Consider the following 46,372-nt stretch of genomic DNA (forward strand, 5'->3'; position numbering starts at 1 on the left):
CGGTCCTTATGGCCCTCAAAACACGCATGAAGGCGAACGGGAAGGCCCCGAAGGAAATCATATGTGCGGCCATGCGCAAGCTGTTGCATCTGGTGTACGGAGTGCTCAAGTCGGGGAAACCCTATGACCCTGACATCGCGCTTGCTCGATGAGGGTCAAGACGGTATCTACAGGGACGAGGGGCCGGCGTTTTAACTACCGCTCCACAGTCCTGTTCCAGCGCGCATTCCATTCTGGGCGGGTCTGGTTGACCTGATCCCAATCAATGGTCACTGCAGTTTCCAGGTACTTGTTCATTGCGTCGACCTGAGCTTTGGTCTTGTCGGTGGTCGGGGTTTTCGGGTTGGACGGGATCTGGTCACCGAACTCCAGCGCTGGCGCCTGAGCTTCTGGCGTCAGCAGATAAGCCGCCAGCTTCTGTGCCAGTTCCGGCTGGTCGTTTTTAGCGATGGCGCACTCGGCCACGTTAAGCACCACGCCACCTTCTTTCGGCGGCGCGTATTCGACGGGCACGCCCTTGATCTTCAACGCCGTGACTTGAGTGGGCGTGAGCGGGAACAGCGCGGCTTCACCGGTCTGCACCATCTCGGAAATCTTCGCCGAGCTGGCGATGTATTCCAGTACGTTCGGGCCCACAGTTTTCGGCCAGGCCTTGAAACCTGGCTCTACGTCGGTCTCGCTGCCGCCCTGAATGCGGTTGAACATCAGGAAACCGTGCAGGCCGAAGGTGGACGAGGCCATGGACTGGAAGACCACTTTCTCCTTGAACTTCTTGTCCGCCAGATCCATCCACGAGGTCGGCGCGGCCCAGCCATTTTCCTTGAACATTTTCGTGTTGTACGCCAGCCCGGTTACGCCAAGGCTCACGGCGGCGGCTTCATCCTTGATCTTCGCCTTGGCTGGCAAGTCCGCAAGGGAAGCGCTCGGCTGCAACTTGTCGCACAGACCCATGGAAATCGCCCGGTACATGATGCCGTCATCGAGGAACATCACGTGCATCTGCGGGTTGTCTTTACTGGCCTGAACCTTGGCGAGGATGTCCGAAGAGGTGCCCGGCACGATCACCACTTTTACGTCGTTGGCTTTCTCGAAAGCAGGCAACACCTGATCGGCATAGAGCCGCTCCATGGTGCCGCCGTTCATGCCCAGATAAAGGGTCGTTGCGGCGTGGGCCGGGGAGGCGACCAGCAATGCCGCCAATGGCAGGCTCGACAAGCCGGTAAATGCGATGCGTTTTAAGTTCTTCATTGCAGCGACCTTCCTCTGTGCAAAGTGATGAAATCAATGGCTAACGGTATTACAGGGTTGGGCAGTGTGTTGAAAACGGCGGACGGAAAAAGCGTCCAGGGAAATCGTTGACTGGCCGGTGCAAACGTACTCGGCGAGGGCTTCACCCGCGGCGGGGCCGATCTGGAATCCAGAACCCGCAAAACCGAAGCCATGCAGCAGGCCCGGTTGCAGCATGCTCGGGCCGAGGACCGGCTCGCGATCCGGCAAGTAACCTTCGGTGCCGCTCCAGGTGCGAATCGCCTGGGCTCCGGCCAGCGGCGGGTACAGCTCGACTGCGTTGCGCAGGATCTCCAATACAGCGGCTTGCCCCGGCCTGGCGCGGGCGGGGTCCAGCGCGAAGCCCTGACCGCCGCCCAGTACACAATTGCCTCGGGCGACCTGCCGGGCATAGATGCCACCGCCCTCGACGCCGGTGCTGACATCCATGAACATCGGCAGCGGCTCAGTGACCAGCATGGCGGGATGGCCCGATACCATGGGCACCGGTTCGCCAAATTGTGCAGCCAGATCGCCGGCCCAGGCACCCGCGCAATTGAGCAACCACGGGGCGCGCAGGTTAAGGCCGCTGGCCGTGCGGACCACAAATGCCTGGCCGTCATGGCTGACGTCAATCACCTCGGCCTGTTCGAAAACTTGCGCGCCAGCCCGCCTGGCTGCCTGGGCGAATGCCGGGGACACCAGTCTTGGGTTGGCGTGGCCGTCGTCGGCACACAACGAAGCGCCCACCGCGACATCCCCCGCCCAAGGAAAGCGCGCCCGTAACTGCTCGCGATCCAGCAGTTGCAGCTCCAGCCCGAAGCCGCGACTGACTTCGGCATAAGCGCGCAAGGCGTTCATGTCGGTCTCACTGCGGGCCAGCTTCAGGTGCCCCGAGCGCTGATATTCACCATCAGTGCCAATCAGCTCGCGCAAACCGCTCCAGATGGTGTGGGCGCGTTGCGACAACGGCAACTGGCTCAGCGGCCGCCCCTGACGGCGTACGCCTCCGTAGTTGACACCACTGGAATGCGAGCCGCAGAAGTCACGTTCCAGCAAGGTCACGCGTCTGCCCTTCAAGGCTAAAAACAGGGCGGCTGATGCGCCGACGATGCCGCCGCCAATGATCAGTGCATCGCTTTCAATCGCGGCGCTCATGACTGGGCCTCCACACCAAACGGCAACGGCTTGATCGGTGCCTGGCCGCGTAGCCGACCAATGCCTTGCAGCTCCCGACCGCTGCAGTGCGCGACGATCTCCGTTGCTGCCAGTCCGCACATCCGGCCCTGGCAGCGCCCCATGCCAACCCTGCACATGGCCTTGACCCGATTGATTTCCCAGTGACCTTCGTCGACCACTGTACGAATATCGCCTGCGCTGACTTCCTCACAGCGGCAGATAATGGTTTCGTCCGGAACCTTCGCGGCCCAGTCAACGGGAAAGGGGAAAGCGGTTTCCAGCCCGTGACGAAAGCGCTGAATGCTTGCCAGTTTGTTCTTTAATTGAACGCTGCGATTGTTATCAATGCTCTGTCCGATGTCTGCAAGCAAGGCCAGCGCCGCCAGTTCCCCGGCCATTTCCGCTGCGTCCGCGCCCATGATTCCTGCGCCGTCACCGGCGAGATAAACACCCGCAATGCTGCTGCGTCCGGCGTCATCACGCGCGGGCAGCCAGGCGCGATTAAGCGCGCTCCACTGAAAATCGCAGCCGAGCAGGTCAGCCAGTTGCGTCTCGCTGCGCAGTGCATGAGCGAAAGCCACGGCGTCGCAACTCAGCGTTTGTACGCTGTTGCTGCCTTGCCACTGGACGGTATTGGCCCGCTTGTGACCGTCGATACGTTGCAATGTCGCGCCTTGGTGGACGGCGACACCGTGAGCGGTCAGCCAGGCGCGGTAATACAAACCTTTGGCCAGCGTCAGCGGTTGGCCAAGCAGTGCGGGCAGGGCGCGGCACTGGGCGGAAAAGGGCGCGCTGTCCAGGACTGCAACCACATTCGCACCGGCCTTGGCGTATTGATACGCGACCAGGTAAAGCAGCGGACCGCTGCCGGCAAACACGATCCTTTCGCCGATGGCGCAGCCCTGGTATTTCAGGGCGATCTGCGCCGCACCCAGGCTGTAGACACCCGGCAAGGTCCAGCCAGGCACCGGCAGGATGCGATCGGTGGCACCGGTCGCGATGATCAGATGACTGTAATCGATGCTCCCGGCACGGTTCTCCTGCAGAGTATCGAGTCGCTGATCTTCGGCGTTCCATACCAGCGTTTGCGGACGATAATCGATGTGTGACGAAAGCTCGTCGAGGGTTTGGTGCACGGCGACGGCCTTGCCCGCTTCAAAGCCGTAGAGCGCTTTTGGATCGCGGCGGAAGTTCTCGGGTTGACGGCGATAGATCTGTCCGCCACCCCGCAGGCCCTCGTCCAGCAGGCAGGCTTTCACACCGTGGGCATGCAAGGTTTGCGCAGCACGAATGCCCGCAGGACCCGCACCAACGATCACCACCGACTGCGCGGTATTCGTATTCATAGTTGCCGTCCCGGATCACGGCTGACGACTTGCCCACCTTCAAGCAATGTCGAGCAGGCGCGCACCCGGCGGCCATCGCCCAGACGCACCCAGCAATCCTGACAAGCGCCCATCATGCAAAACCCGGCCCGGGGTTCGGCGCTGAAGTCGCTGCCGCGCAGATGTTCGCTGCTGGTCAATACCGCGGTGAGCAAAGTATCGCCTTGCAGCCCGCTGGCGGGCTGACCGTCGAGGGTGAAGGCCAGCGCCGGGCGGTCTTTTTCGACCAGACGTTTGAGCAATGCCATGCGTTTCGCGCTCCAGGCCTCGGGTTAATGTTTGCCGACCAGCACTCGATCCAGGCCATAGACCCGGTCGAGGATGATCATGGTGGCGGCGGTCAACGCGATAACCAGCGCGGAAACGGCGGCCATCATCGGATCGATGGACTCTGTGGCGTAGACGTACATCCGCACCGGCAGGGTCTGGGTCGAAGGCGAAGTGACGAAGATCGACAGTGTCACCTCGTCAAAGCTGTTGATGAACGCCAGCAGCCAGCCACCGGCCACGCCGGGCAGAATCATCGGCAAGGTGATTTTGCGGAACAGCGTGAAGCGGCTGGCTCCCAGTGATTCGGCTGCCTGTTCGGCGCTTCGGTCGATACCGATGGCCGCGGCAATCACCAGCCGCAGTACATACGGGGTGATGATCACTACGTGGGCCAGGGTCAGCCAGAAGAAGCTGCCGTTGACGCCCATCAGCGCAAATAACCGCAGCATCGCCACGCCCAGCACCAGATGGGGAATGATGATCGGCGAGAGGAACAACCCGTTGAGGAAGTTGCGCCCCGGAAACTGATGGCGGGTAATCGCCAGCGCTGCGGGTACGGCAATGATCGTCGCCAGCGTGGCGGCGACAAACGCCAGAATCAGGCTGTTATAGAACGAGTCGATGAAGTCGGCACGCTCGAAGATCGCCCGGAACCAGCGCAGGGAAAAACCAGAAGTCGGTAAGCTGAGGGTGTTTTCTGGCGTGAAAGCCACCAGACAGACCACCACCAGTGGCGCGAGCATGAACACGACGACGAGGGCGTGGAACGACAGGGCCAAAGGACCGTTTCTAGACATGGTTCATTCCCCCAGGGTTTTCTTGTAGCGACCTTCGACCATGCGGTTCCAGGACAGCATGACCAGCAGGTTGACCAGCAACAGCGCCACCGCAATGGTCGCGCCCATGGGCCAGTTCAGCTCCGAGAGGTATTGGTCGTAGACCACCGTGGCGACCATCTTCAGGCGGCGTCCGCCGAGCAGGCCGGGGATTGCGAAAGAGCTGGCCGACAAGCCAAAGACAATCAGCGTGCCGGACAACACGCCGGGCATGACTTGAGGCAACACCACCAGGCGCATCACCTTGGCCTGACTGGCGCCGAGGGACAGGGCTGCCTGTTCAGCCGCCGGGTCGAGCTTCTGCAGTGAGGTCCAGATCGGAATGATCATGAACGGCAGCATCACGTGCACCAGTGCAATGATCACGGCGAACGGGGTGTAGAGCATTTTGACTGGCTGGCCGCCCAGCGCTTGTATGCCCTGATTTATCAAGCCGTCGGCACCCAGCAGCAGGCTCCAGCCGAAAGCGCGCACCACCACGGAAATCAGCAGCGGCGTGAGGATCAGAATCAGAAAGATCGAACGCCAGGGCGTGCCCATGCGGCTCAGAATGTAAGCCTCAGGCACACCGATAACCACGCACAGCAAGGTCACCAGCGCACTGATCCAGAAGGTGCGCAGGAAGATTTCGTAGAAGTACGAATCGGTCAGCACCTCGCCGTAGTTGGCCAAGGTGTAGGAATCGCTTTTGACCCCGACTTCATAGTCGAAGACGTTGAACGACAGGATCAGTGTGAGTGCCAGCGGGACCAGCAGCAGGCAGGTAAACATCACCAGCGCCGGTGCCGACAGTAAATAGCCGCGGCCGCCACGGCGCATATCACTCAGCAGGCTCATGGGTGCACCTCGTCGGCGTCCAGTACCCGCAGCAAACCGGCTGGCCAATCCATGCCCACCGCGGTGCCTTCTTCCATTGGCGCATCGCCGTCGTTGCGGCGTACCACGGTCAACTCGCCGATCGCGGTTTCGATGCGATACAGCCATTGACTGCCGAGGAAGTAGCGGGTGATGACCTTGCCTTGCAAACGCCCTGTGCCAGCTGCTACCAGATCGATCTTTTCCGGGCGCAGACTCAGGGTCAACGCACCGTCGCCCGGTGTCTGCCGCACTTGAGCGCAACCCTGGCTGTCCAGATCACCGGGCAGCATGTTGGCCTTGCCAACGAAGCTGGAGATGAACCGGGTGCGAGGGTGTTCATACAGCTTGTAGGGTTCGTCGATCTGGGTGATACGCCCGGCCTGCATGACCACCACGCGGTCACTGATGGACAGCGCTTCAGCCTGATCGTGAGTCACCATCAACGTGGTAATGCCGACTTCGCGCTGAATGCGGCGAATCTCGAATTGCATCTCTTCACGCAGGTTGGCATCGAGGTTCGACAGCGGCTCATCGAGCAATAAGACCGGCGGCTCAATCACCAGCGCTCGCGCCAGTGCAACCCGTTGCCGTTGACCGCCCGACAGCTCACGCGGGTAACGCTGGGCGTGCTGGCTCAGGCGTACCAGTTCCAGCACTGTTGCCACTCGGCGCTGAATGTCCGCCGCCGGCACTTTGCGCATGCGCAGGCCAAAGGCGACGTTGTCAGCAACGCTCATGTGGGGGAAGAGGGCGTAACTCTGAAACACCACCCCCAGGCCGCGACTGCTGGGTTTGGCGTGAGTGATGTCACGGCCATCAAGGATGATGCGCCCGTCGCTGACATCAACGAAGCCGGCGATCATTTGCAGGGTAGTGGTCTTGCCGCAGCCCGACGGGCCCAGCAGAGAAACGAATTCGCCTTTCTCCACCGCCAGATTCGTGGCGACCACGGCGTCGATGCTGCCGTAGCGTTTGGAGAGACCTTCAAGCTGCAAAAAAGCCATAGCTGCGTTCCACCTTTTCATCACGCACAGCGTTGCGGTGCGTTTTTGTTATGGGCAGATGCGAAATGAAAGCTTTGCAGTTGCTGTGGACGTTGGTGCTCGATCTGGGTCGGCTACCAGGTTTTGTTCAAATCGCCCTGTGGACTGAGATTAAGACGAAGACTAGGATGGGCGAAAGGGTGAATTTCACTGGATGGTATATTTCTTTCAGTTCTTTCGTTCAATGAATTAGTTATCGATAAGTGATCATATGAATTCCACTGAGCGGAATGAAAATCCAAAGGACACCGGTGTGGGTGCGGTCTCGCGCTTATTCGCAGTGCTCCGTTGCCTGGGCGACTGCTCTGAAGAGGGCGAGCGCGTGACCCAGCTCGCCCAGCAGGTCGGCCTATCGCAGCCCACCACACACCGCCTGCTGCGCAGCCTCATGGATGAAGGCATGGTCGAGCAGGATCAACGCAGTAAACGCTATCGCCTGAGCATTGAGTTCTTCGCCCTGGCTGCAAAGGCGGGCAAGACCAGCAATCTGCGTGACGTAGTCCGCCCGAGCATGCTGCGCCTCTCGGCCTCCCTTGGAGATTCACTGTTCCTGCTGGCGCGCAGCGGCTTCGATGCCGTCTGTCTGGATCGCAGCGAAGGTCCTTACCCGATTCGCACCTTCACCGGTGACATCGGCGGGCGCGTTGCATTGGGTGTGGGGCAGGGCAGTCTGGCGATCCTCGCTTACCTGCCGGAAGACGAACGCGACACCGTTATCCGCTACAACTTGCCACGCCTCAAAGACTTTCACCTCTACGATGAAGTGTTCCTGCGCTCAGAGGTGGAAAACGTCCGCCGCCTCGGCTACGCCGCCCGCAACACCGGCGCACTGCCGGGCATGGCCGGTCTGGCGGTGCCTATCTTTGACCGCGAAGGCCGCTCGGTCGCCGCCCTCAGCGTCGCCACCATCAGCGACCGCCTCGGGCCGGACCGGTTGTTGACCGTGGTGGAGCTGCTCAAGAGAGAGGCTGCAGTGATCAGCGCAAGGATCAACCCGTTTGACCCGACCCTACGACGGCCGAGTCAGGTGTTTGGTCAGATGGATTGATCGCAATCCATTTTCTGTAGGCGCTGCTTAAGGCTGCGATGCGATTGCCCTGACGCACCGCCATCGCAGCCTCTGTTTGCTGCGAACTGACGGGTAACTGTCTGAATGTACGCCTAACCCTGTGGGACCGGATTTATCCGGGAAGGGGCCTGTGCATTCACGAAATTTTATCGTCAGCAATACCGTCTTCCCGGATGAATCGGTTTCAAACGTCCCGTTTTTTAACGTGTCGCGGCGGCGCGCCATTGAACGCCGCATAATTCACGTTTGAAACACCACGCATCAATATCCACCTCCCTCAAACGATCAGCGGCTCTCAAGAACCCGCCCCTAAAGCCGATGCGCAAACAGGCACGTTACGAGCCTCTCGCCCGTAACCTTTGTACAGGGAAGTCGACATTTTCCGATCTGCGCGCTGCCGCAGATTACCCTCCCGAGGTGTTCGTTTTATGGCTAAATCCCTCCGACTCCAGATCCTGGGCATGCTGGGTGGCAGTCTGGTGCTGGTGCTGCTGATTGCGCTGGCCTGTTTCCAGTTTCTTTCCAACAACGTGCAGTCCTATCGCGGCTTGCTCGAAGGTCCGGTGCATGCCTCGCAATTGGTCGATGAAGCCAATCTTGAGTTCAAGATTCAGGTGCAGGAGTGGAAGAATGTGCTGCTGCGCGGCAAGTTACCGGCCGATCGTGACAAGTTCTGGGCACAGTTCGAGGCGCAGGAACGTAAAGTCCAGGAATCCCTCGGCAAGCTGTCGTTAGTGCAGGGCGTGCCGGCCTCGACGCTTAATCAAGTGCAGAAACTGATGGAAGAGCACAAGGCTTTAGGTACGGCTTATCGCAAAGGGCGTGATGCATTCATTGCTGCAGGTGGTGATCCGGTCGCAGGTGATGTTGCGGTGAAGGGCGTCGACCGTGCCGCCAGTGAGCAGATGAGTCAGTTGGTAGACAGCTTGCGCAAGAACAGCGCCGAGCAATCGGTGATGATCAGCAACGCAGCCGACCGGACCATTCTGTTTGGCGCCTTGATCATGCTCGCGTCTGCGGTATTGGTCGGTCTGCTGACATGGTGGCTGGTCAATCGTAACCTGATCGCGCCGATCCGCATGTTGATCGACTACGTTGCCCAGTTAAGCCAAGGCAAGTTCGGCGAGCGGGTCAATATCACCCGTCAGGACGAACTCGGCCATCTGGCGGTGGCAGCCAATATCCTCCGGGACTTCCTGGCGGATACATTCAACCGGCTCAAGCGCAGCACGTCGGACCTGGACACGGCGGGCAACGAGTTGAAGTCCATCGCTACACTGATGGCCCAGGGCACCCACGAGCAGTTCGAACGTACCGACCAGGTCGCGACGGCCATGACGGAGATGTCGGCAACCGCGCAGGAAGTCGCCCGGCATGCTGCTCAGGCAGCCAAAGCTGCGGATGACGCCGATCACCATGCCCGGGAAGGCGACAAGGTCATGCAGTCGACCATGAGCACTATCAGCTTGATGCGCAGTGAAATCGGCAATACCGCCAATGTGATTCAGCGTCTGGAAACTGACAGCGTGCGCATCGGCAAGGTACTTGAAGTGATTCGTGGTATCGCTGATCAGACCAATCTGCTGGCGCTGAACGCGGCCATCGAGGCTGCGCGAGCCGGTGAAGCCGGGCGCGGTTTCGCGGTGGTGGCTGACGAAGTGCGGACGTTGGCGCAACGCACGGCAGTGTCCACTGCCGAAATCAACCAGATCATCAGCTCAGTACAGACCGGTGCCAGCGATGCGGTCATAGCGATTCAAGGTGGTCAGAGTCGTAGCGAAGAGAGTGTGGAGCAGGTCAGTAATGCCAGCGCCACGCTTAACCGTATTACCACTGCCGTGGAAGCCATTCGTGATATGAACCGGCAAATTGCTACGGCGGCTGAAGAACAGACGTCAGTGGCGGAGGATATTTCCCGTAATCTCACGGAAATTACCGCGATTGCCAGCACCAATCAGGACAACGTCAAGCGCACCCAGGCGGCCAGCCATGATCTACATGGGCTGTCTGTAGGATTGAATGATGTCATTTCACGCTTGAGCGCCTAGTCATCGCAACGACTTGTAATACCTCAGCCGCACCGGCACCATTCACCGCAATCGGCCGCCAGGCTTTGGCATCACGATAAACGATGGTAGGGCATGAGCAGCGATTTTAAGGATAAAAGGCCAGATAACAGCGGGCCGCTTGAGTTTCCGGCGAAAGATGCGGCTGAACGGCTGCAGCTCGCACTGGATGCCGATGCGATCATCGGCACCTGGGTCTGGCATGTGCAGGACAACCACGTCATTGGTGATGATCGTTATGCCGCCACGTTTGGCCTGACTGCTCAGGAGGCCGTGGAAGGCCTGCCGCTGGAGAAGGTCACGGCCTCCATCCACCCTGATGACAGGGCGCGTGTCGAAAGCGAAATCGGTCTGACCTTGCTGCGTGGCGGTGTTTTCAAATGCGAATACCGTGTGCTGCATCGCGATGGCTCTTATCGCTGGCTGGAAGCCAAGGGGCGCGTCGAGTTCGACGAGGGGCGCCAACCGACGCGTTTTCTGGGCGTTCTTCTGGATATCGAGCTGCGCCGCGAGGCTGAAGTCGAGCGCGATCGCATCACGACGCTGTTACGCACTTTTACCGCAGCAGTTCCAGGCGTGGTCTACGCCAAGGACCGCCAGGGGCGCATGCTGGTTGCCAACCGTGGCACCACCGAGCTGATCGGCAAACCCCCCGAGTTTTATATCGGCAAGACCGACTTTGAGTATCTGGAGGATAAGGACCAGGCGCGCGTGATCATGGCCACTGATGAGCGGATCATGAGCGCTGGGGTGTCTGAACAGGTGGAGGAACAGGTCAGCCTGGCTGACGGCTCCGCAGCGACCTGGTTGTCGATCAAGTCACCGTTGTTCAGCGAAACGGGTGAAGTGATCGGGCTGATTGGTTCGTCCATTGATGTGACGGCCAGGAAACGGGCCGAAGCGGCGGTGCAGGAGCTCAACCAGACGCTGGAACAGCGCATTCGTGAAGCCATCAGCGAGCGTGAAGTGGTGGAGGAAGCGTTGCGTCAGTCGCAGAAGATGGAAGCGGTCGGGCAGCTCACCGGCGGCATTGCCCATGACTTCAATAATTTGCTGGCGGGGATTTCCGGCAGTCTGGAATTGATGCAGATGCGTTTGGGGCAGGGCCGGGTGGCGGATGTTGATCGTTATCTGGTGGTCGCTCAAGGCGCGGTGCAGCGAGCGGCAGCGCTGACCCATCGGTTGCTGGCGTTCTCGCGTCGTCAGACACTTGCGCCCATTCCCACCAACGTCAATGCCTTGATCATGGGGATGGAAGAGCTGATTCGGCGTACTGTCGGGCCCTCGGTGGATATTCAGGTTCGTGCTGGCACAGATTTGTGGACTGCATTGATTGATCCGGCACAGCTGGAAAACTCGTTGCTCAACCTGTGCATCAATGCCCGGGATGCCATGCCCCACGGCGGCAGCATCCTGATCGAGACACGCAATGAGTGTCTTGATGAAAGTCATGATCTCGACCCTGAAGTGCTGCCGGGCGATTACCTGAGTATCCGTGTCACTGACAGCGGCTGCGGCATGAGTGCCGAAGTGTCGGCCAAAGCCTTCGAGCCATTCTTCACCACCAAACCGGTCGGCGAGGGCACGGGCCTTGGTCTGTCGATGATCTATGGCTTCGCCCGGCAGTCGGGTGGCCAGATCAGGATTCGTTCAGAGGTGGATCGGGGCACAATGGTTTGCCTGCAGTTGCCTCGTCATGAACGAGAACTGGAGACTCCGGAGCTTGCATTGCCGGTCACCAGCAAAGCCTTGGCGGGGCAGGGTGAGACGGTTCTGGTCGTGGATGACGAGTCATCGGTTCGGATGCTCGTGACCGAGGTACTGAGCAGTCTTGGCTACGTGGCCATTGAAGCCGCCGACAGCCAGGCCGGGCTAAGGATTCTGCAATCGGACGTGCGAATCGATCTGTTGGTGACGGATGTAGGCTTGCCGGGCGGTATCAATGGACGGCAGATGGCCGATGCGGGTCGGCAATGTCGACCGGGTATGCCGGTGTTGTTCATCACCGGTTATGCAGAAACCACCGTACTCGACAAATGCCACCTTGAGCCGCAAACCGAAGTGCTGACCAAACCTTTCGCGCTGGAAGCGCTGGCTTCCCGGATCAAGGACTTGATCAAGGCCGTTTGACGATCCGTTGATGGGGTGGTGGTTGAGTGTTTGAGATTTCCAGCTACTTCGGGTTGTTTCTCGCTGCGTTCGGTGCGGCGACACTATTGCCCATGCAGTCTGAAGCGGTGCTGGTGGGCATGCTGCTTTCCGGGCACTACACCGTCGCGACGCTGCTGCTGGTCGCGACCTTGGGCAACGTGCTCGGCTCATTGGTGAACTGGCTGCTGGGTCGTTCCGTAGAGCGGTTTCGCCATAAACGCTGGTTCCCTGTCAGCGAAGCCAAACTTGAAAAAGCCCAGCGTTTCTATCTACGTTATGGACGCTGGTCACTGCTCCTTAGTTGGGTACCCATTATTGGCGATCCGCTGACGATGGTGGCTGGCGTGATGCGCGAACCGCTGTGGAGTTTTCTGCTGATCGTCACGTTTGCCAAAGGCATGCGGTATTTGCTGCTCACGGCAGCGACGCTGGGCTGGGCATGAATTAATGACGCGCTATCCTGGGTGATATCAATGCGCGATTCCGCCCTTGAATTCATGTCCTTCACCCACGTCGGTGTGAGGTCCGTAGTAACGGCTTTAGCCGCGAGGGGCTCATCACCAAACCCCATCACTGCGCACCAAACACGCCTGTCCAGTAAATGCCCGCATCGCTCTTGGGATCTACCGCGTAGGCCGCGCCCAGTTCATTGAACGCCGGATTCATCAGGTTGGCGCAGTGACCGGGGCTTGCCAGCCAGCCCTCGACGACCTTGGCGACGCTGCCTTGTCCGGCGGCAATGTTCTCGCCGATCTGCCGACCTGAGTAACCGGCCAGTTCTGCCCGATCACCCGGCATGCGGCCGTCGCGGTCCATGTGGTCGAAGAAATTGTTGTTGGCCATGCCCCGGCTGTGGTTTTCGGCCGCCGAGGCCAGTGCCGGGTTCCAGGTCAGCGGTGTGGTCGCAGCCACGGCCTGAGTGCCGCATTGGCGAGACTGTGCTCGCGCGGCGTTGATCAGCACCAACAGCTTTTGACCTTCGGCCTGCCAGTCTCCGAGACGGGCCGTCAGCAGTGGGCGAGCCAGCACGATGCGCCAGTCGCGTCCTTCGCGGCTCACACCGATGTCGACGAACTGCGGATCAAGCACGACCCGGCAGAAGCTTTCCTGAATGGTGTTCATGGCCGACTGTGCATCCCGCGGGCCAGACAGGCTGATCGCCTGCACATTGACCATCGGATAAGTGGCACGTGCCATGGCCTGCTGCAGATCTACCGGGCTGGTAGCAGAAAGAACCAGCCGAGTGTCTACGTTGAGGGGCGGCAACTCTTGTGAAACCTGATCGCCGCAACGCTGTGACTGATTGCGGAAATTGTTGATGGAATCGACCAGTTGTGACTCTTCCGACGCCACGGCGGTGGCGGCCAATACCAATCCCAGTGACAAGGTGGCAAAACGCAAAAAAGATAAAGTAACGCGCATTAATGTCTCCTTGAACTGACCGCGCCCATGATGCGCGATTTTGCGCTGTGCTGCGAAATGCCATTTATCGAAGCAATATTGAGGCTCAAGAGCGCTGTCAGTTCAGTGCCGCAGGTCCAGGAGGGTCAGAAATTGGCTTTGAGAGCTTCCAGTCCGCCTTGATAGACCTCAAGAAACACGGCTTCAGCCTCTGCGTCGGAGACGCCGTCAGGGGTGAAGCTGCCAGACCAGGTGATCAGCGTCTCGTGATCGCCCGCTGCGGCGACCACGACGGTCGCGAGGTAGTTAGTCACCGGAAACGGGCCTGTCACGATTGAATAGCTGTAGGTGCGGTTGGCTTCGTCGAAGGTTTGCAGCTTTTCGACAATGACTGCGCCGTCGGCTGTGGTTAGCGTGCGGACACGTCCGCCTTCGGAGGCTTCGCTGCTGGCAATGAACGGCAGCCAGTCCGGCAGGGACATAAAACCGCCAACCAATTGCCATACTTTGTCGGCGGATACGGGGACACGAATGTTTGCAGAGGCCGTTGCCATGGGATTTGCTCCTGAGGGTATGAGGGGATAGTAAACGCAATTGCATTGCGACTGACACCGTAGCGGTGATCTCGCTGTGGATCTTCATGTAAGCCATCCGGTTCCATGTCCCTGGCTGGGTAGCGTGCATTGGAGCTGCGGCTTATCCTTGTGCCGAACTTCCAGAGCTATTGCCCATGCCGTTCTCCCTCATCATCAACGGTGCCCCGGCCGTGACCGAACCGGCCGATGCAGTTGAGACACTTGTCCCCTGGTGGAGCTTCACTAAGACCGTCCTGGCCGCAACAGCGCTGACGCTGGTTCGTGATGGTCTTGTGGGGCTGGACGATCATGTTGCTGAAGGCTCGTTTACCCTGCGGCAATTATTGCGTCATCAGGCCGGTCTCGCCGACTACAGCGAATTGACCGAGTACCACGCTGCAGTGGCCAGCGGTTCTTGTCCTTGGCCTGCGGATGAAATGCTGCAGCGTCTGGACGCTACCCGATTGCGCTACACGCCCGGCGAAGGCTGGCGTTATTCGAATGTCGGCTACCTGTTCGTAGCCCGGTTGATCGAGCGACTGACGGGGCTTTCACTTGAAGAGGCACTCGTTCGGCGCGTGTTGTCTCCGTTGGGAGTAATGCGGGCGCGTTTGGCAAATACGGGCGAAGACTTGCAGAGTGCCTGTGGAGGCGTCGCACCTGGCTACGACTCGGGCTGGGTGTATCACCGTTTATTGATCGGGCCATTGGCAGAAGCGGCGCTGCTTCTCGATCGCTTGCTGTCAGGCAACCTGCTGCCGAGCTGGCTACTGGAAGAAATGCAGACAGCCCTTGTTCTGGGCGGCCCGTTGCCAGGCCGACCATGGCTGACTCCGGGTTACGGTCTTGGCTTGATGCAAGGCGGCGTAGCGGGTGGTCTGACATTGAGCGGCCACAACGGCGTAGGGCCGGGCAGTGTTTTGGCGGTATATCGCTGCGCTCACAGCCAGACCACCGTGACCTGCGCTGTTTTTCACGAAGGCCTGGAGGAAGCCTTGGTCGAAACCGAGCTGGTGCAGCGCATCACGTCAGCCCTTGAATCCTGACACTAAATGACGTGGGACCGGCTTTAGCCGGGAAGAGGTCATTAGATTCAATACATCTCTATCGTCAGAAATGCTGCTTCCCGGCTAAAGCCGCTCCCACGAGTTTTTTAGAGCTTCGCCTCTACCGCCATGAAGATTTCCTGCTTTTTAATCGACCGCTATTGCTCTGAAAGTCAGCGATGGTCAGCCCTTGAATCCTGACACTAAATGACGTGGGACCGGCTTTAGCCGGGAAGAGGTCATTAGATTCAATACATCTCTATTGTCAGAAATGCTGCTCCCACGAGTTTAGAGCTTCGCCTCTACCGCCATGAAGATTTCCTGCTTTTTGAATCGACCGCTGTTGCTCTGAAAATCAGCGATGGCCAGCCCTTGAATCCTGACACTAAATGACGTGGGACCGGCTTTAGCCGGGAAGAGGCCATTAGATTCAATACATCTCTATTGTCAGAAATGCTGCTTCCCGGCTAAAGCCGCTCTCACGAGTCTTACAGCTTCGCCTCCACCGCCATGAAGATTTCCTGTTTTTTGAATCGACCGCTATTGCTCTGAAAATCAGCGATCGTCAGCCCTTTGCTGTCAGCGATCTGGCTGACGATTTCGCGATTGGTCAGGCCGTTCTTTTCGTCGGCCAGATAGCTTTCAATCGACACCCATCTGGCTTCGGCAATTTCATCGGTGTCGATGACATTGATGGTTTGAGTCAACGGTTTGAGGCGGCAGATGAAGTGGATATTGGATTTGCCGAATTCATAGGGATGCCGGGTCGTGAAACCTAGAATCGCATCGAAGCTGACCTCGACGCCGGTCTCTTCCAGAACCTCGCGGACGATAGAGTCCTGAATTCGCTCACCCGGATCCACATGCCCGCCAGGCAAATTGAAGCTGGTAGCGCCTTGATCCCTGACCACCAGGATCTCGTTGTGCTGATTGATCACGATTGCACCGGCACCCACGATATGCGTCGGAATAAACGGCACGTAAGTCGATTCCTGAGGCTTTCGAACCAGCGTGAGGCTTTCGGGCAGGCAGCTGTGGAAGATGAAACCGTGCGCCACGAACTGCTCGACACTCGCGCATCGGGCGATGGGCAGGGTAATCCACGCGAGGCCCTTCTTTTCGGTTTCCATGAAAAGCAGAAAGCCCTTGATGGCGGCTTCAAGATCGGCCTTTTCAAAAGAAAAAGACGTCGGATCGATGATCACGCCGTTGTAATCGTTCAGCTTGTACTTCATTGAAAGTCCTGGATGACGTAGGTCAGTGTGGTGAGTTTAATCCTGTCCATTGATTTGCTTCCACTCAATGCCAAAACGCGCCAGATACTTGCGCAGACGATCTGCGTCATTGGGGTTCGCCTTGTTCAGGCGGGACACATCAAACAGTTTGCGTCCGGCATCCGACAGGCTTCGAGCGTTACGGCACACTTTGAGTACCGCCTCCAGCTGCAAGCGATCAAACAGATCCAGTTCGTTACCGTCGCCCAATACTGGTAATAGCTCATCTTGTCCGTCATTCTGATCGTCGTTCAGTGCCCAGGCATAGCGCAAGCGCTGTAGCTCCTCTTCGACCTGGGTTTCATCGATGCGGCCGCTGTCAGCCAGTGTCGCCATGCGCGTGATCGAGGCTGACAGCTCGCGAAAGTTGCCCGACCATATCGAGTCGTCATGATTGGCGAACGCCATATAGCGCTGCCGGGCTTCGCGATTGAAGCGTATCAGGCGTCCGTGTTCGCGGGCGTGGCGTTCCAGTTCGAAATCGATGTTCGGTTCGATGTCCTCGCGCCGTTTGGCCAGCCCGGGCAGATTGAACGTCCAGAGGTTGATCCGCGCGTATAGGTCTTCGCGGAATAAACCCTGCGCCACCCGATCGCGCAGGTCGCGGTGAGTGCCGGCAATAATCATGAAGTCGCTGGCCACTTCCTTGTCCGAGCCCATGGGCAGAAAGCGTTTCTCCTCAATGGCCTTGAGCAGCATGGCTTGTTCGTCTGCACCCAGCTCGCCGATTTCGTCCAGAAATAACATGCCGCCTTCCGCAGCCCGCAAGAGACCTTCGCGAGCAGCCAGGGCACCGGTAAACGCGCCTTTTATATGGCCGAACAAGGTCGACATGGCGCCATCGCCGCGCAAGGTCGCGCAGTTGACTTCGACAAAGCGTCCTTCGATCTGGTGTCGGCTGCGCTTGAGCTCGTAGATACGTCTTGCCAGAAACGATTTGCCTGCGCCGGTCGGGCCAATCAGCAGCATCGGAGCCTTGGAGCGCACGGCGACCTGCTCGATCTGTTCAATAGAGCGGTTGAACGCGGCGTTGCGCGTGGCGATGCCTGACTTGAGAAACGCGAGGCCCTCCAGTCTTTTATGGGTGAAGCGTGACGCGATGCGGTCGTAGCGCGAGAGGTCCAGATCGATCAGCGAATGGGTGCCGGTGGCTCGCGCTTCATCATTGTCTCGCCGAGACGGGGAAGTCTGAATCAGTCGGGCGGGCAGGTAGCGGGCTTCGGTGAGCAAGAACCAGCATATCTGCGCGACGTGAGTCCCGGTGGTGATGTGCACCAGGTATTGCTCGTTGTCAGTGTCGAAATCGTAGGCGGTGGTGAAATCATGCAGCGCGCCATACACCTCCTCGAAATCCCAGGCGTTGCGAAGAGCCATGGGGTGAAGGCGAACTTCGGTTTGCGGGGAGATTTGCCGGATGTCTTCAGCGACTCGCTGCGCCAGACTGACGTCCCGTGCAGTCTCGCCGTGGATCAGCTCCAGCCGGTGAATCTGCACATCTTCCTGCTGACACAGGCCAACGCTGGGGCGCCAGTGATTCCAGCGGTTGGCACCCTTGCCGACGCGGTCGAGTTTCGAGCCGATGAAGCCAATGGCTACAGTTCGTGTTGTAGACATGGTTATCTCAGAAGATAAAAAACGAGATACAAGGATAGATAATTCCGGCTTGAGGTGCCTCTTGTTTTTTGGATGTTGCGAGCGATTTATTATTTTGTCTATTTAAAACAATTAGTTATAAAGTTTATGGCTTCCCATTTTCAAGATTGGCATGGCTGCTGCAATTACCTGTTCCAAGCAGGGCCGGTTGACGCAATGAGTGCGAACCGCAGGCGTGCAACTCCGAGCCCATCGTTTTGAATAGCAGTCATTGAACAGAAGTAGAGATCATGGAAAAGAGCACTTACCAACTGCTGGAAGTCATCAACGGCAAACCCATCAAAATGTGGACCGAGGGCGTGCCGGTAGAGAATGAAGCCAAAGAGCAATTGATGAACACGGCGCGGATGCCGTTCATTTTCAAACATATGGCCGTCATGCCTGACGTGCATCTGGGCAAGGGTTCCACGATTGGCAGTGTGATTCCGACGGTGGGCGCGATCATTCCGGCGGCTGTGGGTGTGGATATCGGCTGCGGCATGATTGCCGCGCGAACCTCGCTCACGGCGGCAGACCTTCCGGACAATTTGTCGGGCCTGCGTAGCGCCATTGAAAAAGCGGTACCTCATGGCCGAACGTCGACGCGTTCCCGTCGTGACAAAGGCGCCTGGGACGAGATCCCGCAACAGGCGGATAACGTTTGGGGCGCGCTGTATCCGCGCTTCAAATTGATCACCGATAAATACCCTTCGCTGGCTAACACCAACAACCGCCAGCATCTGGGAACGCTGGGCACCGGCAACCACTTCATCGAGGTCTGCCTGGACGAGGCCAACCGTGTCTGGTTCATGTTGCACAGCGGCTCTCGCGGGGTAGGGAACGCCATCGGGAACCTGTTCATTCAGATGGCCCAGGCGGACATGCGGCAACACATTGCGGATCTGCCGCATCGTGATCTGGCCTATTTCGAAGAGGGCAGTCAGCACTTCGATGATTATGTGGAAGCCGTGGGATGGGCGCAGGATTTTGCCCGGCAGAACCGGGAGCTGATGATGCAGGCGGTGATTCAGGCCACGCGTCAAGTGATCAGCAAGCCGTTTCAAGTGGCGTTGGAAGCCGTCAACTGCCACCACAACTACGTGCAAAAAGAGCAGCATTTTGGTGAAGAAGTGCTGATCACCCGCAAAGGTGCGGTGTCGGCGAAGAAGGGCGAACTGGGGATTATCCCTGGCTCCATGGGGGCCAAGAGCTTCATCGTCCGCGGTTTGGGCAATGAAGAGGCTTTCTGCTCTTGCAGCCACGGTGCCGGGCGCACCATGAGCCGGACCAGAGCCAAGAACACGTTCACTGTGGAAGACCAGATTCGCGCCACGGCTCACGTTGAGTGCCGCAAGGACGCCGCAGTGATCGACGAGATTCCAATGGCCTACAAAGACATCGATAAGGTCATGCACGCCCAGCGTGAGTTGGTGGAAGTGCTGCATACCTTGCGACAGGTCGTATGCGTTAAAGGATAGGGCGATGAATGAGGTGATGACGTTCGAACACCTGCGAGACTGGCATTACCAGCTGACTGACCTTGAGGCCAGGTATGTTCGGGAGATCCAGGAAACTCATGATGCGGCCAGAGCCCTGGTGAAGCTGAGCCAGTTTGGCAATGGTTTTGTTCGCGAGGCAGCGGTGCAACGACTTGCCGGGCAGGCCTCCACTGAGGCACTGCTCGCGATCCTGGAGCGCTTGAATGATTGGGTGCCGCAGGTCAGGCAACAGGCGCAAAAGGCGCTCGAGCAGTTTCTGGTTGTGGAACGGGTTGACCTGCTGCTGCAAGCCCTGACGCCGTTATTGGCGTTGGGAGACAAGCAGCGCGTTGATCATCGCGACACCTTGCTCAAGGCTCGCAGCCTGTTATCGCTGCCGCAATTGCGTGAACAGGTCGGGCAAGCTTTTGCGTCATGCCGCGGCAGGGCTGCGCGGTTTGTCTTTGACCTGACGCTTGAGCACTGCGCGGACCGGCCTTCGTTTCTGGCCGCTGCGCTGATACATGAGGATGTCACGGTCAGGCAAAAGGCAGTCACTGCCTGCGCGGATTTACTGGCGACAGACGCTGTGCCGTTGCTTGAACGGGCACTGCAATCTTCGGCGGCCAGCCTTCGAGTGCAAGCGTTGCGGGGCTTGCTGAGCATGCTGGAGGGTCCGCGTGAGCATTTGCAGGCCGGGCTGCTCGATGGCTCCTCGGCCGTTCGCTGTCTGGCTCGTTGGGCTGCGCCGCGTTACGCCGTGGACAGCCGGGAAGTATTGCTGTCGCGACTGGACAAGGACGTTCCGTCCAGCAAGCGCGAATGGCTGGGGCTGCTCGGATTGGCGAAAGAGCTGGATCAGCCGCTGCCCGCTTCAGTGCTGCAAACTGCATTGAAGTCGCCTGTCGCCGTTGTTCGTGTGCAGGCGCTGCAATTATTGGGGGAGGCGGGTCTGGAGCAACAACTTGCAGCGCTGGACGATCAGTCTGACAAGGTGTTCCGTGCCGCAGTGCAACTGTTGAGTCAGCAGACGTGGTCGCGGTTCGATGCGCAACTTGATCAGCGTCTGGACAGCTACTGGTATGCCCTGAGTGATCAGCGTCGTGGGGCGTTGTTGCGGCTCAAGCCCGTGTGGCTTCAGTTGCAGTATCTGCTGCGACGTCACGAGCAGGCCACTGCGGATGCAGATGTCTGGCTAAATCATATCGTCGTCTGGTGTGAGGCTCAGTACACGCTGGTGGATCCGGTTACGCCGAAAGTGCAGCGCGAGGCGCTATTGCAGCGTTTACAGGCTATGGAAGATTCAGGTGAATTGAAGTCAGGCACGGTACGTCGCCTGCGTTGAATGTGAAACATGAAGGACAGGATTATGGAAATGGAAGATGCAGTCGCTCATCCCCTCAGCAGCGCCATGCGCGAACGGGTGCTGGATGAGCTGAAGCGCATAGAACGCGAGCATAACGTCACTGTGCTGTATGCCTGTGAATCAGGCAGTCGCGCCTGGGGTTTTGCGTCGACTGACAGCGATTACGATGTGCGTTTTGTGTATGTCGAGCGCCCGGAATGGTCCGTTCAGGTCGACGCGCCTCGGGATGTGATCGAGCGTCCTCTGGATGACGAACTGGACATCAGTGGCTGGGAGTTGCGCAAGACCCTCGGCCTGCTGCGCAAGTCCAATCCGACGTTGCTGGAATGGCTCGATTCGCCGTTGGTTTATCGCAGCGAAACCGCAGCGACCCAGCGTCTGCGCGAGCTGGCCGAGGCGTTCTACAGTCCGCCAGCGGCGCGCAATCATTACCTGTCGATGGCGAAGAAGAATTTTCGTGGTTATCTGCAAGGTGACGAGGTGCGGCTCAAAAAGTACTTCTATGTACTTCGGCCGTTGTTGGCGGTGCGCTGGATCGACCAGGGGCGGGGAAGGCCGCCCATGACGTTCACGGATTTGTTGGCCACGGTTGACGATCAAGCGCTGCTCGATGAAGTCGCCGAGCTGCTGGTCCTCAAGCGCAATGCCGATGAGGCCGCTTATGGCCCCCGGCGAGTCGCGTTACATGCCTTCATCACGGCAGAGCTTGAGCGTCCGGTGCCGGTGCTGAAGCGAACGGTTGAAGACAACGGATTACTGGACGAATACCTGCGGCAAATAGTTCGGCACTACGCAGAAGGGTGAAGCACACGCAGAAGGGTGAAACAGATGAAGCAGGACATGATTGAACTGGACGGATCCATTGGCGGCGGTCAGGTGTTACGTAGCGCCTTGAGCTTGTCGATGTTGACCGGTCGGACATTACAGATCGAAAACATCAGAGCCCGGCGCAGCCGTCCGGGCTTGCTACGCCAACACCTGACCGCAGTGCTCGCTGCTGCTCAAGTGTGTGGCGCCAGCGTCACGGGGGCGGAGTTGAGTTCCCAGCGTCTGCGCTTTGAGCCAGGCGTTGTTCGGGGTGGCGAGTACCGCTTTGCCATTGGCACCGCCGGAAGTTGCACATTGGTGCTGCAGACCTTGCTGCCCGCGCTGTTGCAGGCGTCGGAACCGAGCAGGGTGACGATCTCCGGTGGCACTCATAACCCGTTGGCGCCGCCGTCGGACTTCATCGAGCGAGCGTGGTTGCCACAATTGCGGCGTATGGGCGCTGACGTAGGGCTGAACCTGTTGCGTCATGGGTTTGTACCGGCCGGTGGCGGTGAGCTGGAAGTGCATATCAAGCCCTCGATGCTGAAGCCGTTGCATCTGACGGATCGAGGCAGGTTGCTTGAATCGCGAGCTATCGCATTGATCGCCGGGCTGGACAGGCAGGTTGCAGAACGTGAACTGCTGCACGCCGGGACGAGTCTGGATATCGCCTCTGAAGCCCGGCACTGTGTGGTGCTGGCTGAGGAGCGTGGCCCAGGTAACGTCCTGATGCTGGAGTTCGCCTGCGAACAGGTGACTGAGCTGTTCAGTGCTTTTGGTCAGTCAAGAGTGCGTGCCGAGGTTGTGGCGCAAGGCGCGGTGGAGCAGGCCCGGCACTGGCTGGGCAGCCCTGCGGCCGTCGGCGAGCATTTGGCGGATCAATTGCTGCTGCCGATGGCAATCGCGGGTGCTGGAAGCTTCACCACACCCTCAATGACGGAGCATTTGCAGAGCAACATTTCCGTCATTGAGCGCTTTCTGCCGGTGCGTTTCGACTGCCAGCAACAGGCTGAAAACCTGCTGCGGGTGGAGTGCAAATCCATCGTCTAAACGCGTAGCGGTTCAGCAGCGCGGCTCGCTCGAGCCGCGCTGCCCGATGTGCTGCTTACAAACGGAAGCGGCTGACCAGATTATTGAACGACAGCGCCAGATTCGACAGCTCTTGGGTGGAAGCGTTGGTCTGGTGCGCGCCAGCAGCCGTCTGGGTCGACAGGTCCTGGATATTGACCAGGTTGCGGTCCACTTCACGTGCCACGTTGGCCTGCTCTTCTGAGGCGCTGGCAATAACCATGTTGCGCTCGTTGATTTGCGAAATGCCCTCAGCGATTTGTTCCAGTGCTTCACCGGTAGCCTGAGCCAGGCTTTGGGTGTCGGTTACCAGAGACTGGCTTTTACCCATGGCGCGAACGGCCTGGTCAGCGCTGGTTTGTACCGAGTTGATCATGCCCTCGATTTCCCCGGTCGAAGCCTGGGTGCGCGCCGCCAAGGCGCGAACTTCGTCCGCTACCACCGCAAAACCACGACCTTGCTCGCCTGCGCGAGCGGCTTCGATGGCCGCGTTGAGGGCCAGCAGGTTGGTCTGCTCGGCAATTCCGCGAATCACATCCAGCACCTTGCCGATATCACGGACTTGTACGGCCAGGTCTTCGACCATGGTGGTGGAGGACGCGATTTCAGTGGTGGCATTATTGATGGCGGTCACTGCATTTCGGGCTTTGTCGCGACCGTTGGTGGCTTGCAGGCTGGTTGATTTCGACGCTTCTGATGTGGAAATCGCGTTACGTGCGACTTCTTCGACCGCTGACGTCATCTCGGTAACAGCGGTCGCTGCTTGCTGGATCTCGTCATTCTGGCGTACCAGGCCACGGCTGCCATTATCGGTGACGTCGGTCAATTCTTCGGCTGCGGAGGCCAATTGGTCAGAGGCGCTGGAGATTTGCTGAATGGTGCCTTTGAGGCTGATTTGCATATCGCTCAACGCGCTGAGCAACTGGCCTCCCTCATCGCGCCCGGTGCTGACGATATTCTGGGTCAAGTCTCCATTGGCAATGCGCTGAGCACTGGTTACTGCTGTTGCGATGGGGCGACTGATCAGGCGACTGATGAACAACCCAAGAGCAAGTGCGGCAATGAACGCCAGGGTAATGCCGGTGTAAAGCGCAGTCGTTGCCGAAGACTCCATGGCGTCGGCGTCTGCTGCACCTTCGCCGATCTGACGATTGTTGGATTCAACCATGAGCGTCAGTTCATCCATGACAATCCGATAACTTTTCTGCACATCACCGCGCAGCAACGCGTTGCCACCCTCAACATCACCGGCTTTCATGAGTGCCACAAACTTCTGCACAAATTCCTGATAAACCGGCCAATCCTTATCCATTTTGTCGCCAGCCAGACGTTCGTCATCGGCCAGGGGAGTCTTGCGGTAAGTCGAATAGGCCAGCTCACTAGCCAACTGATTAGCCTTCATGGACGCCAGCAGTTCATCTTTTTCGTTCTGCGGTGCATTGGTGCTGGTGGCGATGTACAGGCGATACATGTCACGCGATTGCTCCACAGCTTTGGCTTTCGCCTCTGCGGTTTTAGCCACCGACACCAGGTTATTGCTGAATACCAGTTTCAGGCTATCGGAGAGCTGAGAAACACCCCGGCTGCCAAGCAAGCCAACGCCCAAGGTGATAAAAGCGCAAAGCCCGAAGGCGGTAATCAATTTGGTCGACAGTTTTGCATCGTGCAGCCAACTCATCGGCATGTCCTGCAGAGATTGTTCGAAGAACGTTGGGAAATGACCCGCTCCGCCTGACGGAAGCGAATAGGTTACCTAAGCCTATCGGCAAGACTTTCCTGTCCTTAAGCGGGATCCAATCTTGCGAAGATTTTTCTGGATGAGCGGACAAGAAGCGTCAGCGGCCTGAGTTCCCCTTTGCCCGGCTTTATCTCAAGCGAGCCCATTGACCCCTGCGACGATCCGTCCATTGCGACAACAGGCAAAGCGCTACACATTTGGAAATGGTTCGTAGATAATAACAATTCCCATTAGTGCCCGGAATTGTCCTCTGTGTTCATCCCAATGCGTCGCGCCTATTGCGTTTCCCTGGCTTTCGGTTGTGTGTTGCTGCCTGCCTTCTCTCACGCTGAAGACACCGTTACCGAGCTGCCTGCCACCGATATTCAAGCCGCTGGTGATATCGAAAGCAGCCCTTATGTTCGTTCTACCAGCAGCACCGCAAGCAAATCGGAAGTGCCGATCAGGGATGAAGCACAGTCAGTCAACGTGGTCACCCAGCAGACCCTTGACGATTTTCAGGTCAAGTCGCTGGACGATGCGATGAAGTTTGTCAGCGGGGTGTCGCAGTCCAACACCCTGGGCAATACCAAAGATGCGCTAATCAAGCGTGGCTTTGGTACCAACGATGACGGGGGCATTTTGCGCGACGGCATTCGTTCGGTGGTGGGGCACAACCTCGGGGCGACCACTGACCATGTTGAGGTATTGAAAGGGCCGGCGTCGCTGTTGTACGGCGCGATCGAGCCGGGCGGGTTGATCAACGTCGTCAGCAAGCAGCCGCAATATACCCGCAGCACCACGATCACTGGCTCCGGTTACAGCGAAGGCGGTGGCACGTTCAGCGTCGACACCACCGGACCGATTGAAGATACCGGGCTCGCCTACCGGCTGGTTGCCGAGCGTGGCCACGAAGATTACTGGCGCAACTACGGGGTCAACGAGCACACGCTTGTGGCTCCCTCCCTGAGCTGGACCGGCGAGCGCGCCAAGCTGACCCTGGCTTACGAATACAACGACTATTCCAGCCCGTTCGACCGCGGCACCGTATTCGCCAATGGCAAGCCTGCAGCGGCCAGTTACAAGGATCGTCTGGATGAGCGCTGGGCCAAGACCGTCGGCATCAGCGAAACCGCCACCGCGAAGTTTGAATACCAGCTCAATGACGACTGGAAGACCCGGGTGACGTATGGCTGGAACAATGATCGCTATAGTCTGGCGATTGCCCAGCCCGATACTTTGACTGGCAGCACGCTGACTCGTCGTGCCAATGGCGGTCATTACGATTATGAGACACGCTATACCAGCCTCGACTTCATCGGCGAGCAGCAGTTGTTCGGTCAACGCCATGACATATTGGTTGGAGTGGACAACGAAGCGCTCGACAAGTATCGAGGCAAGACATATCGAAATGCGCTTGGCAGGAATGGCGCTGGATCAATCAATATCAATAACCCTCAATATGGTGGGTTGGCTGAACCCAGCACTGTTAACTCAGTCCAGAGCAATGCTCGCAACGAACTGACTTCCACGTCCGTTTATTTCAAGGACAACTGGCATTTGAATGACCAGTGGATTCTGGTCTTTGGCGGACGCCAGCAGCACTATGATCAATACAGTGATCAGGGTTTGGTTACCCGCGTAGTGGGGCGTGACGACAATGGTGACGCCTTCGTTCCGTTTGTCGGTGTCGTCTATCAACCCACCGAAGCGCTTTCGCTATATGGCAACTACAGCGAATCGTTTGTACCTAACGAAACCGTCTCGGATGACAACAAGACCTTTGATCCTGAAGAAGGACGCAGCTACGAAGTTGGCTTGAAGTACAATCCTTCGGATCGGTTGAACGTCAACGTTGCTGTGTTTGATATCGTCAAGAAAAACGTGGTGACTCCAGTCACGGTCGGTACCATTACCACCAATGAGCTAACAGGCAAAGCAGGCTCCAGAGGCCTGGAACTCGACGTCACAGGCAAACTGGCCGAGCGCTGGGACATGATCGGCACCTACGCCTATACCCACACAGAAGTGCTTGACGACCCGACGAACGAAGGCAAGCGCCTCAGCAATGCCCCCATGCACACCGCCAGTCTTTATCTGACTCACCATCTGGCTTTCCCTGAACAGACAGGACAATGGCATGTCGGTGGCGGTGCACGTTACGTAGGCGAGCGCCCGGGCGACACCGCAAACACTTTCTTCATGGACAGCTACACCGTTGCTGACGCTTTCCTGCGTTGGGACCTGCCAACCAAAGACTACAAGACCCGCTTGCAGTTGAACGTCGATAACCTGTTCGACAAAGAGTACTACCCGTCAGGTACGGGAAGCAGCGATTTGCAGATCAACGTCGGCGAACCACGTACTGCGCGTTTGACCGCCAGCGTTACGTTCTAACAGCGCTTGATCACAGCAGGAACTGTCGGCGTCGCACCCCGACAGTTCCTGAACTGCGCCTCCGTTTTACTTCTTGCAGGACCCTTTGGCGCACAGTTCTTTGACTGTTGCCTCGGTGATCGCCTGCAGACCTTCCTCGGTGATCACCTTCCAGTCGCTTTCCACGACCAGTTGCATGGATTCGCGCTTGTCAGTGATCAGACTGATTGGGGAGGGCTGACCGGTGGATGTGATATTCAGGCGCGCTTTGTTGTTGACGGCAATTGAAAACGCACCGGGCGAAAACCATGACCAGAACTCTGTGATATGCACGGTCACAGCCTGGGTCTCACCGTTCTTTTCGGCAGCCTCGACCACCTGATAACCGGCCTTTCGATAACCTTCAGCGACGCTTTTTGCGATGAGTTGAGAAACGGTTTTGCCTTCAGGAAGCAATACGTCACCCATAGCCATGCCGTAGCTGTTGCGCTTCCTGCCAATGGCGCGCTCGGTGATTTTCTTGTCGGAGATTTCTTCAGCATGTTTCAGTGAAGGCGTGTCTGCCTGCTTCGGTGCAGTTTCAAAACGACGCTCATCGATCGCGGTAATCGTCACCTTCTGACCTATACCATTTGCACTTTGTGGCGTCTGTACGTCTATAACGGAGCGGCTGCTGACACAGCCGAAAAGTACGGTGGAAAGCATCAGAAGGGCGGCGATTTTCAGGTGTTTCATGACGGCTCCAGTCATTGTTTCTATCCATTACTCATGCGCGTACCGCCACTTCGGGCGGCTATGCGGTGATGTCATTGTGCCTTTTTTGGCGTCGGCATCATGGCCATTCCTTCCCTGCAGCACAAGTGCAACTTTTTCGCCCCCGATTTCTGCTAGCCTCGTCGGTCGACATCCATGTCCGACGAGCACTTTCAATGTTCACTATTCGCATCATGACCATGGACGACTGCGACTCAGTCATTGCCCTCATGAGCAGCACGCCCGGCGTTTCTGTCCGGGACGCAGATTCTCGCGAGTCGACTGCCAGGTATCTGCAACGCAACCCCGGAATGAGCTTCGTAGCTGAGGCAGATTCCGTACTTATTGGTTGCGTGATGTGTGGTCACGATGGGCGACGAGGTTATTTGCAGCATTTGCTGGTACTGGATAAGTATCGGCGGCAGGGCATTGCCAATGAGTTGGTGGAGCGCTGCCTTTCCAGTCTCGAACGTGAAGGCATTTTCAAGTGCCACATCGATGTCTTTAAAACCAACCATGCGGCTGCTGATTATTGGCGCAAGCAAGGTTGGCAATTAAGGACAGACATTGACCGGTACTCTTTCGTCCGGACCGGTAATGTCAATGCATGATGAATGAAGGGACGTTCTGCTTTTATGGAACCAACGCTCTAGCCCGCGGTTCGAAGCAATACATTCTCAATCAGGGACATTCACCCCATGCTTAAAACTCTTGCCTACAGTCTGATGCTGGCTTCCACCCTTGGTCTGGCCGCTTGCGATCCGAAATCCGAAGACAAAGCGCAGGAAGCCCAACAGCACGCTGAGAAAGCACAGGACAAAGCTGCCGATGCGGCCAAGGAAAATGCCAAGGCTGCAGAAGCACAGGCCGAGTCCAAGGAAGCCAAGGCAGAAGAAGATAAGACCTTTGTGCCAACCACCCAGGTTCCAGAGTCGCTCAAGACACCTGAGAAGAACTGATAAACACCGTAGGACCGGCTTTAGCCGGGAGAGGGGCGTTAAATCCACTCTGTTTTCCGGTCAGGATAACGCTCTCCCGGCTAAAGCCCCGTCCTACAGCTGTTCGTTTTTCTCCGCAAACCCCATCGCAGAATCAGGCAATCACTCCGAAGGATCGGTCTAATTGCTCCCGCGTTATCGCCTTACTCTGAATGCGTATCGAGCCATCTGGCTCACCACTCGGATAAGGACAATAATCATGTCGAACATCAAAAACAAAGTCGTGGTAATCACCGGCGCAAGCAGCGGTATCGGCGAAGCCACCGCGCGGCTGCTGGCCGAGAAGGGCGCGCACGTTGTGCTCGGTGCGCGGCGTACGGAGCGCCTGGCAGAACTCTGCAAAGAGCTGGTTGCCGCCGGTGGCAGCGCGCAGTATCAGGCAGTGGACGTGACCGATCGGGCCAATGTGCAAGCCTTCGTCGACTACGCCGTTAGCCAGTTTGGTCGTGTCGATGTGATCGTCAACAACGCCGGGGTCATGCCGCTGTCCAGGCTGGATGCGTTGAAAGTGTCCGAGTGGGACCAGATGATCGATGTCAACATTCGTGGTGTGCTGCACGGCATTGCAGCCGGGTTGCCCTTGATGCAGAAACAGCAAGCGGGGCAATTCATCAACATCGCTTCCATCGGGGCCTATGCGGTGAGTCCGACTGCGGCGGTCTACTGCGCAACCAAGTACGCCGTACGGGCGATTTCCGAAGGCTTGCGTCAGGAAGCCGGTGCCGACATTCGCGTCACCGTGATCTCCCCGGGCGTCACCGAGTCTGAGCTTGCTGACAGTATTTCTGATGAAGGCGGGCGCGCCGAGATGCGCGAGTTCCGCAAAATCGCCATCCCGGCATTGGCCATCGCCCGGGCAATTGCCTACGCCGTTGAGCAGCCAGCCGATGTCGACGTCAGTGAACTGATCGTGCGCCCTACCGCCAGCCCTTACTGATTTACCCGGTATCAGCCCAAAGTGCGAGGGCTTACCGGCACGTTGATAGCGGGCAAACCCTCGTCCTTAACACTTGTACGATGACCTGAGCCGATGTACAACGAGCACCCCGTCCAACAATAAAATAACGGAGATGCACGATGGACTCATCGCAACGGGACACAACCGCCGACCATGGTCGCAGAGCATTCCTCAAAACGTCGCTGGCAGTATCCGCAGGCGTGGCCGCCCTGGGCAGCGCTGCGTTGCCTCGACTGGCCAGCGCCGCCGAGCCGTTGAGTCAGCGTTATCCAGATCCGCTCGTCAGCATCCTCGACGACAGCTTCATGGACCTGCGCATTTTCAATGCCAGCGTTGAACGCCTCGCGACTGGCCTGCGCTGGGTAGAAGGCCCTGTGTGGGTAGGTGACGGTCGTTACTTGCTGTTCAGCGATATCCCCAACAACCGCATCATGCGCTGGGATGAAGTCACCGGTGGCCTGTCGGTTTACCGCGACAACTCTAACTTTTCCAACGGCATGTGCCGTGACCGGCAGGGTCGCTTGCTGGTCTGCGAAGGCTCGACGACCAGCAAGGAAGGCCGCCGCGTGACCCGCACCGAGTACAACGGCAGCATCACCGTGCTGGCCGACAACTACGAGGGCAAGCCTTTCAACTCGCCTAACGACATCGTTTGCAAACGCGATGGCTCGGTGTGGTTCACCGATCCTCCGTTCCAGACCGGCAACAACTACGAAGGACACAAAGTCACCCCTGAGTTGCCCCACGCGGTGTACCGCATTGACGGCGCGAGCGGCAAGGTCAGTCGGGTGATTGACGATCTGGCAGGGCCTAACGGCCTGTGTTTTTCACCGGACGAAAAAACCCTTTACGTGGTTGAAGGTCGAGCCAAACCCAACCGGATTATCTGGGCCATTGCTGTCAACGACGACGGCACATTGGGACTGCGCCGCGAGCACATTGAAGGGCTGGAGTTCGCCGGTATTGACGGCATCAAGTGTGATGAAAGCGGTAACCTGTGGTGCGGCTGGGGCAGCAACAGTGATCCCAAGGCTGATCCGGAAAAACTCGACGGTGTTCGAGTGTTCAATCCGGATGGCAAAGCCATCGGTCACATCTCCTTGCCGGAGCGTTGCCCGAACCTGTGCTTTGGCGGGCGTGAGGGCAACCGACTGTTCATGGCTGGCAGCCACTCGGTCTATTCCTTGTTCGTGAATACGCGGGGAGCGACGTTCGTTTGATTGGGTAAAAACTACCGCAGTTTCTCGCGGCGATATTAATCTGTAGGAGCTGCCGAAGGCTGCGAAGCATTTCTTCTGGTACACCGCGATCGCAGCCTTCGGCAGCGCCCACAGGAATCATTGATGACGTGTGACCGGCTTCAGCCGGGAAGATGCCGTGACAGACGCTGAATCTTCATCGGCAGAACTACCGCCTTCCCGGCTAAAGCCGGTCCCACGTCGTCAATCAGTTTGCAGGCCAACACAGAATCTCCCACAGGTCCCATTGTTGTTGCTGCGCGAGAGCGAAGTGTCAGGATAAAGAATCAGCGTTTCGCCAGTTCGTGCTTGATGCATTGTTCGTAATAGGTCTGTTTGATGGCCGCAGGTTTGAGCCGCGACGTGCTTTTATAGGTCTGTTCGGTAATGCCCATGGCGGTCATGCGCATCCAGGGCTGGTTGAATTTGCGACCCTGTAATTTCTTGCGTGCGCCGTATAGGGTGATTCCGGCGAGTTTCGATTCCTGGGCGCCTGCGGCGATGCCCGAACCCCACGTGCAAATCGACCGACCGCTCTGAGTAACGTCTTTGGCCTGCGACGCCAGTGAAACGCTGGCCAGCGCGAGCGTTGCTACGGTCAATACAAGAATCCGCATAAATGCCAGCCCCTAAGCTTCTGAAAAGAAAGCAAGTTTGCCAAGTTCGCTAGGAGGCGAGGGGCCAGCAATGGGTATTATTTCGGGACAACTTTCGCTGACGTTCTCCGTCAGTTGAAATGCTTGGTGACCGCATGCGGTGCATCGGGCACGTCCATATTGATCTTGCGCCAGGCCGCTTCGGCAAAGCTGTACACCGAAAATGCGATCAGCCCCAAGGCCACGATCATCAGCACAATGCCTCCGGCCGGCAGATCCTGCAGGCCGTTGAGCGCGTCTTTCAGACCCGGTGGGTGCATGGCCTGATAGCTTGAACCGCTGATGGCCAGCAACGCAGAGATTTCGATGAATGCCACACCTCGGGCAATCAGGCCGAATTGCGACACCGGACGGACATAGCGCATGACTTCTTCGTCGGCTTCGAAGTACTTCTCGAAAGACGCCTTCCAGCCTTTGATGATGTGGGTGATGCCCACGCCGAGCGGCACCAGTGCCACGAGGTAAACGAGAATGTTCGAATGATCCCAGGACAAAACCGTGGCGAGCAGGTCCTGGGTTTTACCGCCTGAATCGCCGGAGCTTTTGAGCGCGCTGATTAACAGACCCAAAGCAAAAAAGGCCAACGCGCCGTAGGTCACGCCACCCACCATCAGGCCAGTGCGAATCACCAGACCTTTGAATTCTGTGCCGTGATGATCCACATCGCGAGTAGCCTGCAGAACGCGCCAGGCTGCAAACGCCAGCAGGCCGACCACCACAATCGCGACCATGACGTTGCCGAAGGGCTGACTCAACAGCGCTTCAAGGCTGCTGTGGCTGTCTTTGGGCTGAGACGAACCCTGGGCGGCGAGCAGGGCAAAAATACCAATGATCAGATACACCACACCGCGAGCGGCATAGCCGCTTCGGGCGAGGAGAGTGAGGCTGCGTTGCGTGGACATAAAGGCGATCTTCCTGAAAGTGATACAGGAGCAGACCGATGTCGGCACGCGGGGTTCGGTTTAGTTGGGGTACAACCGGTGCCGCGAAAACCATACCTCAATGGCGTGTGCGTTAATTTTGATAAAAGATCGCCGTGTGTTCCTGAAACAACGCTGATGCAAAACATACACAGACCTGTAGGAGCGCACGAGCACCGCGAGGCCGCGATGGCGTCCTGTCTGATACACCGCCATCGCGGCCTCGCGGTGCTCGTGCGCTCCTACAGACCGTGCATTTCAATTCAGTCGGCAGTGAATTCCGACTTTCCTTATCGCTCACACGCAGCCGCGATGGCTTTGCCCAGCGCTTCGGTATTGCCCTTACCGCCAATATCAGCAGTCAGCGGTGCGTTTTCCGGACCCATGGCCAGCACGGTTTCAATCGCGGTGAGCACTGCTGCACCGGCCTCTGGATGACCCAGATGCTCAAGCATCATCGCACCGCACCAGATTTGGCCGATCGGATTGGCGATGCCTTTGCCGGCGATGTCCGGGGCGGAGCCATGCACCGGCTCGAACAGGCTCGGGAAGTTGCGTTCAGGGTTGATGTTGGCCGAAGGCGCGATGCCGATGGTCCCGGTGCAGGCCGGCCCCAAGTCGGAGAGGATGTCACCGAACAGGTTGCTGGCCACGACGACGTCGAACCAGTCCGGATGCAGGACGAAGTTCGCGGTGAGAATATCGATATGGTACTTGTCGACGTTCACGTCAGGGTATTTCTTGCCCATTTCCACGACGCGCTCGTCCCAATACGGCATGGTGATCGCAATGCCGTTGGACTTGGTCGCAGAAGTCAGGTGCTTCTTCGGACGGCTCTGGGCCAGGTCGTAAGCGAACTTGAGGATACGGTCGACGCCGACACGGGTCATGACGGTTTCCTGCAGGACGATTTCCCGGTCGGTGCCCGGGAACATCTTGCCGCCAACGCTGGAGTATTCGCCCTCGGTATTTTCACGCACCACCCAGAAGTCGATGTCACCCGGTTTGCGATTGGCCAGCGGCGCTTTTACGCCAGGCATCAGGCGGCAGGGGCGCAGGTTCACGTACTGGTCGAACTCACGGCGGAACTGCAGCAGGGAATCCCACAGGGAAATGTGATCAGGCACCACGTCCGGCCAGCCCACTGCGCCAAAGTAAATCGCGTCGTAGCCTTTGAGAATCTCGAACCAGTTGTCGGGCATCATTTTGCCGTGGGCCAGGTAGTAGTCGGCGCTGGCAAAGTCGAACCAGTCCCATTGCAACTCCAGGTTGTGCTGCGCGGCCACCACGTCCAGCACGCGTACGCCTTCGGGCATGACTTCCTTGCCTATGCCATCGCCAGGGATGACGGCAATTTTGTAATGGGGCTTGCTCATGAGTTTCGACTCCAGAGTTGATGGTGAACGAAGCTCAGTGTATGCAGTGTCTCTGGATTAATAATTAGTCATTCGCGAAAGCCATTCTTAGATTCAAGGAAATAATCGATGACCATGATCGATGACCTGAGCTTCTTTCAGCAGGTGGCCACACGCGGCAGCCTGACCGAAGTTGCACGTCAGTTGGGGTTGTCGCTGCCAGCCGTGAGCAAACGCTTGAGCCAACTTGAGGCGCGGCTCGGCGTGCAACTGCTGCAGCGCACTACGCGCCGGTTATCGTTGACTCCTGAAGGCGTGCTCTATCTGGAAGGAGGGCGGCCGATACTGCGTCAACTTGAAGAATTGGAAAGTGCCCTGAACAGTCGCCAACCAACGTTGCATGGGCGTCTGCGAATCAATGCCACGCTAGGTTTCGGAAGACGGCATCTGGCTCCCGTGGTGTCCGGTTTTGCCCGGCTGCATCCTGAACTGGAGATTTCCCTGGAACTGACCAGTCAGCCGGTCAGCTTGCTCGATGATCAGTTCGACATTGGCGTGTTCATGGGGGAGCCGCCAGATTCACGGTTGATCGGCATTCGCCTGCTGGAGAATCCGCGAATTCTCTGTGCGTCACCCCACTATCTGGAAGGTCGGCCGGTGTTGACGCGCGTAGCGGATCTGGCCGAGCACAACTGCATCGTGCTGCGTCAGTTCGGCAGTGATTACGCGATCTGGCGTTTTCAGAAAGACGGTCAGGATTTCACTCATAAGGTCAGTGGCACGCTGTCGAGCAACGACGGGGAAGTGGCGATGAATCTGGCGCTTGACGGCCACGGTTTGATTTTGCGTTCCCGTTGGGATGTGCAGGCGCATCTGGAAAGTGGACGGCTGGTGCCGGTATTGGAAGATTATCAACCGCCACGTGGCGATATCTTTGCGGTCTACCAACATCGACGCCACATCCCGCAGCGCATCTCGCTGTTCACCCGATACCTCGCGCAGGAGCTGGCTAAACGACTCCCGTTTGCGGTGCCGGGATACTGAAGTCTAACGAGATCTGTTGGAGCGAGGCTTGCCCGCGAAGGCGTCAGGTCGGCTGATGGATGAATCGCTGCAAGCATGATTCGCGGGCAAGCCTCGCTCCAACAGCGGAGGTGGCAAGTCGCATAACGACAGATCATGTCAGTAATGATTATTGGTGCATTGCCGGACAGGCCCCGGCTCTTGTAACGTCCTGCCGACCCGCTCGGTAACAATAAAACTTAAACCTGAGCATGCGTTCGTTTTTGCAGGGTGTTCAGAACAGGGTTTTTGCAGCTGCCGAATCATTCTACGTTCAGGAAGATTTGCCATGAAAACCGTTTCAGTGGGTTCAGTCTTATCCCTGTTGTGCGTGTCGATATCGTGCGCGATGTCGGTATCGGCAGAAGAAATCACCTTCGTTTCCCAAGGCGGGGTTTATCAGGAAGCCCAGACCAAGGCGATTCTTGATCCCGCAGCCAAGCGTCTGAACATCACCATCAAACAAGACAGCGTCCCCGATGCTCTGCCCATGGTCAAGGCTCAGGGTTCGGCGGGCAAGCCGGTCTGGGATGTGATCGATACGCCGCCTTCCAATTGTATTCGTGGTGGCAACGAAGGGTTAATCGAAAAACTCGACCTGAGCAAGATGCCCAATGTTCAGGCCATGCCGGAGGCCTACCGCACGCCTTACTCTGTCGCCTATGAGTTTTATTCCTCGGTTCTGGGCTATAACACCAAAACATTGAAGAAGGTGCCGCAGAGTTGGGCCGACTTCTGGAACGTGAAGGACTTTCCGGGGACGCGCTCATTACGCAACGACCCGATGGGGACGCTGGAAGCAGCACTGTTATCGGACGGCGTGCCTCGTGACAAGCTTTACCCACTGGATGTTGATCGTGCCTACAAACGGCTGGAGCAGATCAAACCGGATATCGCGGTGTGGTGGAGCTCGGGTGGTCAGTCGGCGCAGTTGCTCAACGACGGCGAAGTGGACATGTTGATGATCTGGAACGGCCGCGCCAGCGCAGTCCGCAAGGATAATCCTGACGTCGCTTTCACCTATAACGAGGGCATTCTGCAAAACACCCAATTGTGCATTCTCAAAGGCGCGCCGAACTATGCAACTGCGGTCCGGTTCGTCAATGAAGCGCTCTCGCCGGACCTGCAGGCCAACCTGCCGATGTATATCGATTACGGTCCCGGTAACCCGGCGGCGTTTGGCACCGGCAAGTTGACCGCCGAGCGGGCCAAGGAGCTGCCGAGCTCACCGGATAACGCCGCGAAGCAGGCATTGATGTCTGAAGAGTGGTGGTCGTCGGCTGCAGGCATTGCGGCCAAGGATCGCTGGCTCAAGTTTGTTCAGTAGGCCGACCTCTTGAAAGTGCTCGATTACCTGATTCTGGGCGGCGGTTCTGCAGGCTGCGTGCTGGCTGCACGGTTGTCCGAGGATGCTGACAAGCGTGTGTGCCTGGTTGAAGCGGGGCGCGACATCTCGGCGGGCAACATGCCTGCCGAGATTCGCAGCCGCTATCCGGGGCGTGCTTACCTGGATACCCGCAATATCTGGCGACAGCTGACGGCGCTAATGGGCAAACTCTCTACCGAACGTCGTTATGAGCAGGCACGCTTGCTGGGCGGCGGTTCGGCGATCAATGCCCTGATGACCAATCGCGGCGCGCCCGACGACTATGACGAGTGGCAGCGACTCGGTGCCGAGGGGTGGAATTGGGATAATTGCCTGCCGTACTTCCGCAAACTGGAAAACGATACCGATTTCGACGGACCGCTGCACGGCAAGCAAGGTCCTCTGAGGATTCGCCGCACCGCGCAGGAGTTTCTTTCACCTTTTGTCAAAGCCGTCATGAACGTGTTGGGTGAGGGCGGTCTGGCGACAAAGCCGGATCAGAACGGCCCTTGGGAACCCGGTGTTTATGTCGGGGCAATTGGCGTCAGTCCTGAGGGTGAGCGGATTCCCACCTCGGTGTGTTATCTGTCCGATGAGGTGCGCCAACGCAGCAATCTGAAAGTACGCACTGAATGTCTGGTTGACCGTGTGCTGTTCAAGTCCCATCAGGCCATAGGGGCGCGCATTGTCCAGGCGGACGGCTCCTCAATTGATCTGTTCGCCAAAGAAGTGATCGTCTGTTCCGGGGCGATCCACAGCCCGGCAGTATTGATGCGCAGCGGCATCGGGCCCGCCGATGAGTTGGTCCAGTCAGGCATTTTCGTCGTAGCTGACCGTCCAGGTGTCGGCGGTAATCTGATGGAGCATCCATCGATAGCGGTCTCGGCATTGTTGAGCAAAGCAGGGCGCACGGCGTTCCCCGACGAGCACCACGAGCAAGCCATCGTGCGCTTTTCCTCGGGTTTGCCGGACACCGTGCCTTGCGACATGCATGGCGCGATTCTGTCGCGATCCGGCTGGCACTCTTTGGGGTATCGATTGGGCACAATGTTTTTCTGGGTCAACAAGTCTTATTCCCGAGGCCGTGTACGACTGGTCTCCAGTGATCCGGCTCAGGAACCGGAAGTGAACTTCAATATGCTGTCTGATCCACGAGACCTGGAGCGCCTCAAGCAGGCACTGAAATTTGGTGCGGTCACGCTTTCAGCTCCGCACCTCGGCGCGCTTCGTAGCGTGGCATTCCCCACCAGTTACTCGCCCCGGGTGGCTAAAGTCGCTCAGCCTGGCGCGATCAACGGCATGCTGCGCGGGGTGTTGAGCCTCTTGCTGGACGTGGCCGGGCCGTTTCGGGCGTGGCTTGTTCACGGGTTGGTTACTCAGGGTGTGACGCTGAAAAAACTGCTCGCTGATGATCAGGCACTGACCGGGTTTGTCAGGCGAAATGTCGGCGGCACCTGGCATCCGTCAGGCACCTGCCGCATGGGCCGGGCCGATGATCCGCTGGCCGTCACCCTCAGTGATGGACGCGTCATTGGTGTCACTGGCTTGCGGGTGTGTGATGCGTCGTTGATGCCGTCTATTCCGTGTGCCAATACCAACGTGCCAACGATCATGATTGCGGAGCGGATTGCAGACCTGATCAAGGCTGGGTAGGAGCGAACTTGTTCGCGAGGGCGGTATTTCAGACGACATACCGGCTGCGGATGTACCGGCCTCCTCGCGAATAAATTCGCTCCTACCGGTAACGTGGGCTAGACGCAGTATGGTAGGACCGAATTCATTCGGCAGGGCGGTATTGCAGACGACACACCGACTGCGGATGTACCGGCCTCCTCGCGAATAAATTCGCTCCTACCGGTAACGTGGGCTAGACGCAGTATGGTAGGACCGAATTCATTCGGGAGGGCGATGGCTCAGGCAACACATAGGCTGCGGATGTACCGGCCTCCTCGCGAATGAATTCGCGCCTACCGGCTCCTGCAAGAGTCACTGACGTGGGACTGGCTTCAGCCGGGAAGAGGCCGGGACAGACGCTGAATCTTCATCTGCAGAAATACCGTCTTCCCGGCTAAAGCCGGTCCCACGTCGTCAATCAGCTTGCGGGTAAACATGGAATCTCCCACTGGGATTTGAGCTGGCGAGAGATAGGGTGGGATCATTAAGGGTGGAAGCCCACAATCGCCTTGGTCTCCAGAAACGCCTCCAGTCCCCACTCTGCATATTCCCGGCCATTACCCGATTGCTTGTAACCGCCAAACGGCGCGCCGGGGTTCCAGTCGGGATGGTTGATGTAGACGCCGCCGACCCGAAGCTGCAACGCAATCTCCCGGGCCCGCTGCAGGCTGGAGGACTGTACGTAACCGGCCAGACCAAACACGCTGTCATTGGCCAGAGCCACGGCATGCTCATCATCTTCATAGGCCTGTATCACCAGCACCGGTCCGAAGATTTCCTCTTTGGCGGTGGTCATGTCCGGCGTCACTCCGGCAAACACGGTGGGCTTCACGTAGTAGCCACGCTCGAGGCCTTCGGGCCGGCCCAGGCCACCGCACACCAATTGCGCACCTTCTTCGATGCCAATGGCGATCATTCGCTGGATGGCTTGAAATTGCCGGTCGCTGATCACCGGTCCCATGGTCGATTGCGGGTCGGTTGGATCACCCACCTGATGGGCGAGGGCCGCACGCCGGGCGATTTCCACTGCCTGATCATGCAACGCAGCAGGCACCAGCATACGGGTAGGCGCATTGCAGGACTGTCCGCTGTTTCCGAAGCAGCCATTGACCCCTGAGGTGACGGCTTTCTCCAGATCGACATCGTCCAGCAGGATATTCGCCGATTTACCACCGAGTTCCTGATGCACGCGTTTCACGGAGGGCGCCGCCAGGCGTGCGACTTCCACCCCGGCACGCGTCGAGCCGGTGAATGAAACCATGTCCACTCCGGGGTGAGCTGCCAATGCAGCACCCACGGTTGGCCCGTCGCCATTGATCAGGTTGAACACCCCGGCAGGCACACCCGCTTCATGCATGACTTCGGCAAACAGCACTGCATTGAGAGGGGCTATTTCACTGGGCTTGAGGACCATTGTGCAACCTGCCGCCAGCGCTGGAGCGACTTTGCAGACGATCTGATTGATGGGCCAGTTCCAGGGTGTAATGAGTGCAACGACCCCCACCGGCTCCAGATTGATCAGGGTATTGCCGTTGGTTTTCTGAAACGCGAACGTGTCCAGCGTGCGCAGGAGTTGTTGCAGATGACGCTTGCCGATACCGGCCTGCCAGTCGTAGGCAAGTGCTTTTGGTGCACCGACTTCGGCCATGATGGCTTCGGCAATCTCGTCGTAACGCTGCATGAATACGTCCAGTATCTGCTCGATCAGGACTTTCCTTTCATTGGGCGTCGTGCGGGCAAATGCCGGGAATGCATGGCGTGCCGCGGCGACTGCGGCGTCCACGTCAGCCTGATTGCCCATGGCTATCTGGCTGAAGGGCTGTTCAGTGGCCGGATTGATGACTGCCAGCTGCGAGTCCCCGGCGGGTGCTACCCAGCCACCATTGATATAAAACTTCAGGGCGTTTTCCATAATCAGGCGCGGTCTCGTCGGGAAGAGCAGAAAAGGGCGAGTGAGGATCTTGATCGTTGCAAAACACACACTCGGTCGCTCGCAAGAATAAGCATCAATTTCTGCATCCGGCAACTTACTAATAGTTGCTTCAGGCATAAACTCAGGTCATGTCTAATCTTCGCCGAAAGCTACCCAGTTCAAGTTCTCTGTTCGTCTTTGAAGCGGCTGCGCGGTGTGGCAGCTTCACCCGGGCGGCGGATGAACTGTGCGTCAGCCAGCCAGCGGTCAGCCGGATGCTGTCGCGTCTCGAGGAGCATCTCGGCGTGCAGCTTTTCGAGCGCACGCGGGGCGGTGCGCGACTCACCGAGAGCGGCAGTATTTTGTACCGGCGGGTGCAGGAAGGATTCAGCACCATCGAGTCGGCGATCAGCGAAATTGAATCCCGCGCAACGGGCATCGAAACCGTCACGCTGTCCGTTTCAACGGCGTTCACGACCCACTGGTTGATGCCGCGCATGAGCCGCTTCAGTCAGCGATTTCCCAGTGTGGACATGCGATATCAGCTGATGTCAGGCCGAATCGGCGGGCCTTTGGTGGATGTCGATCTGGGCATGCGCTACATCGATTCAGGCAGCCTGAAAGCCACGGATACACTGGTTGTTCCGGAAATAACCTTGCCCGTCTGCAACCCCCAGTATTTCCAGCAGGTCTTGCAGGATGCAGGCAAAAAACAGCCGCCGACGATGATCTGCATGGACAATCAGGATCGGGACTGGACACTGGAATTTGGCTCGTCCGGGCGCGTGGAAAATGCCCTGATTTTTTCTGACTATGCAGTGGTCGTGCAGGCTGCCTTGCTGGGGCAGGGGATGGCGCTGGGCTGGTTAACGGTCGTCTCGAACAGCCTGGTCAAAGGCGAGTTGGTGCCCGCCGCCGAACAGGTTCATGTCACACAGCGTCGGTGTTGTCTGGTGACTCCAGCGAATCGTCCGGTGCGCCCGGTGGTCGAAAGTGTTCGTGACTGGATCATCGAAGAGATGCGTGCCGACGTCGCAAAAGTGGACGCGCTTTACCCTCATTTGGGGCTGTCGGGACTTCTTCAGTCAGGTCATTGAGATCAGGTGTGCCGCACAACGTGGAAAAACCGTAGGTTATGCTTCAAGGTCCGTGAAAAACGGAATATTTCATGAGGGAAGCACGTTGATAATGAGCCAACCAGCTTGCTCGACCCCATGAATATCCTGCGGAGCGCCCTATGTCATTCAAGCAATTCAAAGCCCTGACGTTCGATGTCGTTGGCACCCTCATTGATTTTGAAGCCGGCATTCTCGCTCATGTTCGTGAAGTGACGGGCGAAGCAGGTAAAGCCCATAGCGATGACGACATTCTCAAAGCCTATCGCGAGGCTCGTGCACAAACCGATTCAGGCTGGTGGCCGGATGATCTGGAGCGCTGCTACCACGTCATCGCCTCGAAACTGGGACTGCCCGACAACGACGAATACGCCAAGGGCCTGAGCCTTGCGGTGAAGAATTTCCCTGCGTTCCCTGATTCGATTGAGGCGCTGAAGCGTCTGCGCAAGCATTTCAAACTGGTTGCGACCACCAACTCGCAGATATGGGCACTGGATCTAATGGCCAAGACATTGGAGGAACCGTTTGATGTGCGGGTGACCGTTGACGACGTGCGTTTCGAAAAGCCTGATCCACAGTTCTTTGCCTACACCCGCGGCGTGCTGGCGACTCAAGGCATCCTGTTCGAAAACATCCTGCACGTTGCACAGAGCCAGTACCACGACATCGGCGTGGCCATGCGTCTGGGCTATCAAACCTGCTGGATCGAACGTCGCTTCGCGCAAAAAGGGACTGGAGGTACGCTTGAGTCCGATCGCGTGGAACCGCATTACCACTTCACTTCGCTGGCGCAATTGGCGGACGCGGTCGAGAAAGAACTGGGCTGACTGACGCTGGGTGACGACTCTGGCGCTCTGGCCTTGCTGCGAGCGCCTTTTCTCTTTTTAGCTGGATGTTCGCCATGACTGTTCAGAGCCTGTGGGCGGCCACTGCCCGGCCTTCTCCCGCATTGCAATCCCTTGAAGGTGATCGCCAGTGCGACGTGGTGATCATCGGTGCCGGTTATACCGGTTTGTCTGCGGCGCACCACATTGCCCTTAGTGGTCGCGAACCATTGATTGTCGAGGCCAATACCTTGGCCTGGGGCGCCAGCGGGCGTAACGGCGGGGTGGTTTCGCCCAAGTTCCGGGTAGGCTTTCCGACGCTTATGGAGCGTTTTGGCCGAGACACGGCCTTGCAGATGTACCGCACCGGTTATGCGGCAGTGGACAGTCTGGTGGAAATGGTCGAAAGCCTTGGCCTGTCCGGGGCGCAGTTGCACATGGGCGGGCACATTGCCGCTGCGCATAACGTTCATGCGTTAGGCGGGCTTGAGTCCACGGCTAACTGGATCAAGCGCGAAACCGGTGGCACCTCGTCGTTGATGATCAGCGCCGAGCAGGTTCGCGAAGCCACCGGGTCAAAGATTTTTACCGGTGGCTTGCTGACGCCCAAAGCAGGCGGCATTCATCCTCTCAATTACGCTCGGGGCATTGCGCAAAGCCTGACTGATCGCGGCGTGAAGTTGTACATCAACAGTCCTGCCAATCAGGTTCGTCATGAGGCGGGCCGCGTCATTGTCATGACCCCTCAAGGGCGAATCAGCGCCCGGCAGGTGATCTACGCCACCAATGGCTATTCCGATCAGACCCGTGTCACCGACACCCTGCATCGACGCCTGATCCCGTTTCGCAGTGCAATCATTGCTACTCAGCCGCTTCCAGCCGATGTACTGGCGCAGATCATGCCGGGGGGGCAGGTGTGTGGGGACACCAAACGCATGTTGCGCTGGTTCAGGGTCGTGGGCGACCGGCTGATTTTTGGTGGCCGTGGTGCCTTCGGCAAGAACGATTCCGAGAGTGCATTCCTTACCTTGCAGCGCAGCATGGGGGAGGTTTTTCCCTTACTGCGTGATTACCAGGTGGATTTCCGCTGGTCTGGCCTGGTCGCCATGACTCTGGACTATCTGCCCCATGCAGGACAACTGGACGAACGCAGTTTCTACGCGATCGGTTACAACGGCGGTGGAGTCGCCATGTCGACGTACATGGGCGGGCAGTTGGCGAAGATGACGGCCGGAGAGAAGGTCGATCTGGGTTTACTTTGCGGCGACAAATTCAATCCCATTCCCATGCACGCATTCCGCGCGCCCGGCGTGCGCCTGGCTGCAGGGTGGCAGCAACTGCTGGATGTGATTGGCCGGTGATTATGGCGCTACGCTGTTTTGCGTCAAACATTGAACCTGTAGGAGCTGCCGAAGGCTGCGATGACGGTGTATCAGAATGAATGCTTCGCAGCCTTCGGCAGCTTGCTACAGAAAAAGCATTCCAGATCGGAGGGTGCAATTTTGTAACTGATTCACAGCATTCAGCACCCTGCGTTATGTAGTGACTGATCTGACGCCCTCCCGGCTAAAGCCGGTCCTACGGATGTGTATGCCCTGTAGGACCGGCTTTAGCCGGGAGAGCGTCATTGTTTGCCAGGAGTAACCGAGTCTTGTGTGTCAAACCGCCCTGACCAGACTCCGCAACGGCACGGTGCTTTTTACCACCGGTGACTTGATCACGATGTAGCTGAAGTACTTCTCGATCCCGATGTTCTTGTCCAGGATCGACTCCATCAATTCCTGGTAGTGCTGAATGCTGCTACACAGGAATCGCACCAGATAATCATAACCGCCGCTGATCAAATGGCATTCCAGCACCTCGTCGATGTTGCGGATGCTGGATTCGAATTTCACGAAATCGCCACGTTTGTGGTCGGAGAGGGTGACTTCGGTGAAGACGGTGACCGAGTTGGCGAACTTGGCCAGATTGACGTGGGCTTCGTAGCCGCTGATGTAACCGGCCGATTCGAGCCGTTTGACCCGCTGTAAGCAAGGACTGGGAGACAGGCCGACAGCTTCGGCGAGGCTGACGTTGGTCATTCGCCCGTCTTTCTGCAATTGGACCAGGATGTTGATGTCGATACGATCGAGCTTCGTTGCCGCGTCCATGGTTCAGTCCTCGCCATTTCAAAATTCAGACTGCTCACCTCAGGCGTGCAGTGCTTTTTGATGCGCGTGGACGAGGTCTGCCAGGCTGGCGTATTCACAGCGCTTGCCATCCAGTGCCTGCGGTGAGTGATTCCACGGCTGGCTATGACCCCGTCGCAATGTACATAGGGGGAAATCCACCCGCTCGTTCCACGGGTCGTCCGCCTCGGTACTACGCACCGGTAACAATTCTGATCGCTCCAGTTCCAGCTGGAGTAACGCGGCATCCAGGCTCGTGTGCCAGTCGCTGTCAACGGGCTCGATGACTGCATCGAACGTTAGCGGCAACCGGTCTGTCAGCGAACTCACATTGATGCCGTGAGGTGGGGCGATCAGTATCAAACGGTAGAACTTGCTCAGGTACTGCAAGGCACCTGGAACATCTTCGAATATGGGCCAGTGATCAGAGGAGCTACTGAAAGCAACACTCTGATCCCAGTCAGGAATGGTATGCAATTGGTGAGCCAGACGTTGGTACAACTGACCGTGAAAGGCGGTCGGGCTGCCCGCTGATCCACTGCTGATCAGCAGGTCGGCGGTACTTCGGTAGGCGCTCAGCAACTGTTCATCACTGATCGCCTGATTGCCTTGCACTGCCAGCGGTCGAAGCCCCTCAAGAATGCCCCGTTCTCGATCAATCAGTGTTCCGAAGGAAAACCCCAATGCCTTGTACTGGGTGACTTTCATGATTCGCTCCTGAGTAACAGCTCTCGGTTCCGTCACGTTCCGCACCCGTGTTCCGAACCCGGCCCGGCGCTGCACCAACAGGCCGGGCCAGGTCTTGCCGCGCGGGTCTCAGCAGGCCGCAGCCAGTGCGGAGTCGAGCATCTGCAAAGCTTCTGCCACCTGCTCTGTGGTGGTCACCAGCGGTGCGAGGAAACGCACCACGTTACGGTGCACCCCACACTTGATCACCAGCAGGCCGGCATGGCGCGCTTCATCAATAACTTTTTGTGCCAGCGCAGCGTCCGGACTTTGCTTGTCGTCGGCTGCCACCATTTCAATTGCCAGCATGAAACCCAGGCCTCTTACATCACCGATACGCGGGTAACGTGTCTGCAAGGCCAGCAAACCTTGATGCAGCTGTGTGGAGAGTTTCGCGCCTTTCCCCAGCAGATCCTGCTCTTTGAAAAGGTCCAGCACCGCCAGCGCCGCCGCACAAGCCACCGCGTTGCCGCCGTACGTGCCGCCCAGTCCGCCCGGTGTCGGCGCATCCATGATGTCGGCACGGCCAACAACGCCGGATAACGGCATGCCGCCCGCGAGGCTTTTTGCAACGGTCACCAGATCAGGTTTGATGCCCGAGTGCTGGAAGCCGAACATCCTGCCGGTACGACCAAAGCCGGTCTGGATTTCATCGAGGATCAGCACGATGCCGTGTTGCGTGCAGCGCGCCCGCAAGGCCTGGAGAAATTCGTTTGAGGCCGCAATAAAACCACCATCGCCCTGAACCGGCTCGATGAGGATAGCCGCAACCCGATCAGGCGCGACGTCGGTGGCAAAGAGTTCATCCAGTTCGGCCAGCGCGTCGTCGCTGCTGATCCCGCGATAAGGATTTGGGTAGGTGGCGTGGTAGATCTCGGCCGGGAGGGGGCCGAAATTCTGTTTGTAGGGCTGGCTCATACCGGTCAGGGTCACGCCCAGCAGGGTCCGGCCATGGAAGCCGCCCCGAAAGGAAATCACCGCCGTGCGATTGGTGTGGCTGCGAGCGATCTTGATCGCGTTTTCCACTGCTTCGGCACCCGAGGTAAACAGGATGCTTTTGTAGTGCTCTTCGCCGCCTATCAGCGTATTCAGGCGTGCGGCGACTTCGATGTAGCTTTCGTAGGCCGCGACCTGAAAACTGGCATGGGAAATTTCACCCACCTGACGCCTTACCGCTTCGACAACCTTAGGATGGTTATGGCCAACGTTGAGTACGCCGATGCCACCGACGAAATCCAGATAGCGCTTGCCGTCCACATCCCACAGCTGGGCGCCTTCGGCGCGCGCCGCAACAACCGGGTGAGCCGTGATGATGCCGCGCGGGATGTGTTGCTCACGCAGGGCGAGCAACCGTTGGGTTTCAGTCAGTGCAGAATTCATCTCAATCTCCGTGATCGCCGGGGTGGCAGGTGATGTGATCAGGATAAGCACTGGCCGGAACCACAAGCACTGAAGTTGCCCGGGCCAGTGCTGTGATCGACTGTTTTAGAGGGAGGTTGCGAAATATTTCACTGTGGGGTGTTGCAAGCAATTTTGGGTGGTTCGTAAATCCCTGTGGGAACAGAGCTTGCTCCTATCAAATAAATGCACTTACCTGACTTTGAGTTTTTATTGTAGATACCGTCTTGACCCTCATCGAGCAAGCGCGATGTCAGGGTCATAGGGTTTCCCCGACTTGAGCACTCCGTACACCAGATGCAACAGCTTGCGCATGGCCGCACATATGATTTCCTTCGGGGCCTTCCCGTTCGCCTTCATGCGTGTTTTGAGGGCCATAAGGACCG

General features: G+C 58.0%; 40 protein-coding genes. 20 read left to right on the plus strand and 20 right to left on the minus strand.

The window, feature by feature from the left end; translation table 11 throughout:
• Positions 1-195: 195 nt before the first annotated feature.
• From CKW31_RS28485 to CKW31_RS28515, 7 genes are read right to left on the minus strand one after another with little or no spacing between them, the layout of a single operon-like run.
• The gene (locus tag CKW31_RS28485; protein ID WP_095102343.1) at positions 196-1,248 is read right to left on the minus strand and encodes an ABC transporter substrate-binding protein; all 1,053 of its coding nucleotides are present in this window, start codon (positions 1,246-1,248) and stop codon (positions 196-198) included.
• A 33-nt stretch (positions 1,249-1,281) separates the two neighbouring features.
• On the minus strand, positions 1,282-2,424 hold the full coding sequence (locus CKW31_RS28490) for an FAD-binding oxidoreductase (RefSeq protein ID WP_095102345.1): 1,143 nt from the start codon (positions 2,422-2,424) through the stop codon (positions 1,282-1,284).
• A complete protein-coding gene (locus tag CKW31_RS28495; RefSeq protein WP_095102347.1) occupies positions 2,421-3,791 on the minus strand; it encodes an FAD/NAD(P)-binding oxidoreductase in 1,371 nt (456 codons plus the stop codon). The genes CKW31_RS28490 and CKW31_RS28495 overlap by 4 nt, the downstream gene beginning before the upstream one ends.
• Entirely contained in the window at positions 3,788-4,078 is a 291-nt protein-coding gene (locus tag CKW31_RS28500; RefSeq protein WP_095102350.1) for a (2Fe-2S)-binding protein, read from the minus strand. Before CKW31_RS28500 ends, CKW31_RS28495 begins: the two co-directional genes overlap by 4 nt.
• Before the next feature lie 24 nt (positions 4,079-4,102).
• Positions 4,103-4,897 (minus strand): ABC transporter permease, encoded by a 795-nt coding sequence (locus CKW31_RS28505; RefSeq protein WP_095102352.1) that lies wholly within the window; start codon positions 4,895-4,897, stop codon positions 4,103-4,105.
• Between the two features lie 3 nt (positions 4,898-4,900).
• On the minus strand, positions 4,901-5,773 hold the full coding sequence (locus CKW31_RS28510) for an ABC transporter permease (protein ID WP_095102354.1): 873 nt from the start codon (positions 5,771-5,773) through the stop codon (positions 4,901-4,903).
• On the minus strand, positions 5,770-6,798 hold the full coding sequence (locus CKW31_RS28515; protein WP_095102360.1) for an ABC transporter ATP-binding protein: 1,029 nt from the start codon (positions 6,796-6,798) through the stop codon (positions 5,770-5,772). Before CKW31_RS28515 ends, CKW31_RS28510 begins: the two co-directional genes overlap by 4 nt.
• Positions 6,799-7,048: 250 nt before the next feature.
• Between CKW31_RS28515 and CKW31_RS28520 the strand changes: the two genes are divergently transcribed.
• From CKW31_RS28520 to CKW31_RS28535, 4 genes are all read left to right on the plus strand, one after another.
• Complete coding sequence (locus tag CKW31_RS28520; RefSeq protein ID WP_095102363.1) at positions 7,049-7,885, plus strand: IclR family transcriptional regulator; 837 nt, start codon at positions 7,049-7,051, stop codon at positions 7,883-7,885.
• Between the two features lie 449 nt (positions 7,886-8,334).
• A complete protein-coding gene (locus CKW31_RS28525) occupies positions 8,335-9,954 on the plus strand; it encodes a methyl-accepting chemotaxis protein (RefSeq protein WP_095102366.1) in 1,620 nt (539 codons plus the stop codon).
• A 93-nt stretch (positions 9,955-10,047) separates the two neighbouring features.
• Positions 10,048-12,102 (plus strand): PAS domain-containing sensor histidine kinase, encoded by a 2,055-nt coding sequence (locus CKW31_RS28530; protein ID WP_095102369.1) that lies wholly within the window; start codon positions 10,048-10,050, stop codon positions 12,100-12,102.
• Between the two features lie 26 nt (positions 12,103-12,128).
• The gene (locus CKW31_RS28535; protein ID WP_095102372.1) at positions 12,129-12,566 is read left to right on the plus strand and encodes a YqaA family protein; all 438 of its coding nucleotides are present in this window, start codon (positions 12,129-12,131) and stop codon (positions 12,564-12,566) included.
• Positions 12,567-12,693: 127 nt separating this feature from the next.
• Here CKW31_RS28535 and CKW31_RS28540 read toward each other — a convergent pair whose 3' ends face one another.
• Together CKW31_RS28540 and CKW31_RS28545 are read right to left on the minus strand one after the other, a co-directional pair.
• Positions 12,694-13,545, minus strand: coding sequence for a CAP domain-containing protein (locus CKW31_RS28540; RefSeq protein WP_095102375.1), 852 nt, complete (start codon positions 13,543-13,545; stop codon positions 12,694-12,696).
• Between the two features lie 125 nt (positions 13,546-13,670).
• Complete coding sequence (locus CKW31_RS28545; RefSeq protein ID WP_095102378.1) at positions 13,671-14,078, minus strand: SRPBCC family protein; 408 nt, start codon at positions 14,076-14,078, stop codon at positions 13,671-13,673.
• Between the two features lie 176 nt (positions 14,079-14,254).
• Between CKW31_RS28545 and CKW31_RS28550 the strand changes: the two genes are divergently transcribed.
• Complete coding sequence (locus tag CKW31_RS28550) at positions 14,255-15,145, plus strand: serine hydrolase (protein ID WP_095102381.1); 891 nt, start codon at positions 14,255-14,257, stop codon at positions 15,143-15,145.
• Positions 15,146-15,633: 488 nt separating this feature from the next.
• Here CKW31_RS28550 and CKW31_RS28555 read toward each other — a convergent pair whose 3' ends face one another.
• Positions 15,634-16,380, minus strand: a complete 747-nt coding sequence (locus tag CKW31_RS28555; protein WP_095102385.1) for an NUDIX domain-containing protein — start codon at positions 16,378-16,380, stop codon at positions 15,634-15,636.
• Between the two features lie 36 nt (positions 16,381-16,416).
• The gene (rtcR, locus tag CKW31_RS28560) at positions 16,417-18,033 is read right to left on the minus strand and encodes an RNA repair transcriptional activator RtcR (protein ID WP_095102391.1); all 1,617 of its coding nucleotides are present in this window, start codon (positions 18,031-18,033) and stop codon (positions 16,417-16,419) included.
• Between the two features lie 269 nt (positions 18,034-18,302).
• On the opposite strand from rtcR, the gene CKW31_RS28565 reads away from it, so the two are divergent.
• The 4 genes from CKW31_RS28565 to rtcA are packed head-to-tail and all read left to right on the plus strand — an operon-like array spanning position 18,303 to position 22,752.
• Positions 18,303-19,529: an RtcB family protein gene (locus tag CKW31_RS28565; protein ID WP_095102393.1), complete on the plus strand. Its 1,227-nt coding sequence runs from the start codon at positions 18,303-18,305 to the stop codon at positions 19,527-19,529.
• A gap of 4 nt (positions 19,530-19,533) precedes the next feature.
• Positions 19,534-20,874: a HEAT repeat domain-containing protein gene (locus CKW31_RS28570; RefSeq protein ID WP_095102396.1), complete on the plus strand. Its 1,341-nt coding sequence runs from the start codon at positions 19,534-19,536 to the stop codon at positions 20,872-20,874.
• 30 nt (positions 20,875-20,904) lie between these two features.
• On the plus strand, positions 20,905-21,699 hold the full coding sequence (locus CKW31_RS28575) for a nucleotidyltransferase domain-containing protein (RefSeq protein ID WP_371856831.1): 795 nt from the start codon (positions 20,905-20,907) through the stop codon (positions 21,697-21,699).
• A gap of 24 nt (positions 21,700-21,723) precedes the next feature.
• Entirely contained in the window at positions 21,724-22,752 is a 1,029-nt protein-coding gene (gene rtcA / locus CKW31_RS28580; protein ID WP_095102410.1) for an RNA 3'-terminal phosphate cyclase, read from the plus strand.
• A gap of 55 nt (positions 22,753-22,807) precedes the next feature.
• Here rtcA and CKW31_RS28585 read toward each other — a convergent pair whose 3' ends face one another.
• The gene (locus CKW31_RS28585; RefSeq protein WP_095102418.1) at positions 22,808-24,448 is read right to left on the minus strand and encodes a methyl-accepting chemotaxis protein; all 1,641 of its coding nucleotides are present in this window, start codon (positions 24,446-24,448) and stop codon (positions 22,808-22,810) included.
• 324 nt (positions 24,449-24,772) lie between these two features.
• Between CKW31_RS28585 and CKW31_RS28590 the strand changes: the two genes are divergently transcribed.
• A complete protein-coding gene (locus CKW31_RS28590; RefSeq protein WP_095102422.1) occupies positions 24,773-26,884 on the plus strand; it encodes a TonB-dependent siderophore receptor in 2,112 nt (703 codons plus the stop codon).
• A 66-nt stretch (positions 26,885-26,950) separates the two neighbouring features.
• Here the strand turns inward: CKW31_RS28590 and CKW31_RS28595 are convergent, their stop codons facing one another.
• Positions 26,951-27,598: a flagellar biosynthesis protein gene (locus CKW31_RS28595; protein ID WP_095102424.1), complete on the minus strand. Its 648-nt coding sequence runs from the start codon at positions 27,596-27,598 to the stop codon at positions 26,951-26,953.
• A gap of 194 nt (positions 27,599-27,792) precedes the next feature.
• Here CKW31_RS28595 and CKW31_RS28600 point away from each other — a divergent pair, with 194 nt between their 5' ends.
• The 4 genes from CKW31_RS28600 to CKW31_RS28615 all read left to right on the plus strand — a co-directional run bounded on the left by CKW31_RS28600 (position 27,793) and on the right by CKW31_RS28615 (position 30,792).
• On the plus strand, positions 27,793-28,227 hold the full coding sequence (locus CKW31_RS28600; protein WP_095102426.1) for a GNAT family N-acetyltransferase: 435 nt from the start codon (positions 27,793-27,795) through the stop codon (positions 28,225-28,227).
• An 87-nt stretch (positions 28,228-28,314) separates the two neighbouring features.
• Entirely contained in the window at positions 28,315-28,575 is a 261-nt protein-coding gene (locus CKW31_RS28605; protein WP_095102429.1) for a hypothetical protein, read from the plus strand.
• Positions 28,576-28,813: 238 nt separating this feature from the next.
• Complete coding sequence (locus CKW31_RS28610; protein ID WP_095102431.1) at positions 28,814-29,551, plus strand: SDR family oxidoreductase; 738 nt, start codon at positions 28,814-28,816, stop codon at positions 29,549-29,551.
• 140 nt (positions 29,552-29,691) lie between these two features.
• Positions 29,692-30,792 carry an SMP-30/gluconolactonase/LRE family protein gene (locus CKW31_RS28615; protein ID WP_095102433.1) on the plus strand — a complete coding sequence of 367 codons (1,101 nt, stop codon included), beginning with the start codon at positions 29,692-29,694 and terminating at the stop codon, positions 30,790-30,792.
• Positions 30,793-31,097: 305 nt separating this feature from the next.
• Here CKW31_RS28615 and CKW31_RS28620 read toward each other — a convergent pair whose 3' ends face one another.
• From CKW31_RS28620 to CKW31_RS28630, 3 genes are all read right to left on the minus strand, one after another.
• Positions 31,098-31,427 (minus strand): hypothetical protein, encoded by a 330-nt coding sequence (locus tag CKW31_RS28620; RefSeq protein WP_095102436.1) that lies wholly within the window; start codon positions 31,425-31,427, stop codon positions 31,098-31,100.
• A gap of 110 nt (positions 31,428-31,537) precedes the next feature.
• Positions 31,538-32,368, minus strand: coding sequence for a DUF1206 domain-containing protein (locus CKW31_RS28625; RefSeq protein WP_095102438.1), 831 nt, complete (start codon positions 32,366-32,368; stop codon positions 31,538-31,540).
• A gap of 308 nt (positions 32,369-32,676) precedes the next feature.
• A complete protein-coding gene (locus tag CKW31_RS28630) occupies positions 32,677-33,762 on the minus strand; it encodes a tartrate dehydrogenase (protein ID WP_095102441.1) in 1,086 nt (361 codons plus the stop codon).
• A gap of 108 nt (positions 33,763-33,870) precedes the next feature.
• Between CKW31_RS28630 and CKW31_RS28635 the strand changes: the two genes are divergently transcribed.
• The 3 genes from CKW31_RS28635 (at position 33,871) to CKW31_RS28645 (ending at position 37,822) form a co-directional block, all read left to right on the plus strand.
• Complete coding sequence (locus CKW31_RS28635; protein ID WP_095102443.1) at positions 33,871-34,785, plus strand: LysR substrate-binding domain-containing protein; 915 nt, start codon at positions 33,871-33,873, stop codon at positions 34,783-34,785.
• A gap of 307 nt (positions 34,786-35,092) precedes the next feature.
• On the plus strand, positions 35,093-36,130 hold the full coding sequence (locus tag CKW31_RS28640) for an ABC transporter substrate-binding protein (protein ID WP_095102445.1): 1,038 nt from the start codon (positions 35,093-35,095) through the stop codon (positions 36,128-36,130).
• 15 nt (positions 36,131-36,145) lie between these two features.
• The gene (locus tag CKW31_RS28645; RefSeq protein ID WP_095102460.1) at positions 36,146-37,822 is read left to right on the plus strand and encodes a GMC family oxidoreductase; all 1,677 of its coding nucleotides are present in this window, start codon (positions 36,146-36,148) and stop codon (positions 37,820-37,822) included.
• A 505-nt stretch (positions 37,823-38,327) separates the two neighbouring features.
• Here CKW31_RS28645 and CKW31_RS28650 read toward each other — a convergent pair.
• Positions 38,328-39,755, minus strand: coding sequence for an aldehyde dehydrogenase family protein (locus CKW31_RS28650; protein WP_095102463.1), 1,428 nt, complete (start codon positions 39,753-39,755; stop codon positions 38,328-38,330).
• Positions 39,756-39,904: 149 nt separating this feature from the next.
• Between CKW31_RS28650 and CKW31_RS28655 the strand changes: the two genes are divergently transcribed.
• The 3 genes from CKW31_RS28655 to CKW31_RS28665 all read left to right on the plus strand — a co-directional run bounded on the left by CKW31_RS28655 (position 39,905) and on the right by CKW31_RS28665 (position 43,055).
• Positions 39,905-40,852 carry a LysR family transcriptional regulator gene (locus CKW31_RS28655; protein ID WP_095102448.1) on the plus strand — a complete coding sequence of 316 codons (948 nt, stop codon included), beginning with the start codon at positions 39,905-39,907 and terminating at the stop codon, positions 40,850-40,852.
• Positions 40,853-40,992: 140 nt separating this feature from the next.
• Positions 40,993-41,697, plus strand: a complete 705-nt coding sequence (locus tag CKW31_RS28660) for an HAD-IA family hydrolase (protein ID WP_095102451.1) — start codon at positions 40,993-40,995, stop codon at positions 41,695-41,697.
• Between the two features lie 74 nt (positions 41,698-41,771).
• Entirely contained in the window at positions 41,772-43,055 is a 1,284-nt protein-coding gene (locus CKW31_RS28665) for an FAD-binding oxidoreductase (RefSeq protein ID WP_176470008.1), read from the plus strand.
• 297 nt (positions 43,056-43,352) lie between these two features.
• On the opposite strand, the gene CKW31_RS28670 is transcribed toward CKW31_RS28665, so the two are convergent.
• The 3 genes from CKW31_RS28670 to gabT form a co-directional block, all read right to left on the minus strand.
• Positions 43,353-43,844 carry an Lrp/AsnC family transcriptional regulator gene (locus tag CKW31_RS28670; RefSeq protein WP_027900155.1) on the minus strand — a complete coding sequence of 164 codons (492 nt, stop codon included), beginning with the start codon at positions 43,842-43,844 and terminating at the stop codon, positions 43,353-43,355.
• Positions 43,845-43,883: 39 nt separating this feature from the next.
• Positions 43,884-44,570 (minus strand): haloacid dehalogenase, encoded by a 687-nt coding sequence (locus tag CKW31_RS28675; protein WP_095102454.1) that lies wholly within the window; start codon positions 44,568-44,570, stop codon positions 43,884-43,886.
• Between the two features lie 108 nt (positions 44,571-44,678).
• Positions 44,679-45,968, minus strand: a complete 1,290-nt coding sequence (gabT, locus tag CKW31_RS28680; protein ID WP_095102457.1) for a 4-aminobutyrate--2-oxoglutarate transaminase — start codon at positions 45,966-45,968, stop codon at positions 44,679-44,681.
• Positions 45,969-46,372 lie beyond the last annotated feature (404 nt).

This window comes from Pseudomonas sp. Irchel 3A5, assembly GCF_900187575.1.
GTDB lineage: Bacteria > Pseudomonadota > Gammaproteobacteria > Pseudomonadales > Pseudomonadaceae > Aquipseudomonas > Aquipseudomonas folii.

Excerpts from the sequence above, each read along its gene's own strand:
- CKW31_RS28655 (WP_095102448.1), top strand. The coding sequence starts at position 39,905 with ATGTCTAATCTTCGCCGAAAGCTACCCAGTTCAAGTTCTCTGTTCGTC.
- gabT (WP_095102457.1), bottom strand. The coding sequence starts at position 45,968 with ATGAATTCTGCACTGACTGAAACCCAACGGTTGCTCGCCCTGCGTGAG.
- CKW31_RS28575 (WP_371856831.1), top strand. The coding sequence starts at position 20,905 with ATGGAAGATGCAGTCGCTCATCCCCTCAGCAGCGCCATGCGCGAACGG.
- CKW31_RS28570 (WP_095102396.1), top strand. The coding sequence starts at position 19,534 with ATGAATGAGGTGATGACGTTCGAACACCTGCGAGACTGGCATTACCAG.
- CKW31_RS28650 (WP_095102463.1), bottom strand. The coding sequence starts at position 39,755 with ATGGAAAACGCCCTGAAGTTTTATATCAATGGTGGCTGGGTAGCACCC.
- CKW31_RS28545 (WP_095102378.1), bottom strand. The coding sequence starts at position 14,078 with ATGGCAACGGCCTCTGCAAACATTCGTGTCCCCGTATCCGCCGACAAA.
- CKW31_RS28605 (WP_095102429.1), top strand. The coding sequence starts at position 28,315 with ATGCTTAAAACTCTTGCCTACAGTCTGATGCTGGCTTCCACCCTTGGT.
- CKW31_RS28540 (WP_095102375.1), bottom strand. The coding sequence starts at position 13,545 with ATGCGCGTTACTTTATCTTTTTTGCGTTTTGCCACCTTGTCACTGGGA.
- CKW31_RS28590 (WP_095102422.1), top strand. The coding sequence starts at position 24,773 with ATGCGTCGCGCCTATTGCGTTTCCCTGGCTTTCGGTTGTGTGTTGCTG.
- CKW31_RS28630 (WP_095102441.1), bottom strand. The coding sequence starts at position 33,762 with ATGAGCAAGCCCCATTACAAAATTGCCGTCATCCCTGGCGATGGCATA.
- rtcR (WP_095102391.1), bottom strand. The coding sequence starts at position 18,033 with ATGTCTACAACACGAACTGTAGCCATTGGCTTCATCGGCTCGAAACTC.
- CKW31_RS28660 (WP_095102451.1), top strand. The coding sequence starts at position 40,993 with ATGTCATTCAAGCAATTCAAAGCCCTGACGTTCGATGTCGTTGGCACC.
- CKW31_RS28500 (WP_095102350.1), bottom strand. The coding sequence starts at position 4,078 with ATGGCATTGCTCAAACGTCTGGTCGAAAAAGACCGCCCGGCGCTGGCC.
- CKW31_RS28665 (WP_176470008.1), top strand. The coding sequence starts at position 41,772 with ATGACTGTTCAGAGCCTGTGGGCGGCCACTGCCCGGCCTTCTCCCGCA.
- CKW31_RS28525 (WP_095102366.1), top strand. The coding sequence starts at position 8,335 with ATGGCTAAATCCCTCCGACTCCAGATCCTGGGCATGCTGGGTGGCAGT.
- CKW31_RS28520 (WP_095102363.1), top strand. The coding sequence starts at position 7,049 with ATGAATTCCACTGAGCGGAATGAAAATCCAAAGGACACCGGTGTGGGT.
- rtcA (WP_095102410.1), top strand. The coding sequence starts at position 21,724 with ATGAAGCAGGACATGATTGAACTGGACGGATCCATTGGCGGCGGTCAG.
- CKW31_RS28675 (WP_095102454.1), bottom strand. The coding sequence starts at position 44,570 with ATGAAAGTCACCCAGTACAAGGCATTGGGGTTTTCCTTCGGAACACTG.
- CKW31_RS28600 (WP_095102426.1), top strand. The coding sequence starts at position 27,793 with ATGTTCACTATTCGCATCATGACCATGGACGACTGCGACTCAGTCATT.
- CKW31_RS28640 (WP_095102445.1), top strand. The coding sequence starts at position 35,093 with ATGAAAACCGTTTCAGTGGGTTCAGTCTTATCCCTGTTGTGCGTGTCG.
- CKW31_RS28670 (WP_027900155.1), bottom strand. The coding sequence starts at position 43,844 with ATGGACGCGGCAACGAAGCTCGATCGTATCGACATCAACATCCTGGTC.
- CKW31_RS28585 (WP_095102418.1), bottom strand. The coding sequence starts at position 24,448 with ATGAGTTGGCTGCACGATGCAAAACTGTCGACCAAATTGATTACCGCC.
- CKW31_RS28565 (WP_095102393.1), top strand. The coding sequence starts at position 18,303 with ATGGAAAAGAGCACTTACCAACTGCTGGAAGTCATCAACGGCAAACCC.
- CKW31_RS28505 (WP_095102352.1), bottom strand. The coding sequence starts at position 4,897 with ATGTCTAGAAACGGTCCTTTGGCCCTGTCGTTCCACGCCCTCGTCGTC.
- CKW31_RS28615 (WP_095102433.1), top strand. The coding sequence starts at position 29,692 with ATGGACTCATCGCAACGGGACACAACCGCCGACCATGGTCGCAGAGCA.
- CKW31_RS28490 (WP_095102345.1), bottom strand. The coding sequence starts at position 2,424 with ATGAGCGCCGCGATTGAAAGCGATGCACTGATCATTGGCGGCGGCATC.
- CKW31_RS28530 (WP_095102369.1), top strand. The coding sequence starts at position 10,048 with ATGAGCAGCGATTTTAAGGATAAAAGGCCAGATAACAGCGGGCCGCTT.
- CKW31_RS28485 (WP_095102343.1), bottom strand. The coding sequence starts at position 1,248 with ATGAAGAACTTAAAACGCATCGCATTTACCGGCTTGTCGAGCCTGCCA.
- CKW31_RS28610 (WP_095102431.1), top strand. The coding sequence starts at position 28,814 with ATGTCGAACATCAAAAACAAAGTCGTGGTAATCACCGGCGCAAGCAGC.
- CKW31_RS28495 (WP_095102347.1), bottom strand. The coding sequence starts at position 3,791 with ATGAATACGAATACCGCGCAGTCGGTGGTGATCGTTGGTGCGGGTCCT.
- CKW31_RS28625 (WP_095102438.1), bottom strand. The coding sequence starts at position 32,368 with ATGTCCACGCAACGCAGCCTCACTCTCCTCGCCCGAAGCGGCTATGCC.
- CKW31_RS28595 (WP_095102424.1), bottom strand. The coding sequence starts at position 27,598 with ATGAAACACCTGAAAATCGCCGCCCTTCTGATGCTTTCCACCGTACTT.
- CKW31_RS28510 (WP_095102354.1), bottom strand. The coding sequence starts at position 5,773 with ATGAGCCTGCTGAGTGATATGCGCCGTGGCGGCCGCGGCTATTTACTG.
- CKW31_RS28620 (WP_095102436.1), bottom strand. The coding sequence starts at position 31,427 with ATGCGGATTCTTGTATTGACCGTAGCAACGCTCGCGCTGGCCAGCGTT.
- CKW31_RS28515 (WP_095102360.1), bottom strand. The coding sequence starts at position 6,798 with ATGGCTTTTTTGCAGCTTGAAGGTCTCTCCAAACGCTACGGCAGCATC.
- CKW31_RS28635 (WP_095102443.1), top strand. The coding sequence starts at position 33,871 with ATGACCATGATCGATGACCTGAGCTTCTTTCAGCAGGTGGCCACACGC.
- CKW31_RS28550 (WP_095102381.1), top strand. The coding sequence starts at position 14,255 with ATGCCGTTCTCCCTCATCATCAACGGTGCCCCGGCCGTGACCGAACCG.
- CKW31_RS28555 (WP_095102385.1), bottom strand. The coding sequence starts at position 16,380 with ATGAAGTACAAGCTGAACGATTACAACGGCGTGATCATCGATCCGACG.